Annotated in this window: 57 protein-coding genes (1 of these 57 cut by a window edge); 28 read left to right on the top strand and 29 right to left on the bottom strand. The window is 47.1% G+C overall.

Going from position 1 to position 57671, the window contains the following annotated elements; genetic code table 11:
• From QL223_RS03545 to QL223_RS03525, 5 genes are all read right to left on the bottom strand, one after another.
• A protein-coding gene (locus QL223_RS03545; RefSeq protein WP_002535895.1) for a DUF3404 domain-containing protein crosses the window boundary here: on the bottom strand, positions 1 to 922 show its 5' portion. The gene continues 521 nt to the left of window position 1, outside the view; 922 of the gene's 1443 nt are visible here — the first part of the coding sequence; its start codon is at positions 920 to 922; the stop codon falls past the left edge of the window.
• A 135-nt stretch (positions 923 to 1057) separates the two neighbouring features.
• Positions 1058 to 2443 (bottom strand): Re/Si-specific NAD(P)(+) transhydrogenase subunit beta, encoded by a 1386-nt coding sequence (gene pntB, locus QL223_RS03540; protein WP_046306412.1) that lies wholly within the window; start codon positions 2441 to 2443, stop codon positions 1058 to 1060.
• 15 nt (positions 2444 to 2458) lie between these two features.
• Complete coding sequence (gene pntA / locus QL223_RS03535) at positions 2459 to 4012, bottom strand: Re/Si-specific NAD(P)(+) transhydrogenase subunit alpha (RefSeq protein ID WP_002535898.1); 1554 nt, start codon at positions 4010 to 4012, stop codon at positions 2459 to 2461.
• Positions 4013 to 4375: 363 nt separating this feature from the next.
• Entirely contained in the window at positions 4376 to 4648 is a 273-nt protein-coding gene (locus QL223_RS03530; RefSeq protein ID WP_002535899.1) for an HlyU family transcriptional regulator, read from the bottom strand.
• 185 nt (positions 4649 to 4833) lie between these two features.
• On the bottom strand, positions 4834 to 5025 hold the full coding sequence (locus QL223_RS03525) for a hypothetical protein (protein WP_002535900.1): 192 nt from the start codon (positions 5023 to 5025) through the stop codon (positions 4834 to 4836).
• 259 nt (positions 5026 to 5284) lie between these two features.
• On the opposite strand from QL223_RS03525, the gene QL223_RS03520 reads away from it, so the two are divergent.
• Positions 5285 to 6211 (top strand): hypothetical protein, encoded by a 927-nt coding sequence (locus QL223_RS03520; protein ID WP_281543925.1) that lies wholly within the window; start codon positions 5285 to 5287, stop codon positions 6209 to 6211.
• A gap of 450 nt (positions 6212 to 6661) precedes the next feature.
• Here the strand turns inward: QL223_RS03520 and QL223_RS03515 are convergent, their stop codons facing one another.
• The 3 genes from QL223_RS03515 to QL223_RS03505 form a co-directional block, all read right to left on the bottom strand.
• The gene (locus QL223_RS03515; protein WP_281543924.1) at positions 6662 to 8404 is read right to left on the bottom strand and encodes a bifunctional metallophosphatase/5'-nucleotidase; all 1743 of its coding nucleotides are present in this window, start codon (positions 8402 to 8404) and stop codon (positions 6662 to 6664) included.
• Positions 8405 to 8489: 85 nt separating this feature from the next.
• A complete protein-coding gene (locus QL223_RS03510; RefSeq protein WP_002535905.1) occupies positions 8490 to 8726 on the bottom strand; it encodes a hypothetical protein in 237 nt (78 codons plus the stop codon).
• A gap of 151 nt (positions 8727 to 8877) precedes the next feature.
• Positions 8878 to 9717 (bottom strand): pirin family protein, encoded by an 840-nt coding sequence (locus QL223_RS03505; RefSeq protein WP_046306405.1) that lies wholly within the window; start codon positions 9715 to 9717, stop codon positions 8878 to 8880.
• A gap of 199 nt (positions 9718 to 9916) precedes the next feature.
• On the opposite strand from QL223_RS03505, the gene QL223_RS03500 reads away from it, so the two are divergent.
• The 6 genes from QL223_RS03500 (at position 9917) to QL223_RS03475 (ending at position 13757) form a co-directional block, all read left to right on the top strand.
• Complete coding sequence (locus QL223_RS03500) at positions 9917 to 10609, top strand: hypothetical protein (protein ID WP_002535908.1); 693 nt, start codon at positions 9917 to 9919, stop codon at positions 10607 to 10609.
• Positions 10610 to 10671: 62 nt separating this feature from the next.
• Entirely contained in the window at positions 10672 to 11595 is a 924-nt protein-coding gene (locus QL223_RS03495; protein WP_281543923.1) for a DUF368 domain-containing protein, read from the top strand.
• Between the two features lie 160 nt (positions 11596 to 11755).
• Positions 11756 to 12211 carry a hypothetical protein gene (locus tag QL223_RS03490; protein WP_281543922.1) on the top strand — a complete coding sequence of 152 codons (456 nt, stop codon included), beginning with the start codon at positions 11756 to 11758 and terminating at the stop codon, positions 12209 to 12211.
• A complete protein-coding gene (locus tag QL223_RS03485; protein ID WP_281543921.1) occupies positions 12208 to 12792 on the top strand; it encodes an SCO family protein in 585 nt (194 codons plus the stop codon). Before QL223_RS03490 ends, QL223_RS03485 begins: the two co-directional genes overlap by 4 nt.
• Before the next feature lie 60 nt (positions 12793 to 12852).
• Positions 12853 to 13305, top strand: a complete 453-nt coding sequence (locus tag QL223_RS03480) for a copper chaperone PCu(A)C (RefSeq protein ID WP_281543920.1) — start codon at positions 12853 to 12855, stop codon at positions 13303 to 13305.
• A gap of 206 nt (positions 13306 to 13511) precedes the next feature.
• Positions 13512 to 13757 carry an LPP leucine zipper domain-containing protein gene (locus tag QL223_RS03475; RefSeq protein ID WP_002535915.1) on the top strand — a complete coding sequence of 82 codons (246 nt, stop codon included), beginning with the start codon at positions 13512 to 13514 and terminating at the stop codon, positions 13755 to 13757.
• A 19-nt stretch (positions 13758 to 13776) separates the two neighbouring features.
• On the opposite strand, the gene QL223_RS03470 is transcribed toward QL223_RS03475, so the two are convergent.
• Together QL223_RS03470 and QL223_RS03465 are read right to left on the bottom strand one after the other, a co-directional pair.
• A complete protein-coding gene (locus tag QL223_RS03470) occupies positions 13777 to 14736 on the bottom strand; it encodes a L,D-transpeptidase family protein (protein WP_002535916.1) in 960 nt (319 codons plus the stop codon).
• A gap of 191 nt (positions 14737 to 14927) precedes the next feature.
• A complete protein-coding gene (locus QL223_RS03465) occupies positions 14928 to 15338 on the bottom strand; it encodes a hypothetical protein (RefSeq protein ID WP_002535918.1) in 411 nt (136 codons plus the stop codon).
• A 226-nt stretch (positions 15339 to 15564) separates the two neighbouring features.
• Between QL223_RS03465 and msrP the strand changes: the two genes are divergently transcribed.
• The 5 genes from msrP to QL223_RS03440 all read left to right on the top strand — a co-directional run bounded on the left by msrP (position 15565) and on the right by QL223_RS03440 (position 20242).
• Entirely contained in the window at positions 15565 to 16587 is a 1023-nt protein-coding gene (msrP, locus tag QL223_RS03460; protein WP_281543919.1) for a protein-methionine-sulfoxide reductase catalytic subunit MsrP, read from the top strand.
• The gene (msrQ, locus tag QL223_RS03455; protein ID WP_281543918.1) at positions 16587 to 17204 is read left to right on the top strand and encodes a protein-methionine-sulfoxide reductase heme-binding subunit MsrQ; all 618 of its coding nucleotides are present in this window, start codon (positions 16587 to 16589) and stop codon (positions 17202 to 17204) included. The genes msrP and msrQ overlap by 1 nt, the downstream gene beginning before the upstream one ends.
• A 125-nt stretch (positions 17205 to 17329) precedes the next feature.
• Entirely contained in the window at positions 17330 to 17959 is a 630-nt protein-coding gene (locus tag QL223_RS03450; protein WP_281543917.1) for a hypothetical protein, read from the top strand.
• 24 nt (positions 17960 to 17983) lie between these two features.
• On the top strand, positions 17984 to 19351 hold the full coding sequence (locus tag QL223_RS03445; RefSeq protein WP_281543916.1) for an MATE family efflux transporter: 1368 nt from the start codon (positions 17984 to 17986) through the stop codon (positions 19349 to 19351).
• A gap of 9 nt (positions 19352 to 19360) precedes the next feature.
• Positions 19361 to 20242 carry an AEC family transporter gene (locus QL223_RS03440; protein ID WP_281543915.1) on the top strand — a complete coding sequence of 294 codons (882 nt, stop codon included), beginning with the start codon at positions 19361 to 19363 and terminating at the stop codon, positions 20240 to 20242.
• 4 nt (positions 20243 to 20246) lie between these two features.
• On the opposite strand, the gene QL223_RS03435 is transcribed toward QL223_RS03440, so the two are convergent.
• A complete protein-coding gene (locus QL223_RS03435; protein ID WP_281543914.1) occupies positions 20247 to 21965 on the bottom strand; it encodes an SgrR family transcriptional regulator in 1719 nt (572 codons plus the stop codon).
• Positions 21966 to 22206: 241 nt separating this feature from the next.
• Here QL223_RS03435 and QL223_RS03430 point away from each other — a divergent pair, with 241 nt between their 5' ends.
• Positions 22207 to 22716 carry a hypothetical protein gene (locus QL223_RS03430; protein WP_281543913.1) on the top strand — a complete coding sequence of 170 codons (510 nt, stop codon included), beginning with the start codon at positions 22207 to 22209 and terminating at the stop codon, positions 22714 to 22716.
• Between the two features lie 521 nt (positions 22717 to 23237).
• Here the strand turns inward: QL223_RS03430 and QL223_RS03425 are convergent.
• The 5 genes from QL223_RS03425 to puuE all read right to left on the bottom strand — a co-directional run bounded on the left by QL223_RS03425 (position 23238) and on the right by puuE (position 27810).
• Positions 23238 to 24458: a urate hydroxylase PuuD gene (locus QL223_RS03425; protein WP_002535929.1), complete on the bottom strand. Its 1221-nt coding sequence runs from the start codon at positions 24456 to 24458 to the stop codon at positions 23238 to 23240.
• Positions 24459 to 24592: 134 nt separating this feature from the next.
• Positions 24593 to 25087, bottom strand: a complete 495-nt coding sequence (locus tag QL223_RS03420; RefSeq protein WP_281543996.1) for an ureidoglycolate lyase — start codon at positions 25085 to 25087, stop codon at positions 24593 to 24595.
• A gap of 63 nt (positions 25088 to 25150) precedes the next feature.
• Positions 25151 to 26143: an allantoicase gene (gene alc / locus QL223_RS03415; protein WP_281543912.1), complete on the bottom strand. Its 993-nt coding sequence runs from the start codon at positions 26141 to 26143 to the stop codon at positions 25151 to 25153.
• 201 nt (positions 26144 to 26344) lie between these two features.
• Positions 26345 to 26860, bottom strand: a complete 516-nt coding sequence (gene uraD / locus QL223_RS03410) for a 2-oxo-4-hydroxy-4-carboxy-5-ureidoimidazoline decarboxylase (RefSeq protein WP_002535933.1) — start codon at positions 26858 to 26860, stop codon at positions 26345 to 26347.
• A 14-nt stretch (positions 26861 to 26874) separates the two neighbouring features.
• Positions 26875 to 27810 (bottom strand): allantoinase PuuE, encoded by a 936-nt coding sequence (gene puuE / locus QL223_RS03405; protein WP_002535935.1) that lies wholly within the window; start codon positions 27808 to 27810, stop codon positions 26875 to 26877.
• 462 nt (positions 27811 to 28272) lie between these two features.
• Between puuE and uraH the strand changes: the two genes are divergently transcribed.
• From uraH to QL223_RS03385, 4 genes are all read left to right on the top strand, one after another.
• Complete coding sequence (gene uraH, locus QL223_RS03400) at positions 28273 to 28626, top strand: hydroxyisourate hydrolase (RefSeq protein ID WP_281543911.1); 354 nt, start codon at positions 28273 to 28275, stop codon at positions 28624 to 28626.
• Between the two features lie 90 nt (positions 28627 to 28716).
• Positions 28717 to 30057, top strand: coding sequence for an NCS2 family permease (locus QL223_RS03395; protein ID WP_046306369.1), 1341 nt, complete (start codon positions 28717 to 28719; stop codon positions 30055 to 30057).
• A gap of 141 nt (positions 30058 to 30198) precedes the next feature.
• A complete protein-coding gene (locus QL223_RS03390) occupies positions 30199 to 31632 on the top strand; it encodes a nucleobase:cation symporter-2 family protein (RefSeq protein WP_002535938.1) in 1434 nt (477 codons plus the stop codon).
• Positions 31633 to 31702: 70 nt separating this feature from the next.
• A complete protein-coding gene (locus QL223_RS03385; protein WP_281543910.1) occupies positions 31703 to 33070 on the top strand; it encodes an 8-oxoguanine deaminase in 1368 nt (455 codons plus the stop codon).
• 31 nt (positions 33071 to 33101) lie between these two features.
• Here QL223_RS03385 and QL223_RS03380 read toward each other — a convergent pair whose 3' ends face one another.
• Positions 33102 to 33686, bottom strand: coding sequence for a luciferase family protein (locus QL223_RS03380; protein WP_281543909.1), 585 nt, complete (start codon positions 33684 to 33686; stop codon positions 33102 to 33104).
• Positions 33687 to 33800: 114 nt separating this feature from the next.
• Here QL223_RS03380 and QL223_RS03375 point away from each other — a divergent pair, with 114 nt between their 5' ends.
• Positions 33801 to 33932, top strand: a complete 132-nt coding sequence (locus QL223_RS03375) for a LysR family transcriptional regulator (protein ID WP_281543908.1) — start codon at positions 33801 to 33803, stop codon at positions 33930 to 33932.
• 60 nt (positions 33933 to 33992) lie between these two features.
• A complete protein-coding gene (locus tag QL223_RS03370) occupies positions 33993 to 34685 on the top strand; it encodes a substrate binding domain-containing protein (protein ID WP_281543907.1) in 693 nt (230 codons plus the stop codon).
• A gap of 67 nt (positions 34686 to 34752) precedes the next feature.
• On the opposite strand, the gene QL223_RS03365 is transcribed toward QL223_RS03370, so the two are convergent.
• The 4 genes from QL223_RS03365 to QL223_RS03350 form a co-directional block, all read right to left on the bottom strand.
• A complete protein-coding gene (locus QL223_RS03365) occupies positions 34753 to 35709 on the bottom strand; it encodes a hypothetical protein (protein ID WP_281543906.1) in 957 nt (318 codons plus the stop codon).
• Positions 35710 to 35934: 225 nt separating this feature from the next.
• Complete coding sequence (locus QL223_RS03360; protein ID WP_281543905.1) at positions 35935 to 36477, bottom strand: NAD(P)H-dependent oxidoreductase; 543 nt, start codon at positions 36475 to 36477, stop codon at positions 35935 to 35937.
• Between the two features lie 52 nt (positions 36478 to 36529).
• Positions 36530 to 36931 carry a pirin-like C-terminal cupin domain-containing protein gene (locus tag QL223_RS03355; RefSeq protein WP_281543904.1) on the bottom strand — a complete coding sequence of 134 codons (402 nt, stop codon included), beginning with the start codon at positions 36929 to 36931 and terminating at the stop codon, positions 36530 to 36532.
• Between the two features lie 9 nt (positions 36932 to 36940).
• Positions 36941 to 37399, bottom strand: a complete 459-nt coding sequence (locus tag QL223_RS03350) for a pirin family protein (protein WP_281543903.1) — start codon at positions 37397 to 37399, stop codon at positions 36941 to 36943.
• Positions 37400 to 37505: 106 nt separating this feature from the next.
• Between QL223_RS03350 and QL223_RS03345 the strand changes: the two genes are divergently transcribed.
• Entirely contained in the window at positions 37506 to 38417 is a 912-nt protein-coding gene (locus QL223_RS03345; protein ID WP_281543902.1) for a LysR substrate-binding domain-containing protein, read from the top strand.
• Between the two features lie 100 nt (positions 38418 to 38517).
• Here the strand turns inward: QL223_RS03345 and QL223_RS03340 are convergent, their stop codons facing one another.
• The 7 genes from QL223_RS03340 to gcl form a co-directional block, all read right to left on the bottom strand.
• Positions 38518 to 39243, bottom strand: coding sequence for a hypothetical protein (locus tag QL223_RS03340; RefSeq protein ID WP_002535949.1), 726 nt, complete (start codon positions 39241 to 39243; stop codon positions 38518 to 38520).
• Between the two features lie 172 nt (positions 39244 to 39415).
• Positions 39416 to 40051, bottom strand: a complete 636-nt coding sequence (locus tag QL223_RS03335; protein WP_281543901.1) for an HAD family hydrolase — start codon at positions 40049 to 40051, stop codon at positions 39416 to 39418.
• Between the two features lie 33 nt (positions 40052 to 40084).
• Positions 40085 to 40699: a TetR/AcrR family transcriptional regulator gene (locus tag QL223_RS03330; RefSeq protein WP_281543900.1), complete on the bottom strand. Its 615-nt coding sequence runs from the start codon at positions 40697 to 40699 to the stop codon at positions 40085 to 40087.
• Between the two features lie 70 nt (positions 40700 to 40769).
• Positions 40770 to 42125, bottom strand: coding sequence for a glycerate kinase (locus QL223_RS03325; RefSeq protein ID WP_281543899.1), 1356 nt, complete (start codon positions 42123 to 42125; stop codon positions 40770 to 40772).
• Positions 42126 to 42266: 141 nt separating this feature from the next.
• The gene (locus QL223_RS03320) at positions 42267 to 43157 is read right to left on the bottom strand and encodes a 2-hydroxy-3-oxopropionate reductase (protein WP_281543898.1); all 891 of its coding nucleotides are present in this window, start codon (positions 43155 to 43157) and stop codon (positions 42267 to 42269) included.
• 4 nt (positions 43158 to 43161) lie between these two features.
• Positions 43162 to 43950 carry a hydroxypyruvate isomerase gene (gene hyi / locus QL223_RS03315; protein WP_046306343.1) on the bottom strand — a complete coding sequence of 263 codons (789 nt, stop codon included), beginning with the start codon at positions 43948 to 43950 and terminating at the stop codon, positions 43162 to 43164.
• A gap of 32 nt (positions 43951 to 43982) precedes the next feature.
• Positions 43983 to 45761: a glyoxylate carboligase gene (gene gcl / locus QL223_RS03310; RefSeq protein ID WP_281543897.1), complete on the bottom strand. Its 1779-nt coding sequence runs from the start codon at positions 45759 to 45761 to the stop codon at positions 43983 to 43985.
• A gap of 293 nt (positions 45762 to 46054) precedes the next feature.
• Between gcl and aceB the strand changes: the two genes are divergently transcribed.
• The 7 genes from aceB (at position 46055) to guaD (ending at position 55507) form a co-directional block, all read left to right on the top strand.
• Positions 46055 to 47680: a malate synthase A gene (gene aceB, locus QL223_RS03305; protein ID WP_281543896.1), complete on the top strand. Its 1626-nt coding sequence runs from the start codon at positions 46055 to 46057 to the stop codon at positions 47678 to 47680.
• Between the two features lie 50 nt (positions 47681 to 47730).
• Complete coding sequence (locus tag QL223_RS03300; RefSeq protein WP_002535959.1) at positions 47731 to 48171, top strand: heme-binding protein; 441 nt, start codon at positions 47731 to 47733, stop codon at positions 48169 to 48171.
• A 239-nt stretch (positions 48172 to 48410) separates the two neighbouring features.
• Positions 48411 to 49145 carry a GntR family transcriptional regulator gene (locus tag QL223_RS03295; RefSeq protein WP_002535960.1) on the top strand — a complete coding sequence of 245 codons (735 nt, stop codon included), beginning with the start codon at positions 48411 to 48413 and terminating at the stop codon, positions 49143 to 49145.
• A gap of 295 nt (positions 49146 to 49440) precedes the next feature.
• Positions 49441 to 50895 (top strand): xanthine dehydrogenase small subunit, encoded by a 1455-nt coding sequence (gene xdhA / locus QL223_RS03290; RefSeq protein WP_281543895.1) that lies wholly within the window; start codon positions 49441 to 49443, stop codon positions 50893 to 50895.
• On the top strand, positions 50885 to 53266 hold the full coding sequence (gene xdhB, locus QL223_RS03285) for a xanthine dehydrogenase molybdopterin binding subunit (RefSeq protein ID WP_281543894.1): 2382 nt from the start codon (positions 50885 to 50887) through the stop codon (positions 53264 to 53266). The genes xdhA and xdhB overlap by 11 nt, the downstream gene beginning before the upstream one ends.
• A 23-nt stretch (positions 53267 to 53289) precedes the next feature.
• Positions 53290 to 54186: a xanthine dehydrogenase accessory protein XdhC gene (gene xdhC, locus QL223_RS03280; RefSeq protein WP_281543893.1), complete on the top strand. Its 897-nt coding sequence runs from the start codon at positions 53290 to 53292 to the stop codon at positions 54184 to 54186.
• Positions 54187 to 54190: 4 nt separating this feature from the next.
• Positions 54191 to 55507: a guanine deaminase gene (gene guaD, locus QL223_RS03275; RefSeq protein ID WP_281543892.1), complete on the top strand. Its 1317-nt coding sequence runs from the start codon at positions 54191 to 54193 to the stop codon at positions 55505 to 55507.
• Positions 55508 to 55592: 85 nt separating this feature from the next.
• Here the strand turns inward: guaD and QL223_RS03270 are convergent, their stop codons facing one another.
• A complete protein-coding gene (locus QL223_RS03270) occupies positions 55593 to 56027 on the bottom strand; it encodes a VOC family protein (protein WP_281543891.1) in 435 nt (144 codons plus the stop codon).
• A 641-nt stretch (positions 56028 to 56668) separates the two neighbouring features.
• Here QL223_RS03270 and QL223_RS03265 point away from each other — a divergent pair.
• Positions 56669 to 57613 (top strand): hypothetical protein, encoded by a 945-nt coding sequence (locus tag QL223_RS03265; protein WP_281543890.1) that lies wholly within the window; start codon positions 56669 to 56671, stop codon positions 57611 to 57613.
• The last annotated feature ends 58 nt before the right edge of the window (positions 57614 to 57671 follow it).

Here is a 57671-nt window from a genome sequence, read left to right as displayed (position 1 = left end):
CTGGCAGACTGTCGAATTTTCTGCGGAAACCTTCTACCGTCATCCCCAGGCTCGCGATCGGCGTACGCAGTTCATGTGTCAGGATTTGAAGTACCAGCATTCTTTCTTGCATCAGGCGTCTTTTTACCGTCCACCGGTTAAACACCCAACCAGCAATCCAGAGCAAGTTGATGACAGCAAGAATCACAACCAACTGTGACCAATATGAGGGCGCTTGCTTCTGATTCCAACACACATTACCAATGCGGGATAAACAGAACCCATTGTCGTCAATCGAAGAGGCAAGCAGGTGTTGTTTTTCAAGCAGGGGTAACCATACATCCGAGCTATAAACCTTGTATTGGCTACCTTCTCTAAGCCACAAATCATCGCCTGAAAGAATGGACTCTGCCCCGCCATTCAGCGCATTGATGCCGTTTTCTGGCATACGCTGCAAACGGCCAAGCAAGGTTTCAGGTGGTGATAACAACCGTTCTTTGATGTGAAAAAAACGAAGTAACTCATCGCGGCGGTCCGGGAATTTCTCAACGTACTTCGCCGCGTAACTGCCTCCTCCCGGATGAATGAGATTAGAACGGGAGAACCAAACCGATGGAAGTTGAGTGTTGAAACACATCGCTCGGGTAAACACCAATGGATCGGTGACCAGAGGGCTCACAGGCCAAGGCCCTTTGCATTTTTCGGAGGATTGATAAAGACGTTTTAGATCTTTAAGCGGATAGTTGGCTGATTGAGGTAGCAAGCTATCAGGGACAAGCAGCGCTTTTGGGTATTCGCTGTGGATAGCGTTTAATGCATAAGTAGCGATCGGACGTTCAGCCAATAGCGAAAGCCTGAACGCACTGAGCTGTTCAGGGAACGACACATTTGCCCAAGCGTGTGAGCTAAGCAAGGTAAGAAAAACAATCAGAAACTTTTGCATGGCATGAGGTTACCACCAAAATATTTCACAATGTCAGTAGTTTGTAAGAGTCTATGCAAGAAGTCGCGCTAATTGCTGTTTTCTCGCACAAAAAAGGCCAGCAAGATGCTGGCCTGATTCATTCAGAGTATGCGGTTAGATCGCTTTAGAGATAGCGTCCACACTCTCTTTGGCGTCACCGAATAGCATTGCCGTGTTCTCTTTGAAGAACAGCGGGTTTTGAACACCAGCGTAACCTGTGTTCATTGAACGCTTGAATACGATAACGTTCTTCGCATTCCACACTTCAAGAACTGGCATGCCAGCGATTGGGCTGTTTGGATCTTCCATTGCTGCCGGGTTAACCGTGTCGTTCGCACCGATAACAAGAACTGTGTCTGTTTCTGGGAAATCTTCGTTGATTTCGTCCATTTCCAGAACGATGTCATACGGTACCTTTGCTTCCGCGAGCAGTACGTTCATGTGGCCCGGCAAACGACCCGCAACAGGGTGGATACCAAAGCGAACGTCAACACCTTTAGCGCGAAGCTTTTCAGTGATTTCGTGCACTGGGTACTGTGCTTGAGCAACAGCCATACCGTATCCAGGAGTGATGATCACAGAGCGAGAGTCTTTCAGCATTTCTGCAACTTCATCAGCTGACACTTCACGGTGCTCGCCGTACTCAACATCAGACGACACTGAGATTTCCTGACCGAAACCACCAGCAATAACACTGATGAAAGAACGGTTCATGGCCTTACACATGATGTAAGACAGAATTGCACCCGACGAGCCTACCAGTGCACCGGTAACGATCAACAGATCGTTTGCTAGCATGAAACCTGCCGCCGCTGCTGCCCAACCTGAGTATGAGTTCAGCATTGAAACGACAACCGGCATATCTGCGCCACCGATTGATGCCACAAGGTGATAACCGAATGCAAAAGCAATCAATGTCATCACAAGCAGCGCAAACATGCTGCCGTCTGCCTTCACGAAGTAAACCATCAGCAGTGTTGAAATCACAACCGCCGCCAGGTTCATCTTGTGCTTGTGTGGCAAGTTCAAAGGAGAAGACGAAATGATACCGCGTAGCTTACCAAACGCGACAATCGAGCCTGTGAAAGTCACTGCACCAATGAACACACCCAAGAACACTTCCACCATGTGAATAACGTGTTCAGTGTGTGCAAACTCGCCAGCGTATACTGGTGGCTCTAAGTAGCTGTTGTAACCGACCAAAACGGCAGCCATACCTACAAAGCTGTGTAGGATCGCAACCAGTTCTGGCATTTCAGTCATTTCTACGCGTTTGGCGTAGTAGATACCGATAGCACCACCAATCACCATAGCGATAAAGATCCAAGAAAGACCTTCAGCGTATGGGCCAAAGATGGTCGCGATGAGCGCGATACTCATACCAGCGATACCAAAGTAGTTACCTGATCGTGCTGACGTTTGCTTTGATAGGCCAGCAAGGCTCAGGATGAAAAACAATGCAGCAACGATATAGGCTGCTTGTGCTAGTCCTGCAGACATTCTTTGCTACTCCTATTAATCTTTACGGAACATTTCAAGCATGCGCTTGGTGACTGTGAAGCCGCCAAAGATATTGATGCTTGCAATGAGAACGGCGATAAAGGCGAGGAAAGAAACCACACCGTTGCCTTGACCAATTTGGAGTAGCGCGCCCACAACGATAATGCCGGAAATGGCGTTCGTTACAGACATCAACGGAGTATGCAGAGCATGTGTCACGTTCCAAACTACGTAGTAACCGACCACACAAGCCAATACAAAGACTGTGAAGTGGGAAAGGAATGCTGGCGGTGCAACCGAAGCCACCCAACCAAATGCACCAAGACCCACAGCCAGTGCAGCAATTTTCTTCACTGGTGATGTTGGTTCTTCGACTTTCTCTTCTTTAGGAGCAATCGGTTCTGCTTTCGCTTGAGGTTGAGCAGACACTTGAATTGGTGGCGCAGGCCAGGTGATTTCGCCGTCTTTTACGACAGTCACGCCACGCAGAACCACATCTTCAAAGTCGATATCGATGTTGCCGTCTTTTTCTTTGCAAAGCAGCTTCATCAGGTTAACCAGGTTCGTACCGTAAAGCTGTGACGATTGCGTTGGCAGACGACCAACCATGTCTGTGTAACCGATAACTTTAACGCCGTTATCTGTTACAACCACTTTATCTGCTTCTGTATATTCGCAGTTACCGCCGTTCGCTGCAGCGAGGTCAACAATGACGCTGCCCGCTTTCATCGAATCAACCATCTCTTTGGTCACCAATTTTGGTGCCGGACGGCCTGGGATCAAAGCGGTAGTAATGATGATATCAACGTCTTTGGCTTGCTCAGCGTAAAGCTCAGCAGCTTTTTTATTGAAGTCATCAGACATTTCTTTTGCGTAGCCATCGCCACTGCCCGCTTGTTCCTGAAAATCGACTTGCAGGAACTCAGCACCCATACTTTCAACCTGCTCTTTTACTTCAGGACGAACGTCGAACGCGCGAACAATTGCACCAAGGCTACCCGCTGCGCCGATGGCTGCCAGACCAGCAACACCAGCACCAGCCACAAATACTTTTGCTGGCGGCACTTTACCTGCTGCAGTGATTTGGCCTGTGAAAAAGCGACCAAATTCGTGGGCGGCTTCTACCACTGCTCGATAGCCGGCAATGTTTGCCATAGAACTCAATGCGTCCAGCGCTTGTGCACGAGAAATGCGCGGCACAGAATCCATCGCCATAACATTGATTTTTTTGGAGGAAAGATCTTGCATCAAGGCTTCATTCTGGGCTGGCCAGATAAAGCTAATGAGCGTCGCGCCCTCTTTGATCAGATCAATTTCGTTAATTCCAGCCGCGTCGTCTTTGTGCGGGGCGTTAACTTTGAAGATAATGTCAGATTGCCAAACAGTGTCGGCATCAACGATTTTCGCTCCGGCCTGCTCGAAAGCAGCATTGTCAAAACTCGCCAGTTGACCAGCATCCTTTTCGACAACAACTTCGAAGCCCATTTTTAATAACTGCTCAACCGTTTTCGGTGTGGCAGCAACTCGCGTTTCATGCGCAAGTATTTCTTTTGGAACACCAATTTGCATAGTTAGTCCCTGACTATTGGCAGTGTAAGTAATCTGTTTGTAGCGAACTGAAAAAGCTTAATCAACAGTTTTGTAGGAAAAATACTAAAATAATCGATTAGCAAGCCCTTAACGAGGCAATTTTAATGACTTTTAGTAAAAAAATAACGCCATTTAGTTAAGGCCAGAGGTCAGACCTGATTCGAGGCGCTACGACTAACATGCTGATTTAATACTTATTAACTTCCCATTCACCTACATTTTTGCGACGTTCCGTATCCTTACGAACCGCTGGTGTACTTTTTGACCGAAATCCAACGTTTTTGCTTTGATCTCGGTCAGTTCCAATGAATTCAAATGCGCTGGGCATTAGGGCTCGTTCAATCAAAACATTCTTTCGCCCATTTGATCGATAAATAATTGAGACTTCTTGAGCATCAGTTCATTCGCCCCTTCTTCTGAAGGCAGAAGGTCTGAGCGAATGAAGCTGTGAGTTTTCAACTCACCATCGATTTCTTTGCAAATGCGCCCATTAATTCGATATTGGCCACCTTCTGATTTCGCTTCTGGATAAATCAGATAACCTTTGTATTCGGTTGCCTCAGTTTCTTTCGTTGGTTTTTCTTTACTACTGAATAACCAGTCAAAAAGTCCCACGTTAAATCACTCTCAATATTTGAATCAAATCAGTAAATCATAGTGACGAAACGCCCAGTTTTTGTCCAGTACACAAATGGGGAAAATTGAGGTAGGAGCACGATAAATTGTTGAGGTGAAGAAAATAAAAAAGCGCTGACCTCATAGCCAACGCTTTTCTTCTTTTCGTATATCGAATTGTACTATTAGCGGATCAGCCCGATATCGCGCTTGATGTGCTCTGGAAGTTCATTCGTTGAACGAACTGCTTTATTCAGATCACGTTTGCGCACTACGTCCATCGCATGGGCAATCAATCCTTTGAAAGAAACCGCATAGTTTTTCTGCACTTTTTCTACAGAAGCAACTGCTGGAGCGAAGTTAACTGCCTGTGTCATAACCGCCTCACTATGTGATTGTCTTTACTGAGTAAATTCTAATCATTTGCTCATAGCAGATAAAATGACTTAATTTGCTCTTATCAATTAGTTTTTCTTATTCGAAAATGATAATTCGGTCACCATGCAATGAGTAAAATCGGGTGCTAATTTGATTTAGAACAAACACATAGAGTAGAAACAAGCATTATTAATAGTTATTTATCAATTTCATTTCAGTTTGTTAACATCTGATTTTAACAAACATGACGAGACCACCTTGCTTGCATTCCTAAGTAAACATTCCTCTGTTCTTCTTATCGCTGCCGCCTTTGCCGGTTTTGCATTGCCAGAACTTTCTGAATCTGCTCTGCCATACCTCCCCTATGTACTATTTACTCTCATGCTGTTTACCTTGATGGGTATTGACCAGCGTGCACTCGTCAAATCGGTAGCTGACAAAGAGGCATGGCTTTACGCGCTGGTTCATAGTGGCGTCACGACACTGACGGTCACCGCTATTGGTACCGTGTTTGGAGCAAGCACCGAGCTCATGATGGCTGCCACCGCCGTTTGTGCGACAGGCACCCTGTTTGCGACCCCAGCCATTGTGCGTTCGGTTGGGTTTGAGCCCTTAAAAGCGATGGCTTTTACCATTACCAGCACATTGATAATGCCCGTTGCGCTTTATATCAACCTTGCCCTCTTCAGTGCGGATGAATTCTCTCTCGATCTTCAAGATTATTGCATCAGGCTCGTCATATTCATTTTTGGTCCAATGTTGTTCTCCTACTTGGTTCACCAATCAATACCCGAAGAACGTTTAGCACGTATTCATGGAAAGCTGGCACAATTCACCATCATTCTGGTCTTTAGCTTTCCTTTTGGCTTAACCGGTCAATATCGTTGGCTATGGGATAGCGATAGATCTTTTGCCATCACCATGCTGTTTATTGCAGTGGCAATTTGCGTTTTGTTTTTCATGATCGGTCTAGCAATCTATTGGCATAAAGGCAGATCAGAGGCATATGTGGCGGCAATCACATCAGGGAATAGAAATGTATTACTCACCTACTCTGTTGCGGGTACTTTCTTAGGGCCTTTGTATTTGCCGTTGATTGGAGCGCTGCAACTTCCTATCTATGTGCAGCCGATACTGGTGAAACTATTTTTGAAGAGAGACGGGAAGAGAACCGCTAAAGCATAGATTCATGCTGAAGCGTGAGCATTACCCGAGCAACACGCAGTGCCTGCCACTGGGTTTGTTTTGATGTTATCGCCTGAATGGGCCCTGATTCAGGCAAGCTTGCTGATCTTTCGCTTAAAGACCTGCCGCAGGCACGAAGTAAACCAGTGATGCCCAGGCAGCAATCCAGAAAGCGATAAGTCCGAAATCCATCCAATCACGTTTTTCCACCATGACTTCCCCCTTAAACAACATCTTTGTTTATATATCGGTCAACGGATAAAGAAATTGAGTTATTTCTTCACTGTTTTTATATAGACGGCAAATTTCCGCCATATATCTGTACTGATGCAAATTTCGGGCACAAAACTAAAAGAAATGTGAAGCAGGAAGTGAAATGTCAGGTGTAGGAACAATATAGGCGACAATCTTGCCGCCTAACAGTCAGATTTATCACAAGTAGTTCTTTGCTCAATCGCTAGACTGGCAAGGAAGGTAAGTTAAAAGGTTTTCTTCTGGTGCTAACAGTGTGTCTTTCGTTCTTGCAAACTCGATAAAACTGTCGGCAAGAGTGACATAAATGGAACGAGGTAATTCGCTCATACATTTCAAAGAATCATAGCCTTCTTTTCCTTGCGACGTGTACGCCGAGGAAACTGCGATGTATGTCTTCTCTAATTCGACTGTTTTCCAGGCTCCACCTAGCGTTTGATATTCCAACTGTGTAATTCGTTGACCTTTGGGTTTGCCACATTCGTAGGTATAACGCAGGCCAGCGGTATACGGAAAACTACCATCTCCTGTACCTTCTATGCCATTATTCGTCGCGTTATTGATGGCACCTTCCAGCGCCTGCATCACTTGAAGGCCTGTTGGTTTGTATAACATTAGATCGATGGCAAATGGCAAGAGTCTGCCCGCCACTTCTGCCGCACTCAGCTTCCCATATTCAAGGCTTACGCGAACACCACCCGCATTGTGAATAGCAAAGTCGACCTCATAACCGCGCGCTCTTGCAGAATAAATCATCCCTTCACAAACTAATGGAGCAATCTGGCTGCCGCCTTTTTCATCTGGTACACGGATATGGCGTAACCGGGCAGGCAATTTAGTGACAACGTCACTCTTTAATTTATCTACAGCCGGGCGATATCGCTCGGCTATCACCTGCTTTATCCCTTCATCACCGCGACAATGAATAACATTCTGCTGTTCTAGCAAATACGCTTTGGCTTTCTGGAACGCTTCATCAGGAAGATTTTGGTCCCAGGACGCATCCATCGCCAAACTGCGGCCAAGCATAAGGAAGTTGCCACCGCTATGCGCTGTCACCTTTCCATTTCCATCTAGCGTGACTGTCAGCTTTCCGAGGGCAAGTGAATGGCATCCGGCTTGCACCACAAGGGTGTCGTTAATCTGACGGCCATAAGGTCCCATGTCGCCAAGACCAAGATTGCTAAAGTCACCCTGTAACACATGACTATGACCACCCACAATCACAGAAAGACCCTCTACCTCTTCAGCCATTTTCAGGTCTTGGTCATATCCTAAATGACTGAGCAAGATAATGTGTGGTGTGCCGATTTCCTCGTGGATGTACTTAACCGTGTTTATGATGGTTTCTTTAGAGCTGACGAATGGTGTGTCAGGATCAGGCATGGCGATATCGGCCATTTTATCCAGAGCCACGCTGAAGATGGCCACTTTCTTGCCGCCAAACTCTTTCGTAAGTACGCTGGCAATTTTCAGGTCTGGATCATAGGCCAACAAAGGCGCTTTCCCTTTTACAGGAAACGGCTTGTTCGGGAGTTCTTTACTGACATCCCAGTTACCTGCCAGAAACGGAAAGGTAATTTGGTCGAGGAATTTTGAAACCGCGGCATTACCCAAATCTAATTCATGATTACCCAAAGCCATCGCATCCAGGTTCAACATGTTGAGTAAAGTGGCGTTGGCCTCGCCTTTAAATAGGCTGTAATAAAGCGTGCCTTGAAAGCAGTCCCCAGCATGAAGGAAAAGGAAGCCGTCCGTATCGTTTTGAGTTTCTTGTTTGAATGATTTAACGACAGAAGCAATTCGGGCAAAACCACCCACATTGGCATAAATACGGTCTTCCAAGCCATTTACAGCAAGCGAGATCGGCGTCGGTTCGAAGTGAGAGTGAGTGTCATTGATGTGCGCAATTGATAGCGTGATAGGTGTGACGTTGGGCATGATTTCCTTTATGGGCTGCACAAAAACGAAGTGTATCAGAGTTTAATCCTAGTTCACACACATCACACTTTTATTGCAAGGCTTGTTATGCAGGAGTCAACATATTGAGAACTCTGACGATACCACCCAAGATCAGGCTGAACATCGCGACGTACCACCATTTCATCTCGTCTCGAGAGAGGCTTTGCACGTGAAACAGAACAACATTGAGCTGATGCCAGTTCTCTGTTCGGGAAGCGTATTGAAAAGCGCAGCGAATAAGCGCTACGACACCTGTCACGAGTAAGACAGTTTCAATCGCGTGTGCAATTACGAGTAACAAGTGAAAACTCCAGTCGTTTTGTCATTTAGAAATAAAACAAAAGAGTTAACGCTATTCAACATTTTGTTTACTTTGACGTGCGTAATCGTGAAGCACCGTAAACTCACGTAAAAAAGGGAGCGCTATGCTCCCTTCCTTTCTATTGCCTGGTTCAATCTGTTAGTACCCCATTTTGGTAGTCCGTTATGGCTTGATTAATCTCTTCCATTGAATTCATCACAAACGGGCCGTAATGAACAACGGGTTCATCAATGGGGAGGCCGGACAATATCAATACCCCCGACTCTTCATTTGCCTTCAACGAAATAGCATCACCGCCAGAGAGTTGAACGAAGTGGCTTTGTTTGACTGACTCGCCCGCAACTTCCACCTCTCCTTTGTAGACATAAAGGTTTGCCTGATAGGTACTTGGCAACAAAATCTCACGACTTTGATCTGATGCTGCACGCCAGTCCGCAACAAACACTTCGATACTGGTTTGTTGTAATGGGCCTTCAACAGGCACACCGTTACTGACTGCATGACCACCAATCACCCGAAGTAAGTTTTCGGTTTCACCATACTCATTAATTTCAGGTGACTGAAAATCGTGGTACTGCGCAGGGCGCATTTTTTTCGCTGCCGGCATGTTAATCCAGATTTGAAACCCATGAAGTTCACCGTCACTCATGATCGGCATTTCACTGTGAATCACACCTTTGCCTGCACTCATCCACTGCGCACCGCCAGATTTAAGTTCACCAACATTTCCCATATGGTCGCGATGCTGAAAATGCCCTTTAAGCATGTAGGTCAAGGTTTCAATACCGCGGTGAGGATGCGGAGGAAAACCACCAATATAGTCATCAGGATTTACACTCTTCAGCTCGTCAATCATCAGGAAAGGGCTGAACCTTGGGTCATTAAAACCATGTGCGCGGCTGATCTTCACACCATCGCCGTCCTGCGATGCGTGAGAACGAATGACACGATGTACAGTTCTTGTCGTCATACTTAACTCCTTAGTTGAAGTCAGTTTAGGCAACCCCGTCACGAGTTAACACCACCTTAAAACTAACAAGTTATTCAATTTTTTCGAACGAGAATTTGAGGCTAGGTGACGAAGAAGATTGGATCTAAAAAGAAATGCTTTGCGAATACCATAGGTTCTGATATTTATCTGACTAATCGACATTCATGGATGAATATCAATGATTGAATGGCATGCCAATATCATGTGGCACCACACAGAGCCTTATCGTCGGTTCGGCGTGAATATCGGGCAACGAATGACTGTTTTTCGCCTAAATGATGACTCATTACTTGTTCACAACCCAGCCAGCCTATCCCCCCAACTTCAGGACCAACTCAAACGAATTGGAAAAATAAGCTGTATAACTACCGCCAACCTTCACTTACACCAGAATTTGTCTGATTGGTGGCTTACCTATCCGGAAGCACGCTTTTTTGCTGCCCCCGGTCTTTACAACAAACGCACCGACTTAGGATTTGATGGGATTCTTAATTCCACCACGTCGACTTTGTGGCGTAACCAGCTTTACCAAACGGTATTGAGAGGCAACGATGCCTGCGAAGAAGTAATCTTTTGCGACCCTAATAGTCGCACATTGGTGTTAGGTGAAAGCCTTTTGTTGCTCCAGGAAGGTAGCTTGCTCAGGCAATTTGTCGGTCGCTTACTGGGATGCCACAAAGAAGCCTGCGTCCCGCTTCCCTACCAAATACAGATAAAGGAATCGAAGTTGCTTCGTCAGTCTTTGCAAGAAATCCTGACATGGCCTTTCGATCATATTCTCCCCGTTCACGGAGACCCCATTGTTTTCAATGGTAAGGAAAAGCTCGCCGCCGCGTATTTGTGGGCATTTCACGGTGACAGGATTTCATAGCCCTTTCAGATTGAATCGCTATAATGGCGGCACTCTATAAGTTATGGCTAGTTATTCACGCAATGAAGCAAAATATTCTCACCTTTTTCAAAGGAATGGCAATGGGTGCGGCAGATGTCGTTCCAGGCGTTTCTGGCGGTACCATCGCATTCATCACGGGGATTTATGACACTCTGCTAGAGAGCATCCGACGCGTAAACCCTTCTATTATTTCACTGTGGCGACGCGAAGGCTTTGGCGCAGTATGGCAGCATGTTAACGGTACGTTCCTCGCATCCTTGCTGACTGGTATTCTCACGGCAATCTTGACACTGGCTAAAGCCGTCTCTTATGCCCTCGAGAACCACCCTATTGTTATTTGGTCATTCTTCTTTGGCTTGATCATCGCGTCCGCCATTCACATGATCAAACAAGTAGAGAAATGGTCCGCGGGTGAAATCGTATTGGCGATTGCAGGTGCTATTTTTGCCTACGGCATTACCGTCGCCAACCCTATCAGCATGCAATTTAGTATGCTGACGGTGTTTATTGCTGGCTCAATCGCTATCTGTGCGATGATCCTTCCTGGTATTTCCGGCAGTTTTATTCTGCTTTTGCTCGGTATGTATGCGCCCGTTTTGGATGCAGTCAAAAGCTTCAACATTCCAATCCTTGCTTTGTTCGCTCTGGGCTGTCTTGCCGGTATTTTGTCTTTCTCTCACGTGCTTTCATGGCTACTAAACAATTTCCGTAGTCTTACTATCGCCTTCCTCACCGGCCTTTTAATTGGTGCATTGGGTAAAGTATGGCCTTGGAAAGAAGCCATCAGCTTCCGCGTTAATTCGTCTGGCGAGCAAGTCCCTCTTGTTGAAAAAGTATTGTCTCCGGACGCATTTGAAGCCGCAACGGGACAACCAGCGCTTATGGGTACTGCAATTGTCATGATGATTGTTGGCTTCGCTCTGGTGATTGGTCTTGAGAAAGTGTCAGAAAAACTCGCTGACTAATTTATGCGCACCCTAATCAATAAGGCCTATTTATGAGGCCTTTTTCGTTATTTAGCCTGTCAATATGAGTACAATTGCTTTCATTTCAAGAGGTTTCTCACAACCTCAACATATATGAAATGATAAGCTGCTCACTCTTAGTTTTGGCTGTAGCTCTTTTATGAATTTAAACGGCACCGGACGCCGACGCGGCGTTGAATTAATGGGTCTAGCGCTTGTTGTCGCCTTTGGTTACATTTTTGCAGATAAAACCCTGTTTGATGAACCAACACCTGCCATACTCTCGCCAGCGCCAAACTGCACCATCGGCACGACCCCCTGTTCGTTTGACCACGCAACCGTCTCGATGGCATCAGCCACGGCCGCTCCTCTTATTCCGACTGAAATCCGTGTGGAAGTCTCTAATGCAAATGTCGATCACCTGATAGTAGAGCTTCAAGGCGTTGAGATGAACATGGGAATTTACAAACTCAAACTTTCTTCAGCAGGCAATAACGTGTATGCAGGAGACTTGATGCTCCCAATCTGCATGGAAGATGAAATGACTTGGCGAGGCGTAGTCAAAAGCCCTGATAACGCTCTCTCTTTACCTATTGACGTAAGGATGGCTCGATGAAAGTAAAAGTTCTGGTTGTTGTCGCTGCTCTTTTGGCTGGCTTTGGTGCGCGATACCTCGTTGACCAAAATAACAAACCTGCTGCTACCCCATCAGAAATCGGCCTACTTCAAAGTGGAACAGAAACCATCAACCTGTTTGATGAAAACGACGAAAGAGTGCGCGTGGTTTATTTCGGCTATACCCATTGCCCAGATGTATGCCCTACGTCACTGGCAATTCTCTCAGCATCACTCAAGTCTTTGCCTGAAGAAACACTCGAAGGTGTAAGACCCGTATTCATCACGCTTGACCCTGAGCGAGATAATGGTGAAGCCGCGCAAGAGTACGCTGGATATTTTCATCCGAATATTGAAGGTGCCAGCACATCAACGGATAAAACGACGGCATTGGCCCGAAAATATGGCGTGCTTTACCAAATTACACAGATGGAAGACTCAGCCATGGAATACGCCGTAGACCACAGCTCTTACTTCTATTTCCTGAACCCTAAAGGTGAGTTACTTGAAAAAGTGCCTCATACGTTGAATCCAAACATGGTTTCAGACGCCATTCTTAGGCTCACAACCCAAACACAATAAACACGATGAGATTTCGGCGACTTGTGGATACGGGTCGCGCTTTTTTAACAGGAGTTTCCAATGAACTTTCGTGCTTCTCTTTTAGCGGCCGCATTCAGTGCTATTTCTTTTTCCTCTTTTGCAGCGATTGAAGTTTCAGAACCCTACGCACGCGCTACACCGCCACACGCGCCAAACAGTGCAGCTTTTATGATGCTGAAAAATAGCGGGGATGAAACTGTGTCACTCCTTAATGCAAAAACATCCGTAGCGGGAGTTGTAGAACTGCATACCCATGCAATGCACGATGGCATGATGAAAATGCGTCAGGTAGAAAGTATCGAGGTGCCAGCAAATGGCATGACGGAATTGAAGCCGGGTGGTTTACACGTAATGCTCTTTGATTTGCAAAAACCACTTAAGGAAGGTGAGACACTTCCGCTAACGCTAACCTTTTCAGATGGAACACAAATTACCCAAGAAGTGCCAATCAAGAAGGTCATGGCGGGCGCACATATGAAACACAAGCACTGAAACGGTTATTAAACTAGCAAAGTTCTAGACTTTTATTCTGATGAGGGACTTAGATCTTTAAGCTGTATCAACATTGAGGCGCATAACTCTACGCACTAAGGGGCAGAATAGTAAAACGCAGTCTATGGTTATACTGCAGCCAGTTGTTTAAACAGGTAAATATTAAAGCAGTAAGGCAACCCAACAAAAACGAAGAGGTTTTTACTATGAAAATTCGTCTCCTAGCAGTAGCAGCAATCGCATCCAGCGCATTATTAGCTGGTTGTTCAAGCAATTCAGCGCTTGAGCAAAGCGTAGCTGACCTGTCGTCTAAAGTAGACTCTCTGTCTAACCAAGTTTCAGCTCTACAAGGCGACGTAGCAGACGTAGCAGCAGCATCAGCGCTTTCTTATGATGAAGCAGCACGCGCAAACGAGCGCATTGACAACATGGCGCAGTCTTACAGCAAGTAAGAACTACGCTATATTCCCCCTATAATTCTGCGGCTCCTTCGGGAGCCGCAGCGTTTTGTGCAAACGCATTTCCCACTTCAATCGGCACGCCTGATTGCACTGCCAGTGCAGCACGATAACGGCTAAAGTTCATTTGGTTTGATTTCAACCAATGCGCAATACGCGGATCAGGTTGAGTCAGAACTCGCTTACCTACCTCTGACTCATCAATGGAAAGAGGGCGATGCGCTTCAACATATACCGCACCGTCAGGTTCATAACTGGTTTTCACAGGCTCATTGATAATTCGAACCTTTTCTCCCAATACGACTTTCTCAAATAACCAAACGATATCGCTCGGTCTCATACGAATGCAGCCAGCACTGACACGAAGCCCAATACCGAAGTCTTTGTTCGTGCCATGGATAAGATAGGAGCCAGTGCCATAAGCCAATCTCAGCGCGTGAGTACCCAGCGGGTTTTCAGGGCCTGCAGGTACCACATCTGGCAGCACAATATTGCGCTCTTCCAAATACTCTTTTCTCAGGCTTGCAGGTGGTGTCCAGGTCGGGTTTTCACGCTTCTGGCTAATTTTGGTTGTCATAATCGGTGTTTCACGACCAACACTACCAATACCAATCGGGAATATGTGAACCTTTTGGTTTTCCGTATCGAAATAGTAGAGACGCAATTCCGCCAGATTGATAACGATGCCATCATAATCAACGTCAGGAAGGATCAATTGCTGCGGAATGGTGACAAAAGTTCCCGCTTTTGGCAGGTAAGGATCAATTCCCGGGTTTGCAGAAAGCAAAGCCAAAAAGCCTACGTTGTAGTCTTTGGCAATCAATTCGAGGTGCTCACCAGGCTTAACAATATGGACAGGGTTGTCCCCTATCAGACGTGTTTCGGCTTCTGGCCAAGCATACTCATTCGCCATTGATAACGTCGGTAGAAGGCTGGCAAACAAGACAGGGATAAGTTTACGCGCGGATTTCATCTCGCCTTTTTCTCTCAAGGTTTTTTGATATTAGTTTCTTCTTAAAAGATAACACGAGATATGACCTTTGCTCTCTGCTATGCCTTTCAATACACCAGATTATTCGCTGTTGTTTCTCATGGCCGACACACAAAGATAAAGAGCGCTTATCAGCGCTCTTTTAACAAAATGGTGCCTTGTTCAAAACATGCTCAGAAGAACATACGAAGACCAAAAGCTCCCTCAAACTTGAAAGCAGCGTCATCCTGCCAATACCAAGTTGTTCCCGCCTCACCATAAAGCTCGATATCACCATGCCCCATTGGAACAGCAATCCCTAGCCCAGCACGCGGCCCCCATTTATGGTGTTTATCGTCTACCCATTGGGCACCTGTGTAAGCATAAACTGGTGAAAATTCTGGACGGGCGAGCCAATCGCCCAGATTAAAGGTTCCGTCGACAGCGACGCCGTTTTCTTCAATGCCAATTGATACACGAAGGTTATGCTGGGCAATGCTGACACCAGACATAGGAGAACCGATGAACACGCCCGCCGAAAGGCCTTGCGCTGAAGCCGGCATAGCCGACGATGCAAGTGCGAGCATAAAAATATAACGTTTCATTTGAAAATCCATTCCCGGAGCACGTTTGGAAACTGACGGTTAAATAACCACTTAGTCAATGACTTCTCGTTCGACTTCACTCTACCCATCATCTATCGCAACTACCATACTGTAATGAACGTTTTTTGATAAAAACCTAATCCTTTGAAAGAATTTAAACGTTATATAGGTCTGATAGGTAAGAGTTGTAACGTGCCTTCGCACAGATTGAGGACGGAGTAACCTGATGCTGATCCGAGTGCCAAAGAAATCAGAAATAAAGGAAAATGAACTCACCCCGGAAAGTGTTTACAAGTCCCGTCGTGAAATTCTGAAAATACTCGGAATCGTGACCGCCAGCCTCCCCTTCGCCGCCCAATCCCAGGCCAATATTTTTGGCATTTTCGGTGGTGATGATGACAAAGCAGCTGACGGCACAACCTTTGTCAGATCCCCGCTGGTTGCAGAGAAAACACCTTATGGCAAAGGGCTGGAAACAACGCCTGAGTCCAAAGTGCTGACCTATAACAACTTCTATGAATTCGGCACTGGTAAAGGTGACCCTGTCGAAAACAGCCAGAATTTCGTTGTTAATCCATGGACACTCGAAGTCGATGGCTTAGTGAATAAACCCATGAAGCTTAGCTATGACGACTTGCTTAAAAAATTCCCTCTCGAAGACCGCTTCTACCGTATGCGCTGTGTTGAGGCATGGTCCATGAACATTCCTTGGGTAGGCTTTTCCCTCGCGGCACTGTTGAAAGAAGCGGATCCAATGGGAAGCGCAAAATACGTGGCATTCGAAACCCTTCATGATCCAAAACAAATGCCAGGCCAACGTTCACAGTTTGTTGGTGGTGGTATTGATTACCCTTATGTAGAAGGCTTGAGACTGGATGAAGCCATGAATCCGCTGACCTTGCTTAGCGTAGGACTGTTTGGTCAAACACTTGCACCGCAGAATGGCGCACCTGTGCGTTTGGTTGTACCGTGGAAATATGGTTTCAAGAGCATCAAATCCATTGTGAAAATTCACCTTCTGGAAGCGCAACCAGCAACAACTTGGAATTTGTTGGCGCCGCACGAATACGGATTCTATGCCAACGTCAATCCGCAGGTTGACCACCCGCGTTGGAGCCAAGCTTCAGAGCGTTTTATTGGTGAAGGTTCTATTTTCAGCTCGCGTCGCCAGCCGACTGCGATGTTTAATGGCTATCAGGAAGAAGTCGCTCACTTATATACGGACATGAACCTGAAGGCGAATTATTAATGCGTTTAACGCCCACGCACATCACGCTGATTAAAACTATTATTCACCTTGTTAGTCTTGGCTTTGCAGTCAACTTGGTGGACTTGGTTTTGTCGGGTCGATTTGGTGCAGATCCGGTCGATGGCATCACCCACTTCACAGGCATCGCTGCGCTGAATACCTTGGTGGTGACGATGTTGATCAGCCCAATCGCACGTTTTACCAAAAACGGCTTACTGGTTCGTTGTCGTCGCGTTGTCGGTCTTTATGCATTCTTTTGGGCAACATTGCATATGCTGACCTATTTTGCGCTCGATCTGACTTTCAATTTCTCGCTGCTTGGGACTGAAATCCTGTCCCGACCTTATCTGACATTTGGTGCATTGGGATGGCTGATCCTGTTTGCACTGACAATGACATCAACTGCAAAAATCCAGCGCAGTATGGGCGCGAAATGGCAGCAATTGCACAACCTCGTTTATGTTGCACTGATTGTTGGCCCCATTCACTTCTACTGGTCGTCAAAATCAGAACTCATTGAACCGACGATTTACCTACTTTTGGCGCTAACCCTGTTGGCGATTCGTTGGAAAACCCTCAAAAGAATCGTTTTACGACCAGTATTTAGGCGGACATAACCTCACTTTTGAACGGCTCTGCACAATTAGCGTATCCAGATATAGCAAATTTCAAATTTTTGCCATACTTTAGGGAACCTTAGCGCAACCCTATGTTGTAGTGTTGATTTTTGGAGTAGGCGTTTTTGCTGGACGAACTGATTTCGCAGAGCCTGAGAGACTTTCAATCTGATTGTGTCAGCTTTTGCGAACACCACTATCCGACAATCCACAATCGTGGAATGAAAGAAAGCCACTTGGGCAAAGCCTTTGCGCGTCGGTTAATTCACTCTTACGACAACCTCAACATTGACGCTCAATATGCTCAGCTCGATGAAGCTGGCGTACTTAAACATCCTGCATTTAGGATTGAAAGCCCAGACCACCAAATCTATATCGTCGCCCATCGCTTAATCAGTGCAAATGTCGCATGCCGCAAAGGGTTGGTGAAAGACACACAGTGGACGCTGGAACATCTCGATACCGCAAGCGACAAAGAAAAACGCTTGGTCATCTTGGCAGACCATTGGGTTGACCGTTCAAGTGCAAGTAAATCTATCCCTAGCTGGTGGTTAGGTCATCAACCCATCCATAAAGAAGAATATGTGGCGCAAGGCATTCGATTAGTCGACGCGGATCGCAGCCTTTCCGAAGATATTGCGCAAGAATGCAATCTCAGTGACGGTCGACACCGGATATTTCATCCTCTTTTCCGTCATCGCGATGGATTGCCACTGTTCAAATACATGCTACTCACCGCTGCCTACACGCTGTAACTGATCCACCCTGAACGGAATCTCATGACCATAGAAGTTCACGCTAACGACGCGATGTTGCGCGACGCACCATTGTTACGCCTTTTCCTTCGTTATTCATTGCCAACAATCGCTGCCATGCTGGTGACGGGTATTTATGTTGCCGTTGATGGCATGTTTATCGGCCATTTCGTGGGCGAAGAAGGACTAGCAGCTATCATGCTTGCCTATCCTATCGGATCCATTCTCTATGCCTTGGGCAACCTGATTGGCATGGGCGCTGCGTCTCTCGTTTCTATCAACCTTGGACAAGGAAAACCAAACGTCGCGCAGCATATTGTCGGGAACGCACTGTCCTTATCACTGATTGTCAGCCTTATTATCTCGATCGTCGGCGTGGCGTTTTGCGAAGATGTCATTCTCGCACTCGGTGCAGAAGGTCGGGTTGCAGAAATGGCCGTCACTTACCTTCGGTGGTATTTCGGGATGGGCGTATTTGCGCTGGTATCCATGGCATTCTCTATTTTGCTGAGAAACGATGGGGAACCAAACCGCGTTACTTTCATTATGATTTTTGGCGGTGTGCTAAATATCTTTCTAGATTGGGTCTTTATCGTTTTGATCCCATGGGAGCTGAAAGGCGCGGCGATTGCGACCATGCTGTCTCAGGCCGCAACTGCATTGCTTTGCTTACGTCACTTTTTCAAACCAACCACCCGGTTACGTTTTACGCTAAATTCCATCGTCATTAGGGCCAAAACGATCACAGACATTCTTCAACTCGGCATTCCGGGTTTTCTGATGTACCTGTATCTGTCTGTGGTGCTCACTTTTCATAATATGGCGTTTCTCGCCTCTGGTGCTCCTATCAATGTCGCTGCCTATGCCATAGTCAGTTATACAGAAGCCTTTTTCTATTTAGCTTTTGAAGGTATCGCCTTGGGCATGCAGCCAATCACCAGTTTTAACCTGGGTGCAGGCCAGATTCAGCGTGTTAAAACCAGCCGGAATATCGCCTTTGGTGCGACCATGATTGTCGCCGCTTTTGGCTTGTTTATCGTATACGGATTTCCTGAAGCCATTATTTATGCCTTTGGCGGAGATAATCCAGAGTTGGCTTCAGTGACCCGAGAAGGCATGTACCTCTACTTCTGGGGCTTGCCAATGGAAGGTTTGCTCCTGGTCGGTGCGATATATTTTCAGTCTATCAATCAGGCGAGCATTGCCAATTGGTTAACGGGCGGTAAACTGGTCATTATTGCCGCAATGTTATATTTCCTCACGAAACTCGCCGGCACAACGGGTACATGGATTTCACTCGCTTGTACCAGCACCCTGCTGACACTATGGATGCTGTGGAAGTTGTATCAAACTCAACCAGTTACGGTGTCACATAAAAAACCACCACAATAAGAGGCAAGGATGCTCGAAAAAATCATTAGCATACTGTTTCCGGTATTTGCCGTCGTCGCAGCTGGCTTTTTTGTAGGCAAGGCATTCAAACCTGATATGCGCCATATCAACAGAATCAATATCGATTTAATGGTGCCGTGTTTGGTGTTCACCACTCTTTCTGTGATGCCTATGGGCGGGCAACAAAACTCGCTCATCGTGGCTGCTGTTCTCGCTGTTCTGCTCCCCGGCGTTTTAATGTTTGGCATCGGAAAAGTGATGTCTCTGCCTTTCAAAACCTGGGGACCGCCTCAAATGTTCCGTAATAGCGGGAACCTTGCTATTCCTCTTTTTGGCTATGCATTTGGGGTAAGTGCAGAGGCGCCTGCCGTCTTGCTCTTTGTGGTTTCTGTCATTCTCCACCTTACCGTGGGTATGGCTTTGCTGAGCAACAGCGAATATCGCTTTAACAACGTCCTTAAAATGCCGCTGCTTTGGGCGGCTATGCTAGCGCTGGTTTTCAATTTCAATGGCTGGACAGTTTGGAATCCACTTAATGAAGGCATGACGCTCGTTGGAAATGCAGCGGTGCCCGTCATGCTGATTTCACTTGGCGTTCAGCTTACTGCCATTAAGTGGTCTGGGATTCGCATTGGGATTTTGAGCACGGTATTGAGCTTAGTGACAGGTGCAATCAGTTTTACTCTGATCTACTTTTTTATCCCTCTTCCGTCAGAGCACATGCGAATGATGCTTTTGTTCGCCATGTTGCCACCAGCCGTTATGAATTTTCTTTACGCCGAGCGCTTTAAAGTGGGCGCAGATGAGGTGGCGTCAATGGTGCTGTTCGGAAATGGCTTTACCGTATTGACGCTACCTTTGTTGCTTATCGCAGCCTTTGCATGGTTATGAGGCGTTAAAGAGACGGTTTCTTCCACACAGATTTAAAGTCGAACCAGCCAACGCGGTTTGAGGCGACATCTTCCAGTTCCTGTCCATCTACAACGCCCTGCCAGATATGGAAAAGTGGGACAATCTGTGAGGATTCAACCAGCAGACGTCCTAATGACTCCGCGTTGAAGGTTTCGTTTTTCTGGGCGCGCCACACTGCCATTTTCTCAATCAATGCCTCAAACTCACCCTCTGGCATTGCTGATGAAACATGATCAAAATTCATCAACCAAGGCAGAATGGCATCATGTTTCTTGCTGCCTAAACTCATCCCACAAAGCCAAATATCTACTTTTTTCGGGCTGGTAGGCTGCATCATTTCTTCGTATGGAACAGTGTGAATTTCCAGCTCGACGCCGTCCTCGTCCAACATGTCTTTGAGTGCCGCAGCGAGAAGTGGAAAGAGTGGATTATCGGCCTGATGAGCCAGCCTCAGTTTTGATTTTGATGGGGGCAATACATCTTGTCTCGCCGTTTTGGTATGTATCCATCCAGGAACTAAACCATAGGCATTAGTCAGACGGTATTCACCAATTCCCCTTTCCGCTAAGTGAGGCAACAAGAAAAGAGATGAAACGCGCTGACAAAGATAATCCGCCCAGCGCTTGTCCTTCGCAATACCCGTTTTTCTATTCAGCAAAAGGTAATCACAACCTTCGTCTATCTCCAATCGCTCGTTCGCGGCGCTTTGAAGTGCACCTTGTCGAGAGTCCAACGCAGTAGGATCAAGTGACGCGGTGGGCTGTAAATAACACATTGCCGCGCTATCCAACACCCATATCTCAATTTCATCAGTCAGTGCACGAAACCCGAAATACTGGTCGTGTGCTTTTAACACCAGGTGTCGCCTGTTGTTGTCGACGATTCGATAAGGGCCGGTACCAACAGGAAAAGCGTCAGCATCTTTACTTTTTGCAGCCTTGTGAGATTGAATCGACGCCATAGGAACAGCCAAGGTTTCAGCAAACCTCACATCAGGCCGGCTCAAAATGAAATCCACAACGTTCTCTGCCGGCGCTTCAATATGCTGAATATGAGAAAAGTAAGGACTGCCGGACATAGCATTAATTGACCAAATCACATCTTCTGCACTCAATAGCGTGCCATCATGAAATTTCACTGCAGGGCGCAAATAGAATCGCCAATGGGTATCTGTGATGGATTCCCAGTGATGCGCTAGGTCTGCCTCGACTTTCTCATTAGTTTCATTAAGTCGCGTCAATCCATTAAATATTTGTGAGACTAAATGCTGCTCAGAACGGCGCAAAGGTTTAGCTGGGTTTAACGTAGGGAATGAGCGGTAATAAGGAAGGCGGATGATCTGCTTACCTTCCTGAGTAGAAACACCTAACTGTTCCTGAATCAGTCTTGCAAGCTTGGCGGCATCGTTGTCTAGCTCCTCAAGTGCTGCGTCCAGTTTGCCTTCCTGAACCCACTTTCTAACGCGGCGCATTTGAAGATCGGAATCACTGCGGTGAAACGTCAGGCGACTCTGCTTTCCTCGGCCGACCGCGGGTTCCCAACTCAACCAGCCCTGCTCCGCCATCTTATTGAGCACCATTCTTGCGTTGCGACGGGTACAACAAAAGATGTCCGCCATGGTCTCGAGATTGGTATCAGCGTCTTTTCCGTCGAAACGGTTATAAATCATTGAAAACTGCGTTTGAAGGCGTTGTCCGGACATAAAAAGGGGAACCTGAGAAGTCAGCGATTATCGAATCCATTTCCTATTTTATACCTAAAATCATGATTCTCCAGCAATGGTTAACTGGTCAACTTATCGCCATTCAGCTTGAGTATTTCCTCATTTTGTTGGTGAGCCATTGTTATTTCATCAAACAGCGCTATTATCGAAACACGATTGAAGATTGCCTTCACGCTGCCGAGAGATTGAGTTCTCGGACATTCTAGATTCCGGAGTTCTTATGAGCGAATCCACCGTTCTTTCCCACTTCCACAAAAAACAGGCTTGGATGGCAAGCCACGTAGAAAGTGCACAATTCCCAACGGCTGAAAGCAAAGAAGGTTTACGTTTGTACAGGGCAGCGGAGGCAGAACCCGCTTCAACGGAAACATCGTCCGGTGGCGCAACAGAAGGCTTTACATTTTATGAGGTTGATTGTCACCCACTGATGGTTCGCTACGCGAAAACGCTGGCACAAAAATGGCCAGAATCAGAACGCGAAACCATCATGGAGTTCTTATCTCAACTTTCGCTAACAGATTTGCCGACGCCAGACGGCATGCATGTCGAACTGTATGTCGCAATGCAAGAAGGTACACCAGTGGCAACAGGAATGTTATTAAGCTCGGAAGAGTCTGGTGGAAAAGTCATCGGGATCTACGATGTATACGGACTGACAAGTGATGCTTCAAACGCCATCAAACAACACCTTATTTCATTGGCAGGTGATGGAAACGTAGTAAGCGAATAGCGTAACGTATTCCCAGAAACACAAAAGCAGAGCTCAGGCTCTGCTTTTTCTTTTTATCGCTTTAGCGCTTTTTAATTTTTATTCTCGACTGAAAATTGGGCTTTGAAAAAGTGTATAAAACAGTCGTAACCGGAGCGTTTATGAACGGCAAGCACGCTCTTTTTTAACGATAAAGAATGCTGCAACGATAAATGCGACGACCAGAATTGTTTCCACGTTTCTCTCCTAAATAGTTTTGCTCTGCGTTCCGTAGCACCGTCAAAACCACTACCACGTCTTGCTTTTGCGAATTGATGTTTTTTTGTTCGGCGCGAAGTATAACCAAATCCCGTTAGCAAATCTCGTGAAATGTTAACTTTTTGGCTAAAAAATTCACTACAACTATGGAAACCGTGAATTACCTCCATAACCACTCATACAGCGTAAAAGCCCTTAATACATATTTCATTGATTTAAATCAGGAAAAATAAAGCCACCCTATAGTGAGGCGGCTTTTAATTCATGAAATAAATATGCATTTTCTACTGGATTTGCGCGCCTTCTTCAGCCCACTGTCCGATCAATTCACGTTCTTCCTGTGTCATTTGGGTCAGATTGCCAAGAGGCATAATATTTGTGGTCACCGTCTGCGCTACGATTCTGGAGACTTCTAGCTGCATCTGCTCTGGGGTATCCAACATGACTCCCGCTGGAGCAGTGGCAAAAGCAGGGTGAGTTGGCGCTTGGGAGTGGCAAACCGTACAACGCTCCAAAATGATCTCTTGTACCGAAACAAATATCAGATCTTCGTTACCGATAGATGAAGTCGGCATGTCGTGAGAATGACCTGCTGAGACGTTTTGAGAAACAGACTGAGGCGCAGAGACAAATGCCAGACAAACCAAACCTAACGCTGCAGTTGGGATGGTCCACGCATACTTCTGACTTCCATGACGCGTATTGAAGTAATGGCGAACCAATACGCTAATCACTGAAAGACCTGCCAAAATTGCCCAGTTGTATTCGTTGCCATAAGTGCTGGGGAAATGATTGCTGATCATTATGAACAGCACAGGCAGCGTGAGGTAGTTGTTGTGACGTGAACGCAACAGGCCTTTAGCAGGAAGCTCAGGATCCGGCTCTGTGCCCTCTTCAATCGCTTTCACTAATCCGCGCTGCGCTGGCATGATGATACGGAACACATTACCCACCATGATAGTACCGATAATGGCACCCACATGAATGTAAGCGCCACGGCCACTAAAGACCAAACTCAGCGCCCAGGCAGCAAAGACTAAGAAAGCGAATAACACTAATCCAAGTAACATGGGCTTTTTGCCCAGAGGGGAATCACACAGAAAATCGTAAACAAACCAGCCCGCAATCAAAGACCCAACACCGATCGCCACCGCTGTCATTGGCTCTATACCCGACCCCGGTTTAACGAGGTAAATGTCTGCATTGGAGTAAAAAACAATGGTGAGCAGTGCAACACCCGTGATCCAGGTGAAGTAAGCCTCCCACTTAAACCAATGAAGTGTTTCAGGCATTTTAGGCGGCGCTAGTTTGTATTTCTCGAGGTGATAGATACCACCACCGTGTATCGCCCATAAATCGCCGGACAATCCTTCTTTAGGATTCGATCTGTTTAAGTTGTTTTCCAGCCATACGAAGTAGAAAGACGCACCAATCCAGGCAACACCAGTAATCATGTGTACCCAGCGCACTGCCAGATTGAGCCATTCCGTGATATACGGATCCATAACAACCTCCTGTACGGACGCCGTCGCTAAATTTGTCTGCTACAAAAAAGCTTACGTCGTCCCTTCCTGTTTTTCTCAGATATCGGCCTGTTCGTTAACCAAAGCAACAAATCGCTTTTGTTAAAATGATGACGTTAAAAATTGGGCGCCAATATCACACGTGTTTGTTCTGAAAAGAAAAACTCGTCACAGTTATTACCTGCACCTTCCCTGTCAACCACCAGAAACTGGTCATTCGGTGTCAAAGCAAGAACAGGATGATGCCAAACGCCCAGATGGTAGTTCACCCCTTGGCTACCTTTTGCATGGAAAGCGCGGATCGAACCTGGATCCGGCGCTTCTCCCGGCGGCGCGACCACCACCAGATAGTCATTGCCGAGCAAAGGCATAAAAGCCTGTGAGCCCTTGGGATGGCGTTCCAACATCATGATGTGCAAAGGATAGGAAAGAGGGGTCGCCTGAAATATATTGATGATAACGCCACTGCCCTCGTCAACTTGAGTCGTTGTGAGCTTATGGTAACGACGCGTCGAGCCGTTATTAATCATGAAGTAGTCACGATTTTCGGCTTCAATCACATCGCCAAACGGCATGAACGCTTCTTTCGTCAGCGGTTCCGGTTTTAACATCAATTCCGTGACTGGCACTCTTCCTTCTCCTTTGTCTTTTTCTCACTGTAACGGGTAATCAGCTCAGCCAGATTTCCTGCCAAATAGGCGTACACGACTTATGCCGCCATCTGGGAAAATGTTGACCCTGACGTGGGAGATCGCACCCAAATTATTCACCTGCTCAGCAAACTCATGGATGGCGTCTGCAGACAGCTTCTGACTTGGCAAGAGCTCACGCCAGAAGAGGCTTTGCGTGGCAATTTGCTCGTCAGTGCCACCTTCTACAAAAGCAGCTTGAATCGAGACGCTATCTGGGAAATTTCCTTTGAAATGGGCTGTATCAATAACAATCCGCTCTACCAATCCCGCATGCCCCATAGAAAGGATGACCCAGTCATTCCCAGGCACGCGACGACGCGCTGTTTCCCAGCCGTCTCCCATATTGACACCGCGACCAGGCATGATCAGGTTACTCATGTGACCGAAGTGTTGGTCATTACATGCCAGAGCGCGTCCGCCGTTTTCTACAGCGACTAGGTCGAGTTCGCTTTCCGGGTTAACGCGTTCCCAATCAATTTCAGGATGACCATAAACACGAAGCCTTGCTACCCCACCGTCTGGATAGATATGAAAGCGGACATGGGTGAAGGGTCGGTCAGAATAAATATCTGCAAAGTGGTGGCTGTCTCCCTGAAGATTCATTGAAGGCAGAAGTTCTTCCCAAGTCTGTTCGTCGGTTGGATTACCATCAGGGCAGTAACAACCTTCCAGTGATGCTGAAGGAGGAAAGTTTCCAGTGAAGTGAGAGGTGTCTATATCTACGCCGATGATCTTGCCCGGCAAACCAAGGCGAATCACACAGTAGTCGTGGCCTTCTTCACGCTTGCGTCGCGATTCCCAGCCATCCATCCATTTACCGTTATCATCGTAAACGTCTTCTTTCCATTCCGGAGGCGCATCATCAACAAGACGTTGTTTGTCTGCGAAGAAGTCATCTGTCGCGTAGATCGCTTCAGTACCGAGCCGGCTACTGGCGAGATTAACGAGCTTGACGAAGTCAGGACGATTATCCATTTCCATTGCTTCCTTTATCACATATATCTGAGACACCGGATGACGTTAAAGCTGTGGTGTCGGTGGATACAAAAGGTCGCGTCTTTTCCCCTTTCACTGTAGCTGGAAGCATCGAGCGTGCTTCCGGCGAGCTTCAATTTGCGAGACGCTGAATTCGTCGACAAACCCTGAAATAGGATTGATATGTCGACGGCCAGAGAGCTACAAATCACGTAGCCTGAACAGTGCGATTTTGTTGATTTCAGCAATCGCAGTGTTGAATTCAGTTGTTACATCGTTTTCTAAACGTTTTTCGAACGCTTCAAGAATCAAGTGTCTGTTTGCCCCTTTCACCGCCATGATGAAAGGAAACTGGAACTTTTCTTTGTAGCGATCGTTGAAATCGGTGAAACGAGCAAACTCTTCTGAGGTACATTGATCGATACCTGCACTTGCCTGTTCTGACGTTGACTCTGCCGTTAATTCACCAGCCTGAGCTGCTCGACCTGCAAGGTCGGGGTGAGCCAGAACGACCTGCATTTTTGAAGAGTCTTCCGCATTGTTGAGCACATCTGCCATGCGGGAGTGAAGCGTCTCCTGTTCATCAAACGCTGCATCAAGCCCAGCACCATAAGCTTGCTCTGCTACCCAGGGACTGTGCTCGTAAACCCCGCCAAACGTATCGACAAACTCTTCTTTCGTTTGCTCGCTGGGGCGACAGGTTGAAAATCGTGCCATTACTATGCCTTTCCTTAGACCTGTTTAGTCATGCTTGGATGTGGGTGATGATTGTGCCAGTGTTTGGCGATATCAATTCGACGGGTGATCCATACCCTGTCATGTTGCTTCACGTATTCTATAAACCGCTTAAGCGCAGCCAGTCTTCCCGGTCTGCCAATCAAGCGGCAATGCAAACCGATAGAAAGCATTTTCGGTTCGTCTTGTCCTTCTTCATACAGCACATCAAAACTGTCTTTGAGATACTGAAAAAATTGCTCGCCAGAATTGAAGCCCTGAGCGGTAGAGAAGCGCATATCGTTTGTATCCAAGGCATACGGAATGACGAGTTGAGGCTTACCTGGTTTGGTCCCATCTTCATGCCAGTACGGAAGATCATCGTCATAAGCATCAGAGTCATAAAGAAAACCACCTTCTTCAGCGACCAATCTACGGGTGTTTGGGCTTGTTCTGCCCGTGTACCATCCTAATGGCCGCTCTCCTGTGACCGCTTTAATCGCCGCGATAGCTTTTTGCATGTCTTCCCGTTCGTCTTCTTCACGAACATATTGATAGTCAATCCAACGGTATCCGTGGCTGCAAATTTCGTGACCTTCTTCTGCCATCGCCTGAATGGCCTCGGGATATCTTTCGGCGGCCATCCCAACGGCAAATACCGTCAAGGGCATCTCATGTTGACGGAAAAGTTTTAATGTCCGCCATAGTCCAGCACGCGTGCCATATTCGTAGATTGACTCCATGCTGATATGCCTGACACCTGCCAAGGGTTGTGCGGAAGGAATTTCAGATAAAAATGCTTCTGACTCCCTATCCCCATGCAATACACAGCGTTCGCCGCCCTCTTCAAAATTCAGTACAAACGAAACCGCAATCCGAGCCTCCCCCGGCCATCTTGGATGAGGGGGATGAGCACCATAGCCTTTCAAATCCCGAGGATAGTCACTACTCATCGCGCCATTCCTATCATTAAACCTTGCGTTAAACCTTGCGTTAAAAGCCTGAAGCTCACCGTTTCTCTTTATCAGTTTATTCGGAGCAATCAAAGGAGGATCTTTCTCCTAGCTGGTAAGCACATTTTTAGTATTACATTTTGTATACAATTTACAAGAACAAGTTAACGAAATGTTGTCGCCTTCATGTTTCTAGAAATCCATCTCATGCGAGTTTTGCATCAAATTCCTGCGTTAACCCCTTTATATAACGGCTTTCCCCTATGATTCTCACTATTGATACTGCGCATTTTTCGACCTTTACAAGAATTAAGTATTGTGTACATTTTAAGTTCATAGATGTGCACACAGAATGAAATGCATCGGATCATACACATATTATTCGCTCTCGAAATCACGTTGATCCTCGCTAGATACAAGAAAGCGCGAAGGAATAAACCTTAGAGAAAAGGACAGAGGTAAATGGGAAAGCTCACAACGCATGTGCTCGACACGGCCAAAGGTAAGCCGGGGGCGGAGATTGAAGTGTCGTTATTCCGTGTAGACGGAAATACCCTTCAACACGTCATCACCATGACGACCAATCATGACGGGCGAACCAATGAGCCATTGCTGGAAGAGACAGACTTCCAACGAGGAAAATACCAACTGCAGTTCAATACTGCCGAATACTTCAAAAATAGCGGTGTAGCACTCAGCGATATCCCTTTTCTTGACGATGTCGTTATCCGCTTTGGCATTGATGACGAGAATGCGCATTACCACGTCCCTTTACTGGTTTCTCCCTTTAGCTTTTCAACATACAGAGGTAGCTAGCTGATTGGCCTACGTATGTTCATTTGAATAAATAAACAGAATCAATGCGAAAAGGAAAAACTCGCAGTAACTCCTAGAAGGAATATATCAATGGATAAGCAAAGCACTGCTGAACAACCCATAGGAAAGAGTGGCTTTCTCGAACGCTACTTTAAATTGAGCCAACACGGCACATCGGTTAAGAACGAGCTCATCGGTGGGGTCACCACTTTTGCCACTATGGCGTATATCATTTTCGTGAACCCCAATATTATGTCTGCGTCCGGTATGGATCCTGGCGCGCTGTTTGTTGCTACCTGTATTGGTGCCGCAATCGGTACCCTGATGATGGGGCTGTTTGCAAACTGGCCGGTGGGGCTTGCCCCGGGCATGGGCTTGAACGCTTTCTTCGCGTTTACTGTAGTCGGTGAAATGGGATATAGCTGGCAAGTTGCCCTTGGTGCGGTCTTTATTTCCGGGGTCATTTTTGTCGGCTTGAGTGTCTCCCGGGTTCGAGAGTGGATCATCAACAGCATCCCTTCTTCACTGCGCTATGCCATGACAGCGGGCGTGGGTCTATTTCTCGGTATTATCGGCTTAAAAAGCGCTGGGATTGTGGTTGGCAGCCCTGCCACTTTGGTAACGCTTGGCGACTTTACTCAGCCACCTGCCATTCTCGCTGCTGTGTGCTTCTTCATCATTTCTGTATTGGCAGTTAAGCAAGTTTTCGGTGCCGTTCTAATCGGGATTTTCGGTACCACGCTGATCGGTTTAGGTCTCGGCCTTTTCGAATACGGCGGCATCTTTTCAGCGCCACCAAGCATCGCACCCACCTTTATGGCAATGGACATTGCGGGCGCTCTGAATGTCGGCATGATCAGTATCATTCTTGCCTTCCTGTTTGTGAACATGTTCGATACCGCGGGCACACTCATGGGCGTGGCTGAACGTGCCAATCTCATTAACAAAGAAACAGGCAAGATTGATGGCCTGCCAAAAGCGCTGAAAGCGGACAGTATGTCCAGCGTTATTGGTGCATGTTTCGGTTGCCCACCAGTGACCAGTTACGTCGAAAGTGCTTCAGGTGTTTCAGCGGGAGCACGTACCGGACTGTCAGCTATCGTCGTGGGTGTTCTGTTTCTGGCAGCCATTTTCCTCTCACCATTGGCAGGAATGATCCCGGCTTACGCCACTGCAGGTGCACTCATTTATGTCGCTTTTCTCATGATGAGCAGCATCCGTCACGTGAACTGGGATGACTTTACTGACTCTGTGCCAGCCGCTGTCACCGCATTAATGATGCCGCTGACTTTCTCTATTTCAAACGGTATCGCACTTGGGTTTATTACTTACACCGTACTCAAGGCGGGCACAGGAAAGTTCTCGGATATTTCCATCGCCATGTATGTATTGAGCATTCTGTTTGTGTTCAAACTGATCATCCTCGGATAACTAATAAAGGGGCACAAAGAGGCCCCTAATTTTTAATTTTTCGTTTCAAAAGGACCAACGACGTCCCAAGGGGTAATTCGATATTCACCACTAACGCTGCCGCATTAAAAAAGGAACGCAGGCAGCTTAAAGGAAGAAGTTATGAAACTGCTCTATGAATTAAACGATAAACCACCTGCAGGCTCCACAGTCCTGCTAGCCATACAACACATGCTTGCCTCTATCGGCGGTATTATTGCTGTACCACTCATTGTTGGCACTGCCATTGGCCTACCAACCAGTGACGTTGTCACTCTTATTAATGCTGCACTATTCATCTCAGGTGCTTTTACCATAATACAGTGTATTGGCGTGGGCCCTGTAGGCATCAGACTGCCAGTCGTCATGGGTTCCAGCTTTGCATTTCTAGGGATAGCTATCGGCATAGGTAAGGCTGACGGTGTTTCTGGGATTATGGGCGCAGCACTGGTTGGCGCGTGCATGGTGATCGTCTCCGCCTTCTTTATGGAGCAAATCCGTAAACTCTTTCCACCGGTTGTCAGTGGTGTTGTCGTTACGCTGATTGGTTTAACCATACTGCCCGTTGCCATGAACTGGGTGGGTGACGCGCCGGCAGGCAGCGAACATTTTGCAACACTACCCAAGCTTTTCCTTGCTGCCGTTTCTCTTCTAGTTGTTTTGCTCGTTGCGACTTACGCAAAAGGCTCAGTAGCTGCATCAGCGATTGTCATCGGCTTGGCTGGCGGGTACTTGGTGGCACTGAGTATGGGCATGGTGGACATGAAACAAATCGGCGAAGCAAGTTGGTTCGCGACACCTGACCCTCTCAAGTTTGGACTCAGCTTTTCATGGCCAGCCATCGTGAGTATGTGTCTTGCCTATATTGTCGTGATCGCAGAAGCTACAGGCGATTTCCTTGCACTTGCTAGCAATTGTCACCGTACGATTTCAGGTAAAGACCTCAAACGCGGTCTACTGGGCGATGGCATTGGTAGTGCGGTAGGGTCATTATTTGGAGCCATGCCATTAGCTTCATTCAGCCAGAATGTCGGCATCGTTGGTATCACTGGCGTAGCAAGCCGTTACGTGGTGGGCACCGCAGGTGCTCTATTGATCCTTGCTGGACTTTTCCCGAAATTCGGAGCACTAGCGGTGACAGTACCAAAACCAGTGCTTGGTGGCGTCGGTTTCATCATGTTCGGTATGATTGCCTATGCGGGTATCCGTATGTTGGTGAAAGCTGCCGACACACGCCGCAATGCTCTTGTGATTTGTGTCTCCTTGGCAGCAGGGCTTGCTGTCACTATCAAGCCTTCTCTGCTTCAGCATCTGCATCATGATGTCGCTCAGCTTCTTCACTCGGGTATTACCACGGGTACCATCGTGGCTGTTGTTCTGAATCTGGTGCTTCCGAAGTCGAAAGAAGATGTCCATGCTGAAAAGCAGGCTGAAGAGGAGGAAATGAACAGCGATCATTCGATCCCGCTAAGTGAAGACACTGCGGAGCCTGCAATGGCTAGCACTTCTTCTCAGAGTGATGTGTCGACAGATCAACCCTCTAAACCGACGCAATAAGCCCTCCGTGTCAGCCCCGATTTTCTTAGAATCTCGGGGCTATTCTTTTTCCAGCAAAGGATACAAATACATGGCGACTACCTGGATTAAAAATCCTCTCGCGATTTGGACTGGAACGAATGATGACGCAGCCGGCGGCATTGTTGTTCAAGGAAACACCATAGTAGAAGTGGTCGCCAAAGGCGCTGCTCCCACCCAACCTTTCGACCATACTCTAGATGCTTCAGAGCATGTTGTGTTACCCGGCTTGGTTAACGCCCATCACCATTTCTACCAGACGCTCACCCGTGCTTATCCCGATGCTTTGGACAAAGAGCTATTCCATTGGCTTAAGGCGCTATATCCCGTTTGGGCTGGCCTTGATGAAGAAATGATGCAGCTTGGGACAGAGCTCGCTAGCGCTGAACTGCTGCTCTCCGGGTGCACCACAGCTTCCGACCACCATTACTTAATCCCAGTTGGTTTGGAGCACGCCATTGATATTCAGGTAGAGGCCACAAGAAAACTCGGTTTGCGCACTGTGCTTACCCGAGGATCAATGAGCCTTGGTGAAGATCAGGGCGGGTTGCCCCCAAGGCACACCATTCAAACTGAACAAATCATCATTGATGATAGCGTTCGCCTAATCCGCGAATATCATCAACCTGAATTTGGCGGTATGACCCAAATTGCCCTCGCCCCCTGCTCTCCATTTTCTGTCACTACAGAGCTTATGAAAGAAACATCTCACGTCGCTAAACAACATGATGTGATGCTTCATACCCATCTTTGCGAGACCATAGACGAAGAGAACTTCTGTCTAGAGCGTTTCGGTTATCGTCCTGTTGACTATTTGGAAGAGGTGGGCTGGCTGCATGATAGAACCTGGTTGGCACATGGTATACATTTCAACGACGAAGAGATTCGCAGGCTTGGGCAATCAGGCATTGGAATTTGTCACTGCCCAAGTTCTAACATGATGCTCGCGTCGGGTATTTGCCGAAATCTGGAGCTAGAAGAAGCTGGTGCTTCTGTTGGTCTTGGCGTGGATGGCTCCGCATCGAATGATGGTTCCAATCTGGTGAATGAACTACGAATGGCTACCTACATTCAACGCCTGAGGTATGGTTCCGCCAAAGTCAGTCACTTTGATGTCTTCCGCTGGGCGACGCAGGGCTCTGCGAGAAATATCGGTCGAAAAGACATCGGTACGCTGGATAAAGGCATGTTGGCCGATATTGCTATGTTCAAGCTGGATGAAATTCAGTTCTCTGGCAGCCACGATCCTCTGGCTGCGCTAGTACTTTGCGGACACCATCGTGCAGATCGCGTCATGGTTAATGGTGATTGGCGCGTAGTTGATGGCGAATTGGTCGATGTTGATAAGCAAGAGTTGATGGTAAGACACCGTTCAGCAGCAAGAAGGCTGGCGGATAAAGCTCAACAACTAAGGCGCTAAAAAGCGCCTTAGTGTTGCAGTATTAGCCATGTTAATTAGGAGAACGCTTAACCGATTTCTTTCCGCTCAAGCTTTGCGCGTTGATCTCTTTACCGGTGACATAGTTGAACGATGAAACCACCAGCGCGTAAACAACATCGACTTCAGTTTGAGTAGAAGGTGTGTAGATCATGACGAAACCCTCCCAACCCAAACGTTTAGATGACCAAGGATGAAAGGTTGCCCAGTTGTTTTTCACCGCTTCTTTGGCTAACTCTGGTGGCAGTGAGGCATGAAGACTGCCGTCGGGGTGTAAATGCGCGAATTCTCTGCCACCGACAATTGCCTGAGGATTCGCAAGCGGAATACCGTCGCCAACCCAGAAGCCTTCCGCACCAGGAAGAGAAAGCATTGAGCTTTGCAAAGATACATCTGGGATCTTAGCCACCTTACTTCTGAGTTCAGCAATCAGGCTTGCATCTGTTTCTATATTCAACTGCACATGAGGAACGCTCTCCGTCGTATCCGGAATAGCCGTAGTTCTTAGAGGAAGGCTTTCAGGTACACCGGCATTGGCTTTAAAGGCCACCGTAAATATCCATCCACAAAGCCAAAGCATACTTTTCAGTCTATCCATCTTCATATCCCTTTGTTGATCCAACTCAGCCTGTCGCACGCAAACAATGTACATCAGGATGATTGCCAGTATTATCGTGTACAAATGGACTTCATAATTCGCTCAGGAAGAACAATGATTGAATACCTCAAGCATATGGCTATCTTTGTCCGTGTTGTCGACGGTGGATCATTCCGAGCTGCCGCCAAACAGCTAAATCTTGCTCCTTCCCGAGTGAGCCAAACCATTTCAGACCTTGAAGATTAACTAGGGAAGACGCTGCTCTACCGCACTACAAGAAAGCTTTCCCTGACCAATGAGGGGCGCATGTTTTACCCTCGAGTGGTAGAAATGCTCAAGCAGGCAGAATTGGGGTTAAACGAGCTCAATGCTATCTCGGTGGAACCCGTCGGAGAATTGCGGATCTCGCTTCCGGCATTTCTTGCTTCCTCTGACGTATCCACTGCGCTAGCTGCGTTTACGCGCTTATACCCTCGCGTTTCCCTGTCAATTTCTTACACAGACATGCCCGTCAGCCTGATTGACGATGGGTATGATTTGAACGTACGGATTGGTTGGCTAGACGACAGTTCCATGCTTTCGAGAAAGCTCGGTGAATATCAGCGCGTTTTGGTCGCTGGCGCCGAATATGCCGCTTCTCAACCACCACCGCAGCATCCAGACGATCTTGTTGATCTTGAGTGGTTAAGCTTCAAACATCGTAAGGACAAAATGGAGTTCATGTCTGGCGATGACAAAGTGCTCGTCGTTTTTAACAACTTTCAATTGCAAGTCGACACCATTGAAGCGCTTTGTCATCTCGCTCATCAAAATGCCGGGATCGCGATTTTACCGCAACATATCGCCGAGCCAGGGCTAAAATCTGGCGCGCTGGTGCAGCTTCTTCCGGATTGGTCTCTGCGTAAGCTTGGGCGATACGCGGTTTGGCCGGATAAAGCACGAAGAGAGAATCTGACGCTCTTGTTGGCTCGGTTTTTGGCAGACCAGCTCGCGGAATGAGCACATAAACAAACGCCCCTATTCTATTAGGGGCGTTTGACTTAATAGCGCTATTTGCAGTGGAAGTTTAACGCGCCAATTTACCTAAAGCTTCAGCCACCATATCTACATTGCCAATACCACCGGATGGCAGATAGCCGCTACCGGAGAATCCTGTAAAGGCTGATGGTGCCTCACCAATCAAAGAACTCATGGTCGTCCCGGGTTTTGCTGCTACGTATACGTTAGGGCCAGCAGTTTCAGTGAACGTCTGATCCGTCACCAAATTGCTGAGTGCTGAAACACGTTTTTTGCGGTCAACACTCCACCAGTTCGCCACAAAATTTGCCCCGCCAGGGTGACATTCCGCGGTTGCTTCTACCACTTCACCGAAGATGCTAAATGAATAGTCATGACTGCCCGGCACACTCACACTGAGTTGTGCAACATCACAGGTGCCCGGAGTGGTATCAACCTGCGCGTTAATCATGTGCTCATTAAACATCGCGGTTTCCATCCCCATTCTTTTCATCGCACCATAGTAAGCAGGAGAAGAGGTTTGGTAGCTCAATGCATATATATTGAAATCTGCACCGTTCGAACCGTCGTTATTGAACGTCGTCGCTGGTAGATTGGAAGTATTGATTGGTGTGCCCACATGAGCAAAAGCGACATTCTCATCAGTGAAAACTTCACCCTTGGCATCTGTCACTTGGATGACTTCGCACTGCAAAGAACGAATAATCAGCATGCCGAGGTTGTCTGAACCTTCGAACACAAACCCCATATCTGAAAGGCTGTTTACTGTAATGCCTGACGGAACCAGCGAAGTCAGCGCATCCTTCTGAACAGCTATACCTCCCGCAATTTCCCGGCAGTTCGAGAAATCCACATCAGAGTTGCTGAAGCGCTTACCTTGATAAGACTGTTTGTGAGATTTCACAGTGTCAGCGCCTTTTGGGCTTCCTTCTTTCGCCATCACCGCTGGAGCAAGTGCCATTGAAGTAACAAGCGCTGTTGCTAAGGTGACTTTATTGATTGTCATGCGAACTCCTTATCCATAGTCGTACTGTTTGTTGTACAGAAACCAATCTACAGCACCGTGATTAGCAACATAATCCGGTATTAAATGAACTAATAGTTCTGGGAATAAGCACTAATCCATATCGGTATATTCGGCTACGCCACCGTCTTAGGCTATGTGTTTTCGCAAACAAAAAACCCGCATTGGGCTGCGGGTTTTATCGAAGTTAATAGGAGAGTTAACTTGCTAGACTGGAGAAACAGCGCCCTCAAATTGACGCAATATTTCATCTAATTCTGCGGTAAGGCTTGTATGTCTTATGGCTTTGTTTTCCTGGTCAAAGTTGTCATAGAAACTCGGTAAACTAAATGTTCCGACGACATTACCACCAAAATGCGGAGCCCCCTCTTTAGCCAGCTTCAGTACTGTTTTTGCGCCACCTGGGCCTGGGGATGTCGCGAGCAAGATAATCGACTTTCCTTGATAGACGTTTCGATCGATACGACTTAGCCAATCAAACAGGTTCTTAAATGCCACCGTAAAATTGCCATTGTGCTCAGCAAATGACACTAAAATTGCGTCGGCATTTTCTATCCGCTTCTGAAAAGCGTAGGCACATCTCGGAATGCCATAATCCTCTTCCAAATCGCTATTGTAGATAGGTAAATCAAAGTCATTGATTTCTACATAGTCGACATCAGCATTCTTTATCTTTCCCGCCGCATATTGGACGAGTTGCTTGTTAATTGATTTACGGCTGTTAGTTGCAGCAAAAGCGAGTATTTTCATCGTTTAATCTCGTTCAATAATGATACTTGGGATAATCAATATCAGTCTGGTCTTAAAGCTGGCCCAACTCTCCGGCTTGATAGCGGGCAACAACCTCATTGATTTCTTGTTGTGAGCTCATTGCAAACGGTCCTTGCTGGACAAAGCTCTCATTAATGGTTTCCCCCGACAGCAGCGCAAAATGGCTCTGCTTCTTGTTATCACCACGGACTTTCAATACGGAAACGCCTTTAGGGACGATTGAGACAGACTCGCCTTGATCTAGAACATGCCATTCATCGTCTAATTGATACTCGATTTTTCCTTCCACGGCATAGAGCCAAGCATTGAAGTCATCTGGAATTTGGTGTTCAAAACCCGAACGCTCATCAGCAAAACCATCAAGAATGGTAAACGGCCATACCGAAGAGGCTTGTGTTTTTGCACGGTTACTTTGTCCAAGTACTAGTCTCACTCGATACCCTTATCCCACCAGCGTAGGCATGTCCTCTCGCTTCACATGAAGAGAGCTAGGCGACTCATGTTTCAACCTTGCCGGGAGATTCACGAAGATCTGCAAACCATGAATTTTCGCACCAAGTCTTGGTGCTTCGTCATGAACCGCGCCACGACCAGCGTTCAGCCAATAGAGATCGCCCGCATGAATATCAAAGTCGTTGCCTAGCGAATCACGGTTGTTAAATTTGCCTTCTGTATCCTCAAACAGAACGGAAACCGCTGAGATACCAGCGTGTGGATGCGCGCCGAATGTCGGTACTGTCATGGTGTAATGATCAACCATGATGATTGGGTCCATCGCCCCTTCAAATTGCGTATGGCGAAAACCAATACCCGTGAATCCTTCTCCAATATTCAATGGGCTGCCAGTAACATGCTTATCCAAGACAGTACTATGGTTTAATTGGGCTGCTGAATTCGTCATTGCTCTACTCCGTTCTATTTGTTGGCTTAAAAACAATGTAACGAGTTGGATTCCGGATAAAAACCGTTAGAATTCGAACTCTACGTTCCATAAATAGGACAATAAAATGAAATTCGACTTGAATGACTACTTTTACTTTGTGCATGTCGTTGAGAAAAAGGGATACACAGCCGCCGCTAAAGCGTTGAATATGCCAAAGTCACGGTTGAGCCGACACGTTGTACAGCTGGAGGAGCGCTTAGGTGTCAGGTTATTGCAGCGAACGTCCCGTAATGTTGCGGTGACAGAAGAGGGAAAGAGCTTCTACCATCATGCCCGAAAGTTGGTAGATACCTTAGAACTTGCAGAAGCTGCCATGGATAACCGCAGTGGGAAACTCACAGGGAAAGTGGTCATTAGTTGCTCAACAGGTGTCGCTCAATTCGCCTTACCAAGCATTGTGACCGAGTTTGCCAAGCTACATCCTAAAGTGCATATCGAGCAACGTGTTACCAACGCAATGGAAGATCTTGTCGCCGAAGGGATTGATATAGCTATCCGCGGACATAGCGCAGAGCTGCCTGACTCCAGTCTCATCCAGCGATTTATTACTACTGTGGAATGGCAGTTCTACTGCTCGCACCGTTACCTCGAAACGCTTCAACAGTTAAACACGCCCTACGATCTTGCTGATTGTCAGTTTCTGAAAGTTGGCAGAAGCGGTTCCAAAGACGCTATTCCACTCATGAACCGAGACGGGCTACGTACTCACCAAACATCCAATATCGCTTTGTGCTCAGAAGATATGTCGACCATACAACAAGCCGCAATTGAAGGGTTAGGTGTGACTGCACTGCCTGATTACGTATGCCGCACTGCATTACAAACGGGAGAGCTAGTGCGTGTTTTGCCTGATTGGCTTTCACGGTCGGCAAGTTTAAGTCTGTTGATGCCTTCAAGGCTGGGCGTACCGCCACATACCAAAGCGTTGGCAGAATTTATTCGAGAGAAACTTCCCTTGGTGGTTAGGGGCTGTTGACCTTAGAGCAGCCATTTATACTTAACAACCCTGTCTACATAACCAATATTTCTATATCTAAAAGCATTGGAATTCGTGTTGGTGAAATCTGAACCACGTCCTACTGGATGGGTTCACCATTGATTGTTCCTGAGATTAGCTCGTCAACCGTCGTCAAAGTCGTGCCATTGCTACTTGCTGTAAGCTCGTCTCTGATGGCTATGCCATTTCCGATACCAAAGTTTGTTTTGTAGAGAGCGTTGGACTCTTGTCCGTCGTCAACTAGCATGATTTCGAGAGTGACCAAGCACGTTTCAAATGTGCCGGCTGGTACAGTCACGGTTTCTCTTTTCTCATACTTCATTTTCACATCCATTGTGCCGGTCTCAACACCATCTGTATAAACCGTAATAGTAGGTTGTGTGCGTGATTCACCAGAAGCAAGGTCATAGAAATATGCCAACCCACTTGGTTTGTAAGTTATCATTTCCCCCTCAAAAAATTGACCTAACGTTGTTACTGCCTGACTCGATTCATCCACAACAACATATGTTCTGTTGTCGGGCGTATCATCATAGAGTCTGACTTCCAACACTCCGCTTTGGCCTTCATAATCCACAACAGCCTGAACAACCTCTCTCTCTTGAACGTTGACGGGTTGAGCCAATCCGGCTTTCTTTGAAATGTTGGTGATAGTTTCTGTACCCAGTTCGTTTAATGTTGGGTTGTAGCACGAGCTAAGCGAAGTCCCATCACCATCAGGAAATACAATCCCATCTTGCGGATCATCACTACCTCCACAGCCAAACAAGAGAAGCGGTAACACGCCTAATCCTACTTTTTTCATGACAGTTCCTGCCTAAAAATACTGCGATATAGTCCTTTATCGCAGTATGCTCGCGGAGCGCTGTCTGATCTGGCGAGACAATGAGACTAAGATTTACATTAGCCCTTGCTAATTTTTATGAGTTGGTGAGTCTTAAACTCGAATGGTTCTTTATGAGCCGTCAATCTTCTCATTAACTGAGAAGGCCCAATACAGTCTCCAGTGAAGAGTAATCTGAAATACGTTGATGGTGCTGGACTCTTTCTCCAACGATAACCAAGTTAACGCCTAGCGTTTTACAAGCATTTACATCCCACATCGCATCGCCAAAATAGGTGATTGGCAAACCTTTAGAAGGATCAGCTTTCGCTTGTGCAATTGCCATAATTTCAATACGTGCATGATGATCATTTGAAGATGCAATGATGAGGTTGTCAGTATCGAACCCAGCAGATTGAAGCTTTAATCTCGCTGTCTCTCCCCAGCCACCAGTCGCAACCGAAACGATATAGTCGTTATTGTTCAATATGTTCAGAAGGAAACGCTTTGCACCTTTAACTTCAATCGCTGGGCTTTCTTTGATGGTTTGCTCGATATTTTGAACAAAAACGGGCTTTACTCTGTTTTCCAATTCTTCAAGTGAGTATTGAGGTGCTTGTCTTTCAATAAAGGTTTGAAGAATACCTCTGTCGGTCACATGCGGGTAGGTTGCCCAATTATTCTTTATGGCAATTCCTGTGACTTCATGAACGGCATCCATAAAGCATTTTTCGTCGAACTCGTAGGATTGAATCAGTGTCCCATCGATATCGAGCATAATGTGTTGCATGAGCTTCCTTGTATTTATCGCTTTGAAACTAACTCAATCCGCATGCTTTACGCCGCACCCTCTCAACACCAACTTCACCAGAAATTCTGCCGCATCTTCGAAGTCTTGATCTTCTAATTCAAACTGACCGCTGACCTGACATATCTGCCAGTTAAAGTCAGCGTAGGTTTGGGTTGATGACCAAAGCATAAACATCAGATGCTTGGGAGGCACTGGCTCCATCCAACCTCGATCAATCCAATATTCGAACTTGTTCAGAATCATTCGAGATTGATCCATCAAGGACTCTGCAATGTCACTTGGGAGGTGCGGTGCGCCAGCCATCACTTCAGCAGCAAAAGTCTTCGAAGCGGCGGCGTATTCTTTAGATATGCGCAGTTTGGTACGGATATATTGGGTAAGCGCTTCTCGCGGATCGTTGAGCTGCTCGATAGGGTAAGACGCTTCGAGCAATGGCTGAGTGACACTTTCCAGCACTGCACGATAAAGATTGTCTTTGGTATTGAAATAGTAATAGAGGTTGGGCTTGGGAATTTCGGCGCGTTGGGCAATTTCGGCGGTCGTCGTTGCAGCATAGCCTTTTTCTGCGAACAGTTGGCTGGCGACTTCGATGATCTTTTCCTGATTTTTCGTCCTGATGCGTGACATTACCCGTCCGTGGATTCATTAAAGCGTGTAATCACAACTTTAATGAATCCTAGACAATTCATCCAGTCAATCACTCTGGTAATATCAATATTGCTCTGAAGTCATTCACATTGGTGCGGGTTGGCCCGGTAAAAATCAAGCCGCTAAGCGCTTCAAAAAAACCATAACTGTCGTTGTTAGCCAGGTAAGGTTCGGGTGACAGTTTCTTCTCTGCAGCGGCGACATAAAAATCCGGTTTCAACTCTGCTCCGGCATTGTCTTCCACACCATCAATGCCATCTGTATCACAGGCCAACGCATAAATTCTGCCCCGAATCGCGGGCTCTTTCTCAAGCGCTTGATAGAGTGATAACAGAAACTCACAATTGCGCCCTCCACGACCATTACCTTTGACTGTTACAGTGGTTTCACCGCCAGAGAGGATGACGCAAGGCGCAGGGAAAGGCTGATCATATTTAGCTGCACTGCTTGCCATGGCTGCATGCACCAGTGCGACATCCCTTGATTCTCCCTCCAGAGTATCTCCCAGAATGTAAGCGGGTATCCCTAGCGATTCCGATAAAACCTGCGCAGCAACCAGAGATTCGAAAGGCGTTGAAATAATCTCAAAACGGCTTTTTGACAGTCTCTCGTCACCGGCTTTTGGGGTTTCAGATGCTTCGCTTTCCAGCCATGAAGTGACATTGTCACTTACTGGGATGTCATATTTATTCAATACGTTAATAGCATCAAAACGTGTCGTCGGGTCTGCGACTGTCGGACCTGATGCGATAACATCTGCGGCATCTCCCGGCACATCAGATATCGCAAGCGTAAGCACACTTGCAGGGTAAGCCGCTTGTGCCAGCTTCCCTCCTTTTACAGCGGAAAGATGCTTTCTTACACAGTTCATTTCATTGATGGCAGCTCCCGATTTCAACAGGGCTTTGTTGATGTCCTGCTTCTCGGAAAAGTCGATGCCAGGTGCAGGTAAGCTTAATAAGGCTGAGCCTCCGCCGGATAGCAAACATATCACCGTGTCATTTTCATCAAGGTTCGTGACCAAATTTAGGATGAGCTTAGCGACTTTCTCTCCTTCACCATCAGGAACCGGGTGCGACGCTTCCAATACTTCGATGTGCTCACAAGGTGCACCATGCAAATAACGTGTGACGACAACGCCACTTATCGGCCCTTCCCATTCATCTTCCAACGCTTGAGCCATTGAAGCAGCCGCTTTACCTGCACCGATCACAACTAAATTTCCCGAGCGGTCTTCAGGCAGATACTTTTTAATATTTCCATAAGGAAGGGCTGAATCGACCGCAGCATCGAACAATTTCCGGAGAAATATCGAGGGCGATAAAGCTCCAACAGATGACTTTTCTGATTCAGAATTTTTTCTTAGGGTTTCTTCGCCTTCCTTGAACACTTCCTGCTGATCCATTGCTTATCTCCATAGAAAAAAAAGCCCGTCGTGAAAGAAGCGGGCAAAATACTAAGGACCTGTAAAACGTAAACTCAAGTTGGAGGTACTCCAAGCAGCGAAAAGCTGGACACTTCAAACTGCTTGGTATGGTTCACGGCGTTATTCGCCGCGGATGTTGTGGTTAGAAAGCGATTCAATGGCTTTAATAAGCGCAGAGTGATCCCAATCTTCCCCACCTTGCTCAGCACATAAGCTAAATAGCTCTTGTGCGGATTTTGTATTCGGCAGTGAAACGCCAAGCGTTTCAGCCCCTGTTAATGCTAAGTTCAAATCTTTCTGATGCAGGCGGATTCTAAAACCAGGGTCAAAGGTTCCTTTCACCATGCGCTCACCATGAACTTCCAGCACTTTTGAATTAGCAAAGCCACCCAGCAGCGCGTTGCGGATCCTTGCTGGATCTGCGCCTGCTTTTGAAGCAAACACCAGCGCTTCAGACACAGCTTCAATATTGAGTGCCACAATGATTTGATTAGCGACCTTGCACACCTGCCCAGCACCATTATCACCGACCAGATTGATGTTTTGCCCCATAGCACCAAACAGCGGCAATGCTTTTTCGAACGTGCCTTCTTCGCCACCCACCATGATGGTCAAGGTGGCATTGATGGCGCCGACTTCACCACCAGAAACAGGCGCATCAAGGTAAGCAGCGCCACTTTCGTTGACCCGCGCAGCAAAGCTTTGGGTATCAATGGGAGAAATAGAACTCATGTCGATGACTGTCTTTGTGGCATCCAGCACTGGATCAATACCGTCTTCACCAAACAGAACATCTTCAACATCTGGTGTGTTTGGCACCATCACGATAATGAAATCCGCGTCATTAACCGCTTCACGATTCGAAGGATAGGTTTTTGCACCACCTTCGACTAATGAAGCAGGTGCCCTTGTACGGCTTTCTGACAAATTGAGTTGATACCCGGCTTTTTGTAGGTTTTCAGCCATTGGCTTACCCATGATGCCGGTGCCGATAAATGCGATAGTTGTCATTCCATTACTCCTCATTTTGTCCGTATGTCTGAAGCCATTTCATGCCTTCTTCGGTGGTGGTAGCTGGCTTATATTCGCACCCAACCCAACCCTCATAGCCAATAGAATCTAAGTGGCTGAACAGGAAGTGGTAGTTCAACTCCCCGGTTCCAGGCTCATGACGACCAGGATTATCTGCAAGCTGAACATGCCCAATACGGTCTAACGTCGAGCTTAAGGTTTGGGCAATATCCCCTTCCATAATTTGCATGTGGTAGATGTCGTACTGCAGTGAAAGGTTGTCACTCCCGACAGCATCGCAAATCCGAACTGCCTGTTTGGTATTGGTTAGCGCAAAGCCCGGGATATCCCTTGTATTGATTGCTTCCACAACCAACCGGATACCTGCCTTTTCCAACTGGGCATTCGCAAATTTCAGGTTTTCAATCAGAGTCTCTTCAGCTTGGTCCTGACTCACACCCGAAGGAACAATCCCAGCGAGACAGTTCACTTGCTCACAGTTCAATACATTGGCGTATTCAATCGCGAGTGCAACGCCTGCCCGGAACTCATCAACACGTGCTGGGTCCGCTGCAATCCCGCGATCTCCCGCGTCCCAATCCCCTGCTGGTAGGTTAAACAACACTTGCTTCAGATGGTTGCGGTCCAGTTCTGCCTTCAGCTCATAGGCATCAAATGCGTACGGAAACAGGTACTCCACTCCCTTAAAACCGAAGTTTGCCGCGGCATTAAAGCGCTCGATGAAAGGCAGTTCAGTAAATAACATTGATAAATTGGCAGCTAACTTTGGCATTTCAATTTCCTTATTCCATAAGAACCAAACAGTTATTGGCGATTGGCTGCCAATGCAGTAGGCGCATCAGCAATAGAGTCAGCCAGAGATTCAAATTCATTCACAGAGTCAATCTCTACACCCATGGAGATATTGGTGACTTTTTCCAGAATGATTTCTACAACAACCGGTACACGATGCTTAGCCATCAAGGTCTTTGCCTCTTCAAACGCCGACGCAATTTGCTCTGGGTCAGTGACACGCAATGCCTTACAACCTAACCCTTCCACCACAGTCACATGATCGACACCATAATCGGCAAGTTCAGGTGCATTCTGGTTTTCAAAGGCCAACTGTACGCAGTAGTCGATATCGAATTGACGCTGCGCCTGGCGGATAAGTCCCAGATAAGAGTTGTTCACCAACACATGGATGTAAGGGAGGTTGAATTGGGCACCAACAGCGAGTTCTTCAATCATGAACTGGAAGTCGTAGTCACCTGAAATAGCCACAATTTGGCGCTCAGGATCCGCAGCACGAACACCTAGTGCGGCAGGCACCGTCCATCCTAAAGGCCCGGCCTGACCACAGTTGATCCAATGACGAGGTTTATAAACATGTAGAAATTGAGCAGCAGCTATTTGAGACAAACCTATGGTGCTGACATAACAGGTTTCACGATCAAACGCGCGGTTCATCTCTTCATAAACACGCATTGGTTTAACTGGCTGTTCGGTATAGTGGGTTTTTCGCAGCATGGTAGCTTTGCGCTGCTGACAATCTCCAACCCATGAAGAGTGATCGTTCAGTTTCCCTTGCGCTTTCCATTCTTTTGCTACTTCGATCAACACAGTAAGCGCTTGGTATGCATCAGACACGATGCCCAGATCCGGACAGAACACGCGCCCGATTTGGGTTGGCTCAATGTCGATGTGAACGAACTTACGACCTTCGGTGTAAACGTCTACTGAACCTGTGTGACGGTTTGCCCAACGGTTACCGATACCAAACACCACGTCAGACGCCAGCAATGACGCATTACCATAGCGGTGGGATGTCTGAAGCCCAACCATACCTGCCATCAACTCGTGGTCATCAGCAATCGTTCCCCATCCCATTAGGGTTGGGATCACTGGCACACCAACAATCTCAGCAAACTCCTGTAAGAGTTCTGAAGCATTTGCATTGATCACGCCTCCACCAGACACAATCAGTGGACGCTCAGCTGCATTTAGCATCTCCAAAGCTTTTTCTGCTTGATGGCGCGAAATCGAAGGTTTGTATGGCTCAAGAGGCTCATAACTGTCGATATCAAATTCAATTTCAGTCAGTTGGACATCTAACGGTAAGTCAATCAGTACAGGGCCAGGGCGACCCGATCGCATCACCTGAAAAGCGTGTTGAATTGCGCGTGGCACCTGTGCGGGTTCTAAAACCGTTGAACACCACTTAGTCACTGGACGTGCTATGGATTCGATATCGACGGCCTGGAAGTCTTCTTTGTGCAATCTCGCGCGCGGAGCCTGCCCGGTAATGCAAAGAATAGGGATGGAATCTGCCTGTGCAGAATAAAGACCGGTAATCATATCGGTACCTGCGGGGCCTGACGTTCCTATACAAACACCGATGTTCCCAGGGTTTGCTCGGGTGTAACCCTCGGCCATATGAGATGCACCTTCAACATGACGTGCAAGTATATGGTCAATACCCCCCGCTTTCTTCAACGCTGAGTAAAAGGGATTGATTGCTGCGCCCGGCACACCAAACGCTTTCACCACACCTTCTTTCTTCAGCACTTCAACCGCTGCATCAATCGCTCTCATCTTTCCCATACAAAACTCCATTTGTATACAATTTGAGTGTATATTGTATTCTTAGATCGATTATATTTTAATCGCAAGGAATTTTTTACAGTTCGAAAACAATTGAACGAAGCACAAAGGCGGCAAAATCATGGCTGACAGTGCATTGGAAAGAGGTCAGACAAGATACTGAGTAAAAGGAATTTTGGCACCACCCTATTCACAACGCATTAACATTGTGCTTTTATTGTTCTCCATAACCACAACTATAAAGAAACATTATTAGACTTTAATTGTATACATTAATCTTAAGGACCCTGCCGATGTATGAACTAGAAAGTACTTCAGAAAATCGTTCCAGCTCAGCAGCTTGCTCCAGCATTAAGATCACTGGGCCTTTGTTCAGCGAAGATGCTAAAAGCATTCTGAGTGCAGATGCTTTGAACTTTATATCTGCGCTTTGCCAACAGTTCTCGGGATCATTGTCTTCGCTACTGATTGACAGAAAGCGTCAGCAGGAGAAATTCGATAGCGGTGCCCTACCTGATTTCAGGAGCGATACTGCAGACATTCGAGACGATCGAGATTGGAAAGTGGCTGATATTCCCGAGGTATTGCTTGATAGGCGCGTTGAGATAACAGGCCCCATTGACCGGAAAATGGTGATTAATGCGCTCAACTCTGGCGCAAATGTATTTATGTGTTGCTTCGAGGATGCCACTTCACCGACCTGGGAAAACATGGTGAATGGCCAAGTCAACATGCGTGATGCCAATGCGGGTACCATCTCTTATAGCGACCCGAAAAATGGCAAGCATTATCAGTTAGCTGATAACCCTGCAACATTGATCCACCGTCCAAGAGGTTTGCACCTTCAGGAATCTCATATTCTGTTCGACGGTAAACCCATGCCAGCTTGCCTGATGGATTTCGGGTTGTACTTTTTCCACAATTACCAATCCCGAAAAGCGAGTGGCCAAGGCGTCTACTTCTACTTGCCTAAGCTTGAGTCCATGGAAGAAGCAGCATGGTGGGAATCCGTGTTTGATTTCACCGAAGAATACTTTTCTGTCGAGACAGGTACGATTCGCGCCACCGTGCTCATTGAAACCCTTCCTGCTGTATTCCAAATGGAAGAAATCCTCTACGCGATGCGTAAGCACATCGTGGGTATGAACTGTGGCCGGTGGGACTATATTTTCAGCTATATCAAAACACTGAAGAACCACACCGATCGCATCTTGCCTGATCGTCATGCCATCGGCATGGATCAACCTTTCTTGGAGGCGTACAGCAAACGTCTTATCCAGACCTGCCATCGCCGTGGAGCATTGGCAATTGGCGGAATGTCTGCCTTCATTCCATCAAAAGATCCTGACGAGATGGCTCGCGTAACACAGAAGGTGATTGAAGATAAACGCCGTGAAGCGACGAATGGTCATGACGGCACCTGGGTCGCACATCCTCATTTGGTATCACTTGCCCGCGAAATCTTTGATGAATACCTGAATGGCGCGACAAACCAACGCCACTTTATTCCCGATGGAAGCTTTAACAGCGAAATCCTTCTTCGACCAAGCCAAGGACCAAAAGATGAGCCCGGTGTAAGAAAGAATATCCGAATCGCGGTGCTTTACATGGAAGCCTGGCTGCGCGGTATTGGTTGCGTACCTATTTATGGGTTGATGGAAGATGCCGCTACAGCGGAAATTTCCCGCGCCAACATTTGGCAATGGCTCAAGCATCAAGTGTCTCTGGACGATGGTCGTCCATTTACCACTGAGCTATTTAGAGCGTGGCTCGATCAGGAAGTAAAGGACATGAAAGCGTCAGCAGGAAATGGCGAATTCAGAAAATTTGATGAAGCATCGGCGTTGTTTTTCACCCTCTCAACCGATACTCACTTTGCGGATTTTCTCACCATTCCTTGCTACGCAAAACTCGAATAACGAGCATTGGCGGCTGCTTTAAGCCGCCCTTAAAATCTAGGAGACTTTCAATGGAAAATCTGACGATGATAAAAGCACTGGAAATCACCACTAAGGTGTTCCATGCGGCGCAAGAACGGAAAACCCAACCACTAACGGTGGCCATTTTGGACAAAGGTGGCGCACTCATTTCGCTGCAGAGGCAAGATGGCTCAAGCATGATGCGGCCGGAAATTGCGATTGCAAAAGCCTGGGGGGCATTAGCTCTGGGGTGCTCTTCCAGAAAGATTGCGGATGATGCCCAAACACGCCCTTGCTTTATCTCGTCAGTCGCCACACTTGCACAGGGAAACCTTGTTCCCGTTCCCGGTGGTGTGCTCATCCGAGACGCGTCATCGGAATTACTCGGTGCAGTCGGCGTTTCCGGCGATATCTCTGATACCGATGAAGCCGTCGCGATTGCCGGCATTGTCGCTTCCAGTCTAAAAACTGATGCCGTTCTGGCAAGCTGATTTCACCTGCAAACGGCCGGGCTTCTCCGGCCGTTAAACCTCTATTCTCAATTCTCTACCTTGGAACAGTACCCGCCCCGCAAACCGATAACAGCACCAATACAATAATTGCACCAATGTTGTACAATCGAGTTAGCTATTCTTATACAAAACAACACACATAACCTTTACGTTCTCTTTTAGAACGTTATTTTGCAGCGGACTCGCTAGAGACGGCGAGTCGGGAAAGGAACTACTGTATGACAGGGCTTCTCAAAGCAACGAATAAAAAAACCAAACAGACAAACCCTAAAATGACACAGGATGACATCGTATACGGTCATATCTTTGATGCGATCCTGGAACAACGCCTGCCACCTGGCACCAAACTCAGCGAAGAAGCATTGGGCGAAATCTTCGGCGTCAGCCGCACCATCATTCGCCGTGCATTACTGCGGCTCTCTGTAGAGCAGGTTGTCAGTACACGCCCAAATCGCGGCTCTATTGTGGCGTCACCAACCGTTGAGGAAGCGATGCAAATCCTCAAAGCGCGTGAAGTGATGGAGCTGGCCATTGTCGAACTGGCAGCAGAGAACGCGACACCGGAACAGATCGCCAAATGCCGCGCCATGGTGGCGGAGGAAAATGAAGCGATTGCGAAACATGATACTGGACGCAGCATCCGCCTTTCCGGCGAATTCCACATAGAGCTGGCAGCGATGGCAAATAATCTGCCTTTGATGAGCTTCCAACGTAGCTTGGTGTCCCAATGTTCACTGATCATTGCTCTGTATGAATCATCGAAGAAAACGCACTGCTCCTGTGACGAGCACACCCAGCTACTAGATGTGATTGAGGCGGGAGATAAACAAGCGGCTATCGCGCTAATGAAGACTCATCTTGACCATATCAATTCCAAACTGAACCTTCATGATGATTCTGGCACTCAGGATCTTCATGCTGTGTTTTCGAATGTATTGAAGAAGAAAGCCTGATACCTCAATCAGTTTAAAAACGGCCTGAATGTTGAAGCATTCAGGCCGTTTTTTCTTTCTGTCATCGTCCTCTCAGTTATCAAAACCGAGAATCATGAACGATCGACCTCACAGATTGTATACAATCTTCACTTTCCATTTCTGATGCTGAACCTTAGAAATACTCATTACCTACTGTTTTTATTCAATATTTGATTGTTAATTTCATAATAATCACTTGTTAACAGAAAGTTGACCGAACGGTCAGAAATGACTAGCTTGTAATCAATGGATACGAAAACGTCATGGAGGCCGTGTGATCCGTTTCCTTTTAAATCAGACTTTGCAGGAAGAGAAAGACATTTCTCCTAACCTGACTGTGTTGAATTACCTGCGTGAACATATACGCAAAACTGGAACCAAGGAAGGTTGTGGCTCAGGTGATTGTGGAGCTTGTACCGTTGTTTTGGGTGAAGTAGTTAATGGCAGGCTGGAATACAGAAGTGTTAACTCTTGTTTGACCTTTGTTTCCGCCCTTCATGGCAAACAACTCATCACAGTAGAAGACTTGCGAACAAAAGATTCGCTACACCCCGTTCAACAGGCCATGGTTGATTTTCATGGCAGCCAATGCGGCTACTGTACACCTGGCTTTATCATGTCGATGTTTGCACTCTCCAAGAATCATCCCAATGCAGACAAAGAAGACACTTATGAAGCCCTGGCAGGTAACTTGTGTCGTTGCACAGGCTATCGCCCTATTGTGGAAGCTGCATTGTCGCTGAGTCAGGAAACGCCGATTCGCGACCAGTTTGCTGAATACGAGCGTGAAACGATTGAAAAGCTGAATGCGATTGGTAAGCCTGAACTGGAATATCACGCAGACGGCAAAACGGCATTCACACCAACTAACAGCGATGAACTGGCAAAAACGCTGATGGCGCACCCCACTGCTAAACTGCTGGCAGGCGGCACTGACCTTGCACTGGAAGTGACTCAGTTTCATCGCGATATCGACAAACTGATCTATCTTGGCCGCGTTGACGATATCAAAACCGTTAACGAGACAGATACCCACATCGAAATCGGTGCCAATGTGCCTTTCACTGATGTATATCGCGCATTGGAACCACACTACCCAGATTTCGGCGCGCTGTTACAACGCTTTGCATCCCTGCAGATCCGTAACCAAGGGACGATTGGTGGCAATATTGCGAACGCTTCTCCCATTGGTGACGGGCCACCTCTGCTGATCGCCTTGGGTTCAACAGTGATTCTTCGCCGCGGTGAAACAGCACGGGAAATCCTGCTTGAAGACTTCTTTAAAGATTACAAAGTGACGGCGCTACAACCTTCTGAGTTTGTACAAACCATTCGTGTGCCGAAACCGCAACCTAATCAGGCATTCAGAGCCTACAAAATTTCGAAGCGTTTTGACGATGATATCTCAGCAGTCTGCGGGGCATTCAGACTGACATTAGAAGATGACACTGTCACTGAAGCCCGTATTGCTTTCGGTGGCATGGCGGCCATTCCAGCGCGCGCTACCCATTGTGAACAGGAACTTGTTGGAAAGCCGCTGAGTGCCGCCACTATTCAAGCCGCAATGTCAGCATTGGAGAATGACTTCTCGCCCATTTCCGACTTCAGAGCGACAAAGGAATATCGCGCTGAAACCGCAGCGAACCTGCTTTACCGTCTGTTCACAGAGCTCAGCTATACGGCTGATGGAAAGAAAATTGAAGCGAGGGTGATTCATTATGTCTCGTAAAACGACCCCAGCCATGACCATGGAAGAAATGACCGCGCAAGCGAAAGCTGGATTAGCGACTGGCGTCGGCAAATCGGTAAAACATGAAAGTGCCGAAAAACAGGTGTCAGGCGAAGCGCTCTACATTGACGATCGCGGCGAATTCCCTAATCAGCTTCATGTCTACGCGCTGATGAGCCCACATGCTCACGCGAACATTACCAAGCTTGATATCTCACCTTGCTATAAGGTACCTGGCGTTCGTACTGTGATTACTGCTGAAGATGTACCGGGTGAACTCGACATTGGCCCTATCCTTCCCGGCGATCCTATGCTCGCTGACGGCAAGGTTGTTTACGTCGGTCAGCCTGTGATTGCTGTTGCCGCTGACAGCCTCGACAATGCACGAAAAGGTGCAGAAGCCGCCATCGTTGAATACGAATTGCTGCCTGCCGCTCTTGATGTAGAAGAAGCCTTGGCGCAGGAGCTGTTTGTTACTGACAGTCATACCCAAAAACGGGGAGATTCAGCGGCAGCGATAGCCAATGCAGAACACGTATTGGAAGGCTCGCTCCATGTCGGCGGTCAGGAGCATTTCTATCTCGAAACCCAAGTTTCAAGTGTTGTCCCCACTGAAGATGGTGGCGTGATTGTTTACTGCTCCACCCAAAACCCGACAGAAGTGCAAAAACTGGTTGCGTCCGTGTTGGGTGTTTCTATGCACAAGGTATTGATCGACATGCGCCGTATGGGTGGTGGCTTTGGTGGTAAAGAAACACAAGCCGCCGCGCCCGCCTGTATTGCAGCCGTGATTGCAAACCAAACAGGCCAACCAGTGAAATTCCGTTTGCCACGTCGTGAAGACATGATGATGACGGGTAAACGCCACCCCTTCTTTAATCAATACAAGGTGGGCTTTGACGACAACGGTGTGATTCAAGGGATTGAAATCGTGGTGTCAGGTAACGCGGGACACTCACCGGATCTGTCTCGCTCCATTGTCGACCGCGCCATGTTCCACTCTGATAACGCATATTACCTCGGCAATGCCACAGTAACCGGGCATTGTGTGAAAACCAATACGGCGTCGAATACTGCATACCGTGGGTTTGGTGGCCCGCAGGGCATGATGACTATTGAACATGTGATGGACACCATCGCCTGTCACCTAAAGAAAGATCCTCTTGAAGTTCGCAAAGCGAATTACTACGCGGGCGAAGGTCGTGACGAAACGCATTACTACCAGAAGGTAGAGGACAATTTCATTCACGAAATGACAGCCGATTTGGAAATGTCCTGCGAGTATGAAGAGCGCCGAAAAGCCATTGCGGAGTTCAACGCCAACAGCCCTATCCTGAAGAAAGGCATTTCTATCACTCCGGTGAAGTTCGGTATCTCTTTTACCGCCACATTCCTTAATCAAGCCGGCGCGTTAGTCACGGTTTATACTGATGGCAGCATCTCGCTGAACCATGGTGGCACGGAAATGGGTCAGGGCTTGAACACCAAGGTCGCGCAGATCGTTGCAGAAACCTTCAGTGTGGATGTCGGTACGATTCAAGTGACCGCAACCAACACAGAAAAAGTACCGAACACATCGCCGACTGCAGCATCATCCGGTACTGACCTGAATGGTAAAGCCGCGCAAAATGCCGCGCTCACCATCAAAGAGCGAATGGTAAACTTCGCATCCTCGCACTTTGATGTTTCTCCGGAAGATGTAGCATTCAGCAATGGCATTGTGTCAATTGGCGACAAGCAAACCATGACATTTGCTGACTTCACCGAACTGTGTTGGTTTAACCAAATTTCGTTGGCGGCATCCGGTTTCTATCGCACACCGAAGATCTTCTACAATCACGAAAAAGGACGCGGTCGCCCTTTCTATTACTTCGCTTACGGCGTCTCATGTTCAGAAGTGATCGTCGATACCCTCACTGGCGAATATAAAGTGCTGCGCACTGACATTCTTCACGATGTAGGCGCATCGCTTAACCCTGCGATTGATATTGGCCAAGTCGAAGGTGGCTTTATTCAGGGGATGGGCTGGCTGACAACAGAAGAGCTGGTTTGGAATGACAAAGGCCAGTTGATGACCTCAGGCCCTGCCAGCTACAAGATCCCTGCTGTCGCTGATACACCGGAAATATTCAACACACGATTGGTAGAAAATCGCGCCAACCCAGAAGACACAGTCTTCCATTCGAAAGCCGTCGGCGAGCCACCGTTTATGTTAGCCATTTCGGTGTGGAGCGCTATTCGTGATGCTGTCGTGAGCGTGGCAGATGAAGGCGAAATCCCTCACCTGCCAGCACCTGCGACACCTGAGCAGGTTTACAACGCCATCAAACAAGCGCGAAAAGGCAAATCGCCTTTGCCATTCGAGATGTAAGCGTCGAAAAGTGGAGGTCAGTGATGTTTAAAGACAATTGGATCCAGGCGCTGGCAGAGCTCGAAGCCAAAGGCACGCCCTGTGTGATGGTCACGGTGCTTGAAGACAAAGGCTCGGTGCCGCGCGGCGCTGGCACAAAAATGCTGGTGACTGAGAATGAGGTTATCGCCACTATCGGTGGTGGTCACCTTGAACATGTCGCGATGAAAGCCGCACAAGAAATGCTGGCGCATGGTGAAAGTAACATGAAAATCGAACGCTTTAATCTAGGCGCTCGTCTTGGCCAATGTTGTGGAGGTATCGTCACACTGAGCTTTGAACCTATTGGCCAACAACGTCATGTTCTTGCGCTGTTCGGTGCAGGACACGTCGCCAAAGCCATGGTTCATATTCTGGCTACTTTACCGTTCAAGGTGATTTGGATTGATGAGCGTGAAGATCAATTTCCTGATGTCATTCCTGACAACGTGGAAATGCGCTTAACAGACGATCCTGTTGGCGAAGTGTCCACGCTTCCAACTAACAGTATGTATCTGGTGCTCACCCATAATCATCAGCTGGATTTCGATCTTTCGCGCGCCATTTTGAAACGTGGAGACGCTAAGTACTTTGGTCTGATTGGTTCCCTATCAAAACGCAAACGCTTCGACTATCGCTTAAAAGAACGTGGCTTCGATGATTCAACCATCAATACCATGATTTGCCCTATCGGCATCGACGCGGTGAAAGGAAAACACCCGGCGGAGATTGCCGTATCTGTAACAGGTGAGCTTATCGCTTGCTATCAGGGTGAACAGATTGCCAATAAACGCGAGTCCTCTACCCATTCAGCATCACAGAAACAGGCTGAGAAACTCTCTATTCTTAAACGAGAGCCTGAAGATAACGATAACAAAAATAACGAGAAAATAAGGGCATAAAGGAATGACAGACCCAAAAGCTCATCCGGCAAAAGCCTTTCGCGCTGCCATATTACATAGCCTTGCCAACCCAACGGACGTGGGTTTGGAAGACTCTTATCAGTACTTTGATGATGGCGTTCTATTGGTTGCCGATGGTCACGTTGTGAAAGTTGGTCACGCTGACGATATCCTTCCTTCGCTCGACCCCAGCGTTGAAGTGGTTGTACTCGAGAACAAACTGATCACACCGGGTTTTATTGATACCCATATCCACTACCCTCAAACTGGGATGATCGCCGCCTACGGTGAACAGCTCCTAGACTGGTTGAATAACTACACCTTCCCAGAAGAAAAGCGCTTTGCTGATGTAAATTACGCCCGTGAAGTTGCCGTACAGTTTCTTGATGAACTCGCACGAAATGGCACCACAACCGCGTTAGTTTTCGGCACAGTCCATAAAGAATCCGTCGATGTCTTTTTCCAGGAATCGGAGAAACGAAATCTTCGGATGATTGCCGGTAAGGTACTGATGGACAGAAATGCGCCTGGAGATCTGACCGACACCCCTGAGTCTGGCTATGAAGACAGCAAGGCTCTAATAGAGAAGTGGCATAACAAGGGACGTTTGCATTACGCCGTGACACCACGATTCGCGCCCACCAGCACGTCTGAGCAATTACATTTAGCAGGCAAACTGCTTGAAGAGTATCCCGACGTTTATATGCACACTCACCTCTCTGAAAACCAGAAAGAGATCGAATGGGTGCAGGAGCTGTTCCCGAACAGTAAAAACTATCTGGATGTCTACGACCAACACGGATTGCTTTCCAGCCGCTCGGTGTTTGCCCATGGTATTCATTTGTGTGATGGCGAATGCAAGAGGCTGCAGGAAAGCGATTCAGCGATAGCCTTTTGTCCTACCTCTAATTTGTTCTTAGGTTCCGGCTTGTTCCCGCTTTCTGAGATCGAAGCCAAAGGTATTAAGGTAGGAATGGGAACAGATGTCGGCGCTGGCACCAGCTTTTCACTGCTTCAAACCATGAGCGAAGCTTATAAAGTGATGCAACTTCAGGGTAAAAAGCTGCACCCTTTGAAGTCTCTGTATCAGGCCACATTAGGTGGTGCCAAAGTACTCTCTCTGGATCATGTGATTGGTAATTTCGAATCAGGCAAAGAAGCTGATTTTGTTGTACTGGATTTACATGCGACCCAATTAATGAAGTTCAGGATGGAACACGCTCAATCATTAGAAGACAAACTCTTTGTGCTAATGACGTTGGGTGATGACAGAACTGTATGTGACACCTATTCCTATGGCCAATCCGTTTACAACCGCTGAACAAACAACCTGATAATAAAAGGCCTCTGTCAGCAGCGCTCTGCCAGCATGCAGCAAGAGGCCTTCTTTCTCTTCATCATCTACTTCATCTTGAACACAGAGCAGCACGAAGGGCCATTGGATGGTCATCGTTCATTTGTAGTAGATCCCAGAGATTGCCATACAAATCTTCAAACACAGCGACCGTGCCGTAATCTGCTTCTTTTGGTTCACGGACGAACTTGATTCCCAGCGCCACCATTCGATGATAATCACGCCAAAAATCATCAGTATTCAAAAACAGGAATACCCTGCCACCAGCTTGGTTGCCGATGAAATTGCGTTGTTCAGGTTTCGACGCCTTTGCCAACAGCAAGGTCACGCCATTTGAACCTGGTGGAGATACTACAACCCAACGTTTATCCTGCTCTGGCTGATAAGTATCTTCAATCAATTCAAACTTCAGCTTGTTGACGTAAAAATCAATCGCTTCATCATAGTCATTCACGACCAAGGCAATGTGGATAATAGATTGCTTCATTGCTTCTCCCTTTCTCATCACAATCATTCTTAGGGACGATTAAAGTCCGCGCAAAGCAGCATTCATAAAGCACTTGTTTTTCGATTAGCATGACCAAAGGGCATGCGTTTTCATTTTTCGTTGGATGAAACACATACCCAAAGCACTTGGTGACTAGCCCACCAAGTGCTTTTTCTTGCCTTGAGAGGCTACTTATTGACCACTTGAACTTTGCGCTAATGTTATCACCAAGATCAGTATCGGTATCTTAAAACTGCCATCTCCTATACATGTTTGAAGCACTGTCTCTTCCGGGCTAATACTGAAAAGCCCCTTCACTCTTTACTTGATATTCATTTGTACGCACACAAAGCAAACGTTTGCTCTTTCCGATTCCACACCATAGGTTAACACGATGTAATCAACACTTTATCAATCGGAATATTTGGCACTCACTTCATCAGCTAACACAAATATATAACCATAACTTTTACATGTGATTGCATCTTGAGAATTAAAAACACCGTTCATATAATGCCGCCGAATTGATTGTCCGGACGATAATTCGCAAAACAAATGCATTGAGCTTGGATGCTCTATAAGGATTAACAAAGCGCCTTACTGGGATGTTTTGGTGTTTTCGTATATTTAGGATTAAAGAGATGCGAGCAGGAAGTATCAGCCTTGCACTGGCTTTGGGGTTAGTCATCACAGGTTGTGGCGAGGACAAGTCAAATTCAGGTAACACAGCAACAACAGTTAATATCTATCAGTCCATAGATAATTGTGAATTCACTTCAGCACAGGACGTGAATAACTGTCCTTTCAACAAAGGGGTTTACGTTCTTAACTTTGACCCTTCGAATATTTCTGCTTCCGAACATCAAGCTGTTGTAACACGGGTCACTAATATGATGACCTGGGCGAGCCGTGATGTTCAAAATGCCTTTAATGCCAAAACACTGGTATTGGGCGTCATTCCCTCTCAGAACGATGTTGATCCCTCATCACCAACATCAACACCAGCAGGAGAGTTTGTTGTTAACCTCGCCTTGAACGGTAAAAGTGTGGTCAATGGCGTTGAGTTACTGTTCACTCAAGATGGCGGTATCAATGAGACGAATGGCCCAACGACTTACCAGAAAATGATGCAGCTTTTTGATTACTACATTGATGATCAAACGCTGGCAGGTGATGAGCTGGATACAGCCTATGTCGCCTTCAATATCGCTATCCCGTTTGTTGCGGCACAAGCAAATGCTCAATCTGTAGTGCTACCGCACATCTCATCTTATGACTATTGCCCTTACTCCAATGGTCAAATCCCGTCATGTACCAATGATCCTGACCCAATTCATGAAGCTGCTGGTGTAGACATGAACCCTGGCGCAGTAGCCGGCACGGTTTACGAGTATATGGTTGAAGGTTCAAAAACTTCACCGCTTGGAGAGCTTGAAATTAATGACGGCAGCAAGTTCATCAACAAGGGGATTGTTGGCACTGATGATCCAACACTGTTGCCGCATGAAGTTCTTAGAAGCTGGGAAAACCCCGCTTTCATTCCAATGGTTGAATACCTGAACAAACACTTCTTTGTGAATCGTTAAAAGAGTCCACGCTGGATTTGGCACCCATTTTTACTGGGCGGTATTGATTCGCCCTTTT

Source organism: Grimontia sp. SpTr1, assembly GCF_947387585.1.
In the GTDB taxonomy this organism is placed as follows: Bacteria; Pseudomonadota; Gammaproteobacteria; order Enterobacterales; family Vibrionaceae; genus Enterovibrio; species Enterovibrio indicus.
The sequence above is the reverse complement of the archived record's forward strand: the minus strand, read 5'-3'. Positions and strand labels throughout refer to the sequence as shown.

Bases quoted from the DNA above. Each gene is read 5' to 3' on its own strand.
- pntB (WP_046306412.1), bottom strand. From the start codon at position 2,443: ATGTCTGCAGGACTAGCACAAGCAGCCTATATCGTTGCTGCATTGTTT.
- pntA (WP_002535898.1), bottom strand. From the start codon at position 4,012: ATGCAAATTGGTGTTCCAAAAGAAATACTTGCGCATGAAACGCGAGTT.
- QL223_RS03525 (WP_002535900.1), bottom strand. From the start codon at position 5,025: ATGACACAGGCAGTTAACTTCGCTCCAGCAGTTGCTTCTGTAGAAAAA.
- QL223_RS03515 (WP_281543924.1), bottom strand. From the start codon at position 8,404: ATGCCCAACGTCACACCTATCACGCTATCAATTGCGCACATCAATGAC.
- QL223_RS03505 (WP_046306405.1), bottom strand. From the start codon at position 9,717: ATGACGACAAGAACTGTACATCGTGTCATTCGTTCTCACGCATCGCAG.
- QL223_RS03500 (WP_002535908.1), top strand. From the start codon at position 9,917: ATGATTGAATGGCATGCCAATATCATGTGGCACCACACAGAGCCTTAT.
- QL223_RS03495 (WP_281543923.1), top strand. From the start codon at position 10,672: ATGAAGCAAAATATTCTCACCTTTTTCAAAGGAATGGCAATGGGTGCG.
- QL223_RS03490 (WP_281543922.1), top strand. From the start codon at position 11,756: ATGAATTTAAACGGCACCGGACGCCGACGCGGCGTTGAATTAATGGGT.
- QL223_RS03485 (WP_281543921.1), top strand. From the start codon at position 12,208: ATGAAAGTAAAAGTTCTGGTTGTTGTCGCTGCTCTTTTGGCTGGCTTT.
- QL223_RS03480 (WP_281543920.1), top strand. From the start codon at position 12,853: ATGAACTTTCGTGCTTCTCTTTTAGCGGCCGCATTCAGTGCTATTTCT.
- QL223_RS03475 (WP_002535915.1), top strand. From the start codon at position 13,512: ATGAAAATTCGTCTCCTAGCAGTAGCAGCAATCGCATCCAGCGCATTA.
- QL223_RS03470 (WP_002535916.1), bottom strand. From the start codon at position 14,736: ATGAAATCCGCGCGTAAACTTATCCCTGTCTTGTTTGCCAGCCTTCTA.
- QL223_RS03465 (WP_002535918.1), bottom strand. From the start codon at position 15,338: ATGAAACGTTATATTTTTATGCTCGCACTTGCATCGTCGGCTATGCCG.
- msrP (WP_281543919.1), top strand. From the start codon at position 15,565: ATGCTGATCCGAGTGCCAAAGAAATCAGAAATAAAGGAAAATGAACTC.
- msrQ (WP_281543918.1), top strand. From the start codon at position 16,587: ATGCGTTTAACGCCCACGCACATCACGCTGATTAAAACTATTATTCAC.
- QL223_RS03445 (WP_281543916.1), top strand. From the start codon at position 17,984: ATGACCATAGAAGTTCACGCTAACGACGCGATGTTGCGCGACGCACCA.
- QL223_RS03440 (WP_281543915.1), top strand. From the start codon at position 19,361: ATGCTCGAAAAAATCATTAGCATACTGTTTCCGGTATTTGCCGTCGTC.
- QL223_RS03435 (WP_281543914.1), bottom strand. From the start codon at position 21,965: ATGTCCGGACAACGCCTTCAAACGCAGTTTTCAATGATTTATAACCGT.
- QL223_RS03430 (WP_281543913.1), top strand. From the start codon at position 22,207: ATGAGCGAATCCACCGTTCTTTCCCACTTCCACAAAAAACAGGCTTGG.
- QL223_RS03425 (WP_002535929.1), bottom strand. From the start codon at position 24,458: ATGGATCCGTATATCACGGAATGGCTCAATCTGGCAGTGCGCTGGGTA.
- QL223_RS03420 (WP_281543996.1), bottom strand. From the start codon at position 25,087: ATGTTAAAACCGGAACCGCTGACGAAAGAAGCGTTCATGCCGTTTGGC.
- alc (WP_281543912.1), bottom strand. From the start codon at position 26,143: ATGGATAATCGTCCTGACTTCGTCAAGCTCGTTAATCTCGCCAGTAGC.
- uraD (WP_002535933.1), bottom strand. From the start codon at position 26,860: ATGGCACGATTTTCAACCTGTCGCCCCAGCGAGCAAACGAAAGAAGAG.
- puuE (WP_002535935.1), bottom strand. From the start codon at position 27,810: ATGAGTAGTGACTATCCTCGGGATTTGAAAGGCTATGGTGCTCATCCC.
- uraH (WP_281543911.1), top strand. From the start codon at position 28,273: ATGGGAAAGCTCACAACGCATGTGCTCGACACGGCCAAAGGTAAGCCG.
- QL223_RS03395 (WP_046306369.1), top strand. From the start codon at position 28,717: ATGGATAAGCAAAGCACTGCTGAACAACCCATAGGAAAGAGTGGCTTT.
- QL223_RS03390 (WP_002535938.1), top strand. From the start codon at position 30,199: ATGAAACTGCTCTATGAATTAAACGATAAACCACCTGCAGGCTCCACA.
- QL223_RS03385 (WP_281543910.1), top strand. From the start codon at position 31,703: ATGGCGACTACCTGGATTAAAAATCCTCTCGCGATTTGGACTGGAACG.
- QL223_RS03380 (WP_281543909.1), bottom strand. From the start codon at position 33,686: ATGGATAGACTGAAAAGTATGCTTTGGCTTTGTGGATGGATATTTACG.
- QL223_RS03375 (WP_281543908.1), top strand. From the start codon at position 33,801: ATGATTGAATACCTCAAGCATATGGCTATCTTTGTCCGTGTTGTCGAC.
- QL223_RS03370 (WP_281543907.1), top strand. From the start codon at position 33,993: ATGTTTTACCCTCGAGTGGTAGAAATGCTCAAGCAGGCAGAATTGGGG.
- QL223_RS03365 (WP_281543906.1), bottom strand. From the start codon at position 35,709: ATGACAATCAATAAAGTCACCTTAGCAACAGCGCTTGTTACTTCAATG.
- QL223_RS03360 (WP_281543905.1), bottom strand. From the start codon at position 36,477: ATGAAAATACTCGCTTTTGCTGCAACTAACAGCCGTAAATCAATTAAC.
- QL223_RS03350 (WP_281543903.1), bottom strand. From the start codon at position 37,399: ATGACGAATTCAGCAGCCCAATTAAACCATAGTACTGTCTTGGATAAG.
- QL223_RS03345 (WP_281543902.1), top strand. From the start codon at position 37,506: ATGAAATTCGACTTGAATGACTACTTTTACTTTGTGCATGTCGTTGAG.
- QL223_RS03340 (WP_002535949.1), bottom strand. From the start codon at position 39,243: ATGAAAAAAGTAGGATTAGGCGTGTTACCGCTTCTCTTGTTTGGCTGT.
- QL223_RS03335 (WP_281543901.1), bottom strand. From the start codon at position 40,051: ATGCAACACATTATGCTCGATATCGATGGGACACTGATTCAATCCTAC.
- QL223_RS03330 (WP_281543900.1), bottom strand. From the start codon at position 40,699: ATGTCACGCATCAGGACGAAAAATCAGGAAAAGATCATCGAAGTCGCC.
- QL223_RS03325 (WP_281543899.1), bottom strand. From the start codon at position 42,125: ATGGATCAGCAGGAAGTGTTCAAGGAAGGCGAAGAAACCCTAAGAAAA.
- QL223_RS03320 (WP_281543898.1), bottom strand. From the start codon at position 43,157: ATGACAACTATCGCATTTATCGGCACCGGCATCATGGGTAAGCCAATG.
- hyi (WP_046306343.1), bottom strand. From the start codon at position 43,950: ATGCCAAAGTTAGCTGCCAATTTATCAATGTTATTTACTGAACTGCCT.
- gcl (WP_281543897.1), bottom strand. From the start codon at position 45,761: ATGGGAAAGATGAGAGCGATTGATGCAGCGGTTGAAGTGCTGAAGAAA.
- aceB (WP_281543896.1), top strand. From the start codon at position 46,055: ATGTATGAACTAGAAAGTACTTCAGAAAATCGTTCCAGCTCAGCAGCT.
- QL223_RS03300 (WP_002535959.1), top strand. From the start codon at position 47,731: ATGGAAAATCTGACGATGATAAAAGCACTGGAAATCACCACTAAGGTG.
- QL223_RS03295 (WP_002535960.1), top strand. From the start codon at position 48,411: ATGACAGGGCTTCTCAAAGCAACGAATAAAAAAACCAAACAGACAAAC.
- xdhB (WP_281543894.1), top strand. From the start codon at position 50,885: ATGTCTCGTAAAACGACCCCAGCCATGACCATGGAAGAAATGACCGCG.
- xdhC (WP_281543893.1), top strand. From the start codon at position 53,290: ATGTTTAAAGACAATTGGATCCAGGCGCTGGCAGAGCTCGAAGCCAAA.
- guaD (WP_281543892.1), top strand. From the start codon at position 54,191: ATGACAGACCCAAAAGCTCATCCGGCAAAAGCCTTTCGCGCTGCCATA.
- QL223_RS03270 (WP_281543891.1), bottom strand. From the start codon at position 56,027: ATGAAGCAATCTATTATCCACATTGCCTTGGTCGTGAATGACTATGAT.
- QL223_RS03265 (WP_281543890.1), top strand. From the start codon at position 56,669: ATGCGAGCAGGAAGTATCAGCCTTGCACTGGCTTTGGGGTTAGTCATC.